This window comes from Stenotrophomonas maltophilia (genome assembly GCF_013464915.1).
Classification (GTDB): Bacteria; Pseudomonadota; Gammaproteobacteria; order Xanthomonadales; family Xanthomonadaceae; genus Stenotrophomonas; species Stenotrophomonas maltophilia_AT.
In genome coordinates, this window is the sequence record NZ_RAVT01000052.1 from 1 (window position 1) to 47,386 (window position 47,386).

Consider the following 47,386-nt stretch of genomic DNA (forward strand, 5'->3'; position numbering starts at 1 on the left):
GAATAGCTCAGTTGGTAGAGCGCAACCTTGCCAAGGTTGAGGTCGCGAGTTCGAGTCTCGTTTCCCGCTCCAGATTCTACAGGGCCCCGGCAGGGGCCTTGTTTTTCTCCCGCCACGGCAAGGCGGGGCACGTTGGGCCACAAGGCTTTACGCGCAGTCAGAAAGGTGAAATCGCTGGTGTGTTTTCCGGATTTCCGGTAACATGTCGGCTTACGCGGGAATAGCTCAGTTGGTAGAGCGCAACCTTGCCAAGGTTGAGGTCGCGAGTTCGAGTCTCGTTTCCCGCTCCATGTTCCGACAGGCCCCATCTTGGGGTTTTGTCTTGTCAGGGCTACGTTCCTGGCACGCAGTACGTTGGCCTCATGGCAGAGTGGCTATGCACCGGATTGCAAATCCGTTTACAGCGGTTCGATTCCGCTTGAGGCCTCCAATTGAAAAGCCCTGACTCCGGTCAGGGCTTTTTTGTTTGGCGTGACTGGCTTCGGCGAGGTTGCCGGTGGGAATGGCTTGCCGCGCCATGGCGCGCATGACGTGCAGCCGCCGCCGAACCGCCGTATCGTGGCGGTGGTCCAATGAGCCAGGGAGTGGTGCAGGATGAAACGGAATCTGTTGATGGTGATGCTGCTGGGTGCCATTCCGCTGGCGTCCGCCCAGGTCTACAAGTGCAAGGGCGCCTCGGGAGAGACGGCGTACAGCCAGAATCCGTGCGCGGTGGGTGCCGAGCCGATGAAGCTGCGTTCCACTCGATCGTCCACGGAAACGGCAGGGGAAGCATCGAACCGCGCGGCCGTGTATCAGAACGCCGAACTGGCCGACGCCGGCATCGCAGAACGCAACTGCGTGCAGGGTGAGCGCTCGCGCATCTATGGTCCACTGGAGTCGCGCAGCCAGCAGCTCGGTCGGCAGATCGCCGAGTTGAACCGGCAGATGGCCGCGTCGAGCAACAACCTGGCCGGCGCAACCCGTGACTCGGGCATCCGCACGCAGATTGCCAGCCTGCAGCAATCGTTGAGTGCCGAGCGGGTGGCGGCGGATACACAGATGGCGAGTGCGCGCGAGCAGTGCGCCTCGACCCGGCGTGAACGCGAGCGCTCGGTGCGCGACAAGTTCAGCAGCGCACCCGCGGGCACACCGTGAGTCGTTCCCGCTAGGCAGGAAGGCGCACGGGCGTCTCCGCGCGGAAATTGCGCCCGACCGGCGCGCTCACGCCCAGGTAGTGCCGGAACAGATAGATCAGCGGCTTCCAGTGCGCAACGTCGATGTGCTGGGTGCCCGCGATGGTGATGGCTTCATGTGCATGCACGCAGCGGATGCGCCCTTCGACGATCACGAAGCCCTGGCCATCGTCCTCGCCGGGTGGATGCATCGCCACTACGCTGGCCTCCACCTGCAACGGGCACTCGGCAATCGCCATCGGTGCAACGTGGGTGGATGCGACGGGACTGAACCCGCCCAGTGCGAATTTGTCACGTACATGCACGTAGCCCATCGCCTGCTTGGCGGCTGGCACCGGGTCACAGCCGGTTGCCCGTGCGATCGCCTCGACCTGTGCGGCCTGCGCGGATGAAGGGAAGTTCAGCACGCACTCGTTGCGCAGCTGCAGGTTGCGATAGCCCTGGCCCTGCGTGCCGAGGCCCAGCACCACCCGGTTGCCCAGCGCCCAGAACGAAGAAAGCGGGCTGATGTTGCTGCTGCCATCGTCATTCAACGTGGTCATCAGCAGTACGGGCGTGCCTGGGTACAGGACCGAAGGGGTGATGCGGCGGCGATGGATCGAAGCGGTTTTCACTGCAGGTCTCGCGGTTACGGGCGGCCACTGTGCCGTGCCATCGGCTGCAGACGCTTCGGCCTGCATCGAACTGTCGGCAGGTGACGGCATGCCACAATGCGGCATGGTCCACACCTCCGGTTCCCTTGTCAGTGTCGGTGCCCTGGTCGGGGACCAGGCGCGTGCCACCATGCTGCTGCAGCTGATGGATGGACGGGCCTATACCGCGATGGAGCTGGCACGCGTGGCTGGGGTAACGCCGCAGACGGCGAGCACGCACCTGCGCAGGCTGGTCGAGGGCGGCCTGCTGGTGGCGGTGGCGCAGGGGCGTCATCGCTACCACCGGCTGGCCTCGAGCGAAGTAGCAGAGATGCTGGAAGGCATCCTGCGCGTAGCTGACCGCACGCCCTCGTGTACCGCTGCAGCCTCACGCAGCATGCCGGCGTTGCGAGAGGCGCGTTCCTGCTATCGGCACCTGGCCGGCGTGCACGCGGTCGCCATCACCGATCGCCTGCTGCAGGCGGGGCATGTGCTGCCGTGCGAAGGGCATTGGCAGATCAGCGCTGGGGGCGCCGGATTCCTTGCCGGGCTGGGCCTGCCGTTGCGCGAACTCCTGCAGCAGCCGGTGACGGCCACGCCGGCGCGCTACTGCCGTGGCTGCCTGGATTGCACCGAGCGGCGGCCGCACCTTGCGGGGCTGGTCGGTGAAGCGATGCTGGATAGTTTCGTGAACAACGATTGGCTGCGGCGCGTCGAGGGCCGACGCGAACTGCGGCTGACGCCCCCTGGGCGCGAGGCGTTGTGGCGGCTGTTCAACCTGGCGACCTGAGGCGCCCGGTCAGTCTCAGTCACCCACGACATGGCAAGGCGCTATGGTCAGGTTCCAAGTCTTAGGGAGCTGCAATGGCGAGCAGGGACATGAACGACCGTGGTACGCAGCCGGTACGCGGACAATGAGCAAATCCTCTGCGGAAGTGCGCTGGCTGACGTTCCGGCTGATGAATGGCCAGTCGATCGGACCGGACCGATTGAAGGACGGATGGGTGGTCGCTTCGGAAACCCGGCACTGTGGTGTGCGTCGCGAGGCCATCGAAGGCGCAGGCGTGGTCTACGCGCTGTATGCGCCGGCCAACCTGGCCTCACCGCGGCGCGCGGAGATGCGCATGCGCGAATTCCTGATGAGCTCCGGCTACACCTTCACCATGGGCACTCTGGGCGGCTGATTCCGCCCGTTGCGGCTACGGGCGCACGGTCAAGGCCTGGCCGAGCGTGCCGATCGCACCGCGCGCATCATGCAGTACCGTGCTGGTCAGGCCAAGCCCCTGGCGGCCGAACGAAACTGACGTGTCGAAGCCCAGCCATTCGCCTTCGGGCGTGCCGAACAGGTGGGCGGTCAGATCGAGGTTGGGAAAGGCGATCTCCTTCGGATCGGCGCGTACGGCCATGCCATTGGACAGATCGAACAGGGTGGCTGCACGCGCCAGTGGACTGACGGTCTCGCCGTCCAGCAGCACATGCTTTGCGCGCGCCCAGTAGGTGGCACGGCCAGGACCCTGATCGTGTCGGCGGATCTCCACGCTCTTGATGAATCCGCCGGGCCAGACCGTGCCCGGGTCCCACGCCGGCATCGATTCCGGCGGTGCGATGGCAGCGATCGGTGTGCCGGCGATGGCCTGCGTATCGTTGGGGCGCATCAGCCACGCACGTACGCGCAGCGCCGCGCGGTCGTCGTGGCGCAGCGTGGCTTCGACCAGTTCGATGGTGCGGCCACCCCGCAGTACCTGCACGTCAGCCTCCATCGCTTCGATCGGAATGGTGCCGAGGATGTCGTAGGACAGTCGCGCGATCAGGAAGCCGTGGCCACGTGCAGCGGCGTCGCGTTCCAGGTGGTGGGCCAGCAGTCCGATCGCAGGCGCGATGTGCTGTTCGCGGATGTTCCAGGCGCCGCCGGTGTGTTCGGTCGGCAGGTAGCGGGTGTCGCTCAGTCGTTCGAAGAAGGCCATCGTATGCGTTGTTTCAGCAGGGAGGGGGCGGCAGGAACTCCACCGGTCTCTGCATCGTAAGCGTTCGGCAGCCTGGCAGGCTGAGCCGGCCCCCGAAGGAGCCGGCCGGACACCGGTCAGGGCGACGGGCAGTCCGTTTCACGGCACAGCTTGTACTCGGCCAGGCACTGCTCGGAGGTCTTGCCCAACGGTCCATGGGTTGCACGCAGGCATTGCTCATACCGCAAGGTGCAGAACTCGCAGGAGTCTGCGGCGAAGGCCAGGCCGGTCACGGCCATGCCAAGGAGCATCACGGTCTTCAAGGTCGTCTTGATCATCACGTCAGTCCTTTGTGTGCCCGTCAATGGGCCGGGCCACCATAGCAGCACTTCCAGGACGGTCCTGATGCGCTGCGGCACGCGGTGGTCTCAGGGCTGTACCGCCTTCAGGGCGTCGACCACCTGTGCTTCCGAAAAACCACAATGCCCTTCGCCCACCGATGGCAGTATCCGCGGCGCTGGCCGCGCACCGGCTTGTGCCGCCAACTGCGGATACACCGTCTGCATGTGCGGCACGATGGTCGGGTCGTTGTGGTTGAACTGGATCACCAGCGGGCGCTTCAGTGCGCCGGTCAGCGCCAGCGTCGCGCGCACCTTGGCCTGCGCGGCAGGTACAGCATCGATGCGTCGCACCCCGGCGTTGAATGCGGCGTCATCGCCGAAGCCGCTGTAGACCACGCCCATGTTGCCGACCGGCATGCCGCCGCTGCGTGTGGCCAGTTCATGCAGGACCAGGGCATGCAGGCTGATCGTGCCGGCCACGTCGTCGGGGGAAACCTGCAGCCGCTGCGCCAGCAACGCGGCATGCGCAGGGTCGCGCTGCAGCGCAGTGGCGATGCCCTGGTACAGCTCCCCCTGCGGCAGCATGGCTGCTTCGCGCGATGCCAGCCCGGTGCCCGGCAGCCCCTCAGCCCTGGGGAAGAAGTAATCGAACGCGACCAGTGTGGCCAGCAGGTCGGCCGCGATCTGTTCGCCACTGAGATTGGCGCCGCACAGCGACACACCACCGGCATAGTGCTGCGGAAAGCGCTCGAGGCTGCCGATGGTCACGGCACCACCCATCGAGAAGCCCAGCATCCAGGTGTGTCGCACGCGCTTGAGTTCCTCCAATGCGTGTTGGCGCAGGTGTTCCATGTCGGTGATCGCCTCGGCCACCGCCCAGCCCTGGCTGGAATACGCGCTCTGCGCGACGGCGTAGCCCGCGCCCAACAGTGCGGCGGTGCTGTCACTGGCGGCCATCGGCGTGGTGCGTGGCACGCCCACGGGCTCATAGCCGTGGGCCAGCATCACCAGGTCGCCGTTCCAGTCTGCCGGTACATCCAGCCGCCAGGGGGCGCCCTGCAGCTCGCCGCTGAGCGTGCGTGGCGCCGTGGTTGGTGCTGCCAGCAATGCCGTTGAAGGAAGCAGCAGGCCAAGGGCGAGGGCACATCGAAGCAAGGGGCGCATCGTGGTCATTCCATGCGGGAATGGCGCCGAGCATAGATGCCAGCGAAACGTTGCGCGCGCTGCACTGCCGCAGGGGATTGCCCGCTGGCCGTGCTGCGCTCTACGCTGCCTGCATGACCCCGCACGCCACCGCGCCGATTATCCGCATTTCCCTCGGGAAGGCGGGGTAACGCGCGGTCGCCACGGCCCTGCAACCCGCCTGGGAAGGCGGATTGCATGCAGCGCTCTCCCGGGAACTGGAATCCACCGAGGAGATCGCAGATGCAACACCCTTCATCCGCCGCCGACACCGCAACCCTGCACCTGCTGTGCGGCAAGATTGGCGCAGGAAAATCGACCCTGTCGCGACAGCTCGCGGCGAAGCCGCGCCACGTATTGATCAGCGAGGATGCTTGGTTGGCCACGCTGCATCCGGGCGAAATCCACGCCATCGCCGATTATCTGCAGCGCGCAGCCGCGCTGCGCAGCCTGCTGACCGATCATCTGCGTGCGCTGCTGCAGGCCGGCGTCTCGGTGGTGCTCGATTTCCCCTTCAACACGCCCGCCACCCGCGCGTGGGCGCGCGAGGTGTTCTCGCCGGTAGGCGCCGCGCATCAACTGCACTTCCTCGATATCGCCGACGAAGTCTGCAAGGCGCGGCTGCGTGCACGCAATGCATGCGGCGAGCATCCCTTCCAGGCCAGCGATGGGGAATTCGAGCAGATCACCCGTCACTTCGTGGCACCAGCCAAGGAAGAGGGTTTCGTGGTGATCCGGTATACGGAGTAGCGATGGACCGGAAGCGGATCAGCGCGCGGGCGCCGGTCCACCGCAGGCGATGCGGTGCATCGGGAAATCCATTGCCTGCTCCGGGTTGTCCTGCGCGATCTCGATACGCGCATGTGCACGCTGTCCGTCGAGGCGCCGGTAGCGGATGCGCTGCGGGAAGTCGTTGGCCGGATTCTCGAACACCGCTTCGTTGCCATCGACCCGCGTGGCGTTGAAGTCCGTAGCGTTCTGGCCAGAGGGCAGGGCGGTCAGCACCAGGCGTCCATCATCGTGCTGGCGCAGTTGCATGAACTCGAAGCCGACGGTCCGCCCGTCACGCAGGCTGCGGCTGCTGCCGAGCAGGGTGTTTCCGGCAAGGCTGGACCACTGCTCGCCGGCGCCGGGCGGCTGGCCATCAAGCTGCCAGCAACCGGCCAGCCAGGCCAGGTGTTCGATCTTCGACGGTGGGGCGGCCCGTGCGTGGGCCACAGCCAGCAGTGGCAGCAGCAGGGCCAGGGCGATGCGGATCGACATCGGTGCCTCCATGCGTGGAAATCCTCGGCCTGTATAGCGCCCGATGGATCGCCCGGCCAGTGCCCTCCTTTCCTGCCTTGATTCCGATACGATCTGTCGCATTGAGCCTGCCTCGCTTGATCTGAAGTCCCGCCATGGTCGATCGCCTCGCCATTCTGCTTGAACGCTTCGCGGTCACCGCCTCGGTGTTCCACGCCGGCGCGCTATGCGGCATCAACACGCTGGACGGCGAGGACGAGGCCGGACAGCTGCACCTGGTGCGACGTGGCCCGCTGCAGGTCAGCCATGGCCAGCAGACCCTACAGGTCGAAGTACCGAGCCTGCTGCTGTATCCGCGGCCGATGCCGCACCGCTTCAGTACCGACCCGCAGCTGGGGGCAGACATGGCCTGCGCCAACCTGCATTTCGAAGGCGGCCGGCTGAATCCGATCAGTGCAGCGCTGCCGGATTTCATCTGCCTGCCACTGGCCGGGCTGTATGGCGGCAACGCGGCGCTGGAGTTGTTGTTCGAAGAAGCGTTCGAGCAGCGTTGCGGGCGAGCGGCGATGGTCAACCGCCTGTTCGAGGTGGTGATGATCCAGGTGCTGCGCCAGCTGATGGAAGGTGGCGAAATGCGCGGCGGCCTGTTCGCCGGGCTCGGCCATCCGCGATTGCGGCTGGCGCTGGTGGCGATGCATGAAGCCCCGGCCCAGGCGTGGACGCTGGAAGATCTGGCCGAGGTGGCCGGCATGTCACGCAGCGTGTTCGCGGCCAGCTTCCGCGAGGCGATGGGCACCACCCCGGGCCAGTACCTGCAGGGCTGGCGGGTCGGGCTGGCGCAGCAGGCGCTGCGCCAGGGACGGCCGCTGAAGCGGATCGCCGACGAGGTGGGCTATGGCAGCGAAGCGGCGTTGTCGCGCGCGTTCAAGGCGCACACCGGGCAGTCACCACGCGAATGGCGCGGCCACGCCCGCGCCAGCGTGGCCTGAGCCTCAGCCCAGGACCAGCCGGGCCAGCTTCATGCCACCGAACAGGCCGGCCAGGCCCAGTGCCACTGAACCACCGGCATACAGCGCGGCCAGTCCATGCTGGCCGCGCTGCAGCAGCAGGCCGATCTCCAGCGCATAGGTGGAGAACGTGGTGTAGCCGCCGAGGATGCCGGTAGCGAGTAACAGGCGCAGCTGCGGCGAGGCGCCATTGCGCATCGCGAAGACCTCGACCACCACGCCCATCAGCAGCGCGCCGCTGATGTTGACCAGGAAGGTCGACCACGGCCAGGGGCTGCCGACGGCCACCCGCGCGCCGATCAGGTTGCAGGCGTGGCGAAGGCAGGCACCGATGCCGCCTCCGATGAAGACCAGGACATAGTTGTTCAGCGTTTGCATCGCGTGCCTCGAGTGCAGGTTCGATGGCGAACGCCGAGGGCAGGCACGGCCTGCCATCGACGAACGCCGGGTTCGTCTTGGCAGGAGCCATCAGCCTTCTCAGGCGGTTGTCGGGGGAGCCCCATCCCCATCGTGGTCCATGCTACCAGTGGTGGTGCATTCACGTCATCGAGGTGGTCAGCACGCGGGCGACCTTGCTGCGGCTGAAGCCGTCCATCAGCAGTTCGAACGCGAGCAGGTCCAGCGCCGCGTGGCGGCGGTGGTCGATTTCCAGCCCATTCTCGGCCACCAGGTGACTCACCAGCTCGTAGGCGTCCTGCCAGACGTCAAGGTGGGCCTGGCTGGGAATGTAGGCGTTACCCGGTTCACCCACGGCGCGCCCGTTCACTCCGTACAGCAGCTCGCGTGCGTCCAGCTTGGCCGCATCGGCGATGCGGAACAGCTGCTCGGCTTTCACATGGGACGCACTGACATGGTCGTTGAGCCAGTTGCTGATGGTTGCCGTGGTGGATTTTGCGGCGCGGGCCAGATCGGCCGGGCGGGGGTGCCCGGCTTTCTTCATGGCGGCGGCGAGTCGTTGGCCGAGAGTATTCATCTATGCAAGCCAGCTTAACGCGTGGAATGCGAAGAATCCTTGCCGCGAGAATAAGTCTGGTTAACAGAAGGGCAGACCATGACCGAATTCTGGAACAAGCGGCAGGTGCGCGCGCGGCTGGGATTCCAGACCGATGCGGAGCTGGCGCGCTTCTTCGGCATCAGTCGTTCCGCAGTATCGCAGTGGCCCAAAGACTTCCCGATTCCGGCTCTGCGGCAGTACATCCTGCATCAGCGCTACCCGAACCTGTTCCCCGCAACTGCCGCCGCCGAAGTCGAATCCATCTGAATTACGCCGCCTTTTGTCGCATTTAGCATGCTAAGTGCATTTTGCTAAGTATACTTAGCAAAATAGATAAAACTGATCGTTCTGGCAGTACCGATTGTCGAGGCCTTCCAGCGGCCATGACGGGTGCCCGGGTCGCGTTGTCGGCTTCACCCCATCCGGGAGGGGCGGGGTCCCGTATGTGGTTTCGTGAACGATTAATAATTTCAATCGCGAAAGTCGCTGCATGTAATTGACCTGTCGTGAAATCTATGACTAATTTGGATCAACCGGTCGTGAAGCCCGGGAGTCTTTCAGTAGCACGCAAGTGAGTCGGTAGACCGTCAACGATGCAGAACAAGTCCAACGGAGGTCGTATGGAATACGGCATGCATGGCTTGGCTGAACGGGTACGCCGCGAACTGGAAGCCAGCTATCACAAACACGGATGCGGTCCGGCGTTCTGGGATACCTACCAGCAGGTGCTGGACCGGCTCGTCCCGCAGGGGACCGAGCGTACCGAGTTCACCAACGAAATGGCGCTGATCATCGAGCAGCTGGGCATCGTCCGACGTGCGCAGCTGGTTCCGCCGCACGCCGACGGGCCGCGTTGATTCAGAGCAGGCGCCAGGCGCCGCAGGCAAGCAGCGCCAGCAGCAAAGAAAGCAGGGCCAGGGTCCGGGGTCGCCACCAGCGCTTCGGTTGCCCGGCCATCGCCTGCGGACTGCAGTAACGCACCAGCCCCGGACCGAACCCGGCCCGGTGCTGTTGCTGTGCGCAGGCTTCCAGACAGGCGCCGCAGGCCAGGCAGTCGGCCTGCGGCCCCTGGCGGATGTCCAACTGCATCGGGCAGGCGCTGACACAGGCGGCACAATCGGTGCAGTCTCCGAGACGATCGGCGTTGAAGGTCGGCATCGGTCCGGCCAGCAGCGGGTGCGCGGCGCGGAACACGTAGTCCTGGGCAGTGGTCGGGTCGAGCAGGCCGCGACCCCGTCCCAGCACGCCACCCAGCCCCGACGGGCGTGGCCCGCGCGGCTCGCCGCGACGTGCGTCGTACAGCATGCGTGGCGTGTGTGGATCGGTCAGCAGCGGCTGCATGCGTGCGAATGGGCACAACGAACGGCAGACCTGTTCGCGCAGGAAACCGGCATTGCCCCAGGTCGCGGCGGCGTAGAACAGCACCCAGAAGGTCTCCCAGCCGCTCCAGTCTGCATGCGGCGCTGCGATCACCAGCTCGGCGATCGGGCTGAACAGGCCCACGAAGGTGATGCCGGTCCACAGTGAGAGCAGCCCCCAGGCCAGCTGCGTGCCCGCGCGTGCAACGCGTGCCGGAAGCGTGCGGACCATGCTGTCGGCGATCCAGTCGAAGGCGCGGCGCCACAGTGTCTGCGGGCAGGCGTGGCCGCACCAGATACGCCCGGCGAGGTGGGTGAGTAGTGCCAGTCCCACCGCGAGCACCGCCAGCAGGCCGATCAGCACCCCGACGTCTCCCGGCCACAGCGTCCAGCCGAACAGATCGAAGCGGCGGGCGTTGATATCGAGCAGCAAGGCCTGGCGGCCATCCCAGCGCAGCCATGGCAATGCGTAGAACAGCACCAGCAGGATGGCGCTGAGCTTGCCGCGCCAGTGCCGCGGTCCCGGCGTGCAGGTCGTACTCATCCCAGTGGCAACTCGTCGTCGTCGTCGCCGGCCATCGGTCGCTGCAGGTACCAGGTGATCGCGCTGGACAGCGCCGTCACCGTCCAGAACATGAAGAAGCCAGCGGTGTAGCCCATTTCACGGCTGATCTGCGTGCCCGGGAAACTGATGGCCTGCAGCCGCAGTGGGTCGACGAAGGCGAAGAACACCACGCTGGCCACGCCGGCAGCGATGAAGCTGGGCCACAGGATGGCACCCCAATGCTGGATCAGCCGCTGGCGACGGCTTGGAGAAGGTCTGTTCATGCTGTCCCGGATCGAAAAGTGGGCGGCGCGTATACTCGCCTGGGTTGGCGCGGCATCCGCAGGGCATGCTTCCTGCAAGCGTGCCAGCCTAGGTGCAGCGGACTGCGCCGACATTGATCTGGATCAACGGTGGTGGCGGCCGGCTGCGGCACACTGCCGGCACGCTTTGGGTACCCCGATGAACGCAACGCCGCCGCCTGTCCTTCCTGTCGCCTCGCCCGAGCTGTGCACCGAGCAGGAAGTGACCCGCCTGGTCCACGACTTCTACGCCCGCGTGCGCGAGGAGGAGCGGTTGGGACCGGTGTTCGAGGCCCACGTCCACGACTGGCCCGAGCACCTGGCCCAGCTGGTCGACTTCTGGTCGGCGATGCTGCGTGGCACCCGGCGCTTCAAGGGTTCGCCGATGTCCAAGCACATGGCCATCGAGCTGGACAAGGATCTGTTCGACCGCTGGCTGGTGCTGTTCCGGATCACCACGGCCGAGTGCGGCAACCCGCCCATGCAGGAGTTGGCCAACGACGTGGCCGCGCGCATCGGCGACACCTTCTGGAAGCGCTACCAGATGCTGCGCTGGCCGCAGGTCGGCCTGCCGGTGCTGGGGATGCCCGCCAAGGATTGATCTGGGTCAAGGCGGCGCCAGTCGGCCGGCGCGATGCTGGCGCCATGGACACGTTCTCTCCCGCCGCCGGCGGCCTGGCCTGGACCTTCGACCCCGACCTGCTGCGCCGGCATGACCGGCCGGGGCCGCGCTACACCTCGTATCCGACCGCGCCGCACTTCCACGATGGCTTCGATGCGCCGGCGCTGCGCCAGGCGATCGCCGACAGCAACCAGTTGGCGCGCGCGCTGTCGCTGTACGTGCATGTGCCGTTCTGTTCCAGTCCGTGCTTCTACTGCGGCTGCAACCGGGTGATCACCCGCGATCGCGGTCGTGGTCACAGCTATGTGTCGCGCGTGCTGGCCGAGGCCGATCTGTTGGCACCACAGTTCGAGGACGGTCGTGAGGTCATCCAGCTGCACCTGGGCGGCGGTACGCCGAATTTCCTGGATGCCGAGGCGATGACCACGCTGGTGGAAGGCCTGCGTCGTCGGTTCGACTTCAGCGATTCGCCGCAGCGCGATTTTTCGATCGAGCTCGATCCGCGCTTCATCGATACACGCGATGTCGCCATGCTGGCGCGGCTGGGCTTCAACCGGGCCAGCCTGGGCGTGCAGGATTTCGACCCGTTGGTGCAGGAATCGATCAACCGCGTGCAGGGCGTGCAGCAGACGCTGGACATCCTGCATGCCTGCCGCGACAGCGGCATGCGTTCGGTGAACGTCGATCTGATCTACGGCCTGCCTGGACAGAGCCTGGAAGGGTTCGGCCGCACCCTCGAACGGGTGCTGGCGCTGCGCCCGGACCGCCTGGCGGTCTACGGCTACGCGCACCTGCCGCACCTGTTCCGCGCACAGAAGCAGATCGACGAAAGCCGGTTGCCCTCGCCAGAAGACAAGCTGGCGCTGCTGGGCCTGGCGGTGGAGAAGCTCTCCGCGGCCGGCTACCAGTACATCGGCATGGATCATTTCGCGTTGCCGGAAGAGGATCTGTCACGCGCGCAGCGTGCTGGCCAGCTGCATCGCAACTTCATGGGCTACACCACCCACGCCGATACCGATCTGCTCGGCCTGGGCGTAAGTGCGATCAGCCATATCGGCGCCACCTACAGCCAGAATCCACGTGACCTGCCGTCGTGGGAGGACGCGGTGGACCAGGGGCAGCTGCCGGTCTGGCGCGGTGTTGCGCTGAGTGCCGACGACCAGCTGCGCGCCGAGCTGATCCAGCAGCTGATGTGCCAGGGCGAGGTGGATGGTGCGGTGCTGGGGCAGCGCCACGGCATCGACTTCGAACAGTACTTCGCCGAAGACCTGCATTCGGTGCAGCGCCTGCAACAGGATGGCCTGGCCGAATACCGGGAGGGTGTGGTGCGCGCCAGTGAACCCGGGCGGCCACTGCTGCGGTTGCTGGCGATGTGCTTTGACCCGTATCTGCGTGCCGCGCACGAGCAACCGCGTTACTCGCGCGCGATCTGAGGTGTCCGCGCGCTGCGCGCGTGGTGCCCGGAGCCGGAATCGAACCGGCATGGGGTTGCCCCCGGCGGATTTTAAGTCCGATGCGTCTACCAGTTTCGCCATCCGGGCCTGCAACGCGGCGCCGATTGTAGCCCACCCGGGGCACGACAGCCGGATTGCGCAGGGAGCGGCGTGCTTAACTGTTACCCCTGTTCATGTCATAGTCCCAGCCATCGTTCCCAGGGGGGGAGCCACCCGATGTCGCTGCACGCGATTGCCTATGCCAGTGAGGCCCGCGCCGATCTGCGGACAACCGATCTTGATCGCCTGCTGGCCGATGCCACGGCCTTCAATCGTGTAGCCGGCGTCACCGGTGTGCTGATGTTCGATGGCAGCCGCTTCCTGCAGTATCTGGAAGGCCCCGAAGATGGCATCGATTCGGTGTTCCAGCGCATCGTCAATGCACGCAGCCATGCGCAGATGAAGGTGTTGTACCGCGCGCCGGTGCTGCAGCGAGCGTTCCCGCGCTGGTCGATGGGCACGCGGCGGATCGATGCGGACCTGCTGACCCAGATCGTTGATGCGGCGTGGCCGGGCTTCCTGCTAGGCAGCGGTGGTTTCGAGCGCCTGCTGCAGGCCTGGACCGGTGCCGACGGCGAGCTGGAACCCGCTGCGGTCGCATTGGGCTCCTGAGCCCGCCTTGGCGGCGGGGTGCCGGGGCCGTTAGGCTGTAGCCTTCCTGGCGCGGGTTTTCCGGAGTGGTACAGCGAATGAGTGGGTTGGCCGAAGCCATGGCAGCACGCATCCGGTTTCACCCGGTGCACGGGATGTGCCGATGAGCGTGCCCGTTGCGGCGGCGGTGACGCCGCGTTTCGCCGTGATCGGCCTGGGTTACGTCGGCCTGCCGTTGGCGGTGGCGTTTGGCCGGCACTGGCCGACACTGGGCTTTGACATCGATGCCGGCCGCATCGCCGAGCTGCGCGGTGGCCGCGATCACACGCTGGAGATGGAGGCCGACGAGCTTGCCGAAGCCACCCATCTGCAGTACGGCGGCGATCCTTCGCTGCTCGATGCCTGCAACGTCCATATCGTCACCGTGCCGACCCCGATCGATGCCTACGAGCAGCCCGACCTGGAGCCATTGCGTTCGGCCAGCCGCTTGATCGCCAGCCATCTGCGCCCGGGCGATCTGGTGATCTACGAATCCACGGTGTATCCCGGCACCACCGAAGAGGTCTGCGTGCCGCTGCTCGAGCAGGGCTCGGGCCTGCGCTTCAACGAGGATTTCTATTGCGGTTACAGCCCGGAACGGGTCAGCCCAGGTGACCGTCAGCGGCGCCTGGCCGACATCCGCAAGATCACCTCCGGCTCGACGCCCGAGGTCGCGGCGGTGATTGATGGCCTGTACCGGCGCATCATCGACGCCGGGACCTTCCCGGCGCCGTCGATGCGCGTGGCCGAAGCAGCCAAGGTGGTCGAGAACATCCAGCGCGACGTCAACATCGCGCTGGTCAACGAGCTGGCGCTGATCTTCGACCGGCTCGGCATCGATACCCAGGATGTGCTCGATGCGGCGGGCAGCAAGTGGAACTTCCTGCCATTCCGGCCCGGCCTGGTGGGTGGCCACTGCATCGGCGTGGATCCGTATTACCTGCTGCACAAATCCGAAAGCGTGGGTTACCACCCGGACCTGATCCACACCGCACGACAGGTCAACAACCGCGTCGGCGAACACGTGGCCGCGCGGGTGCTGGCCATGCTGGCCGAGCGTGGCCGCGCACCGGCACAGTCGCGTGTCCTGGTGCTGGGGGTGACCTTCAAGGAGGACTGCCCGGACCTGCGCAACAGTCGCGCACTGGAACTGGCCCAGCGCCTGCGCGAAGCCGGTGCCGAGGTGGAGGTCAGTGACCCGTGGGTGGGCCCGGCGGCGCTGGCCGAGGCCGGCGTGCAGTGGCTGGCCGAGCCGGTTCCTGGCAGCTATGACGCGGTGGTGCTGGCGGTGGCCCATGCCCGCTTCAAGGCCATGGATGAAGCGGCCATCCGTGGCCTGCTGGCACCGGGCGGGCTGGTCTACGACGTGAAATCGGCCTGGCCGCGCAACGTGGTTGACGGTCGTCTGTAAGCCTGGGCCGCGGGCAGCGCGGTAGACTCGGGAGCAGTTGCAACCGAGGAAAGCCATGCACCGGTATATCGTCTACCTGCTCGCCATCCTGATGTTCCCGATATGCCTGTGGCTGGCCACGATATGGCCAGCCTGGTACTGGGGCGTCGGCCTGACTGCCGCGATGGTGGCGCTGGGGACCTGGGACCTGCTGCAGAAGCGCAGCACGCTGCGCCGCAACTATCCCGTGATGGCGCACTTCCGCTACGGGCTCGAATCGATCGGACCGGAGATCCGCCAGTACTTCGTGCAGAGCGACCTGGAGGACGTGCCGTTCTCGCGCCAGCAGCGCGCGCTGATCTACCAGCGGGCCAAGAACGAGATGGACACGGTGCCGTTCGGCACCCTGCGCAGTACCTATGCGGTGGACTACGAATGGATCAACCATTCGCTGGCACCGACCTCCATCGCCAAGCACGACTTCCGCGTGCTGATCGGCGCGAACTGTGCCAAGCCCTATTCGGCCAGTGTGTTCAACATCTCGGCGATGAGCTTCGGCTCACTGTCGGCCAACGCGATCCGCGCGCTGAACGAGGGCGCGCGGCGCGGTGGCTTCTACCACGATACCGGCGAGGGCTCGATCTCGCCCTATCACCGCGAGATGGGCGGTGACCTGGTGTGGGAGATCGGCTCTGGCTACTTCGGTTGCCGTGACGAAAAGGGCGGTTTCAGCGAGGAACGCTTCGTTGCCAACGCCAACCACGACCAGGTCAAGATGATCGAGATCAAGCTGTCGCAGGGTGCCAAACCCGGCCATGGCGGCGTGCTGCCAGCGCCGAAGGTGACTGCCGAGATCTCGGTGACGCGCGGTGTGCCGATGGGCGTGGACTGTGTATCGCCGTCGCGGCATTCGGCGTTCTCGACGCCGGTAGAGCTGCTGCAGTTCGTCGCCCGCCTGCGCGAGCTGTCCGGCGGCAAGCCGGTCGGTTTCAAGCTGGCCATTGGCCACCCGTGGGAGTGGTTCGGCATCGCCAAGGCGATGCAGGAAACGGGCCTGCTGCCGGATTTCATTGTGGTCGATGGCGCCGAAGGGGGCACCGGTGCGGCACCGGCCGAGTTCGTCGACCATGTCGGCGTGCCGATGCACGAAGCGCTGCTGCTGGTACACAACACCCTGGTGGGCCTGGATCTGCGCGAGCGCATCCGCATCGGTGCGGCGGGCAAGATCACCAGCGCGTTCGACATCGCGCGCACCATCGCGCTGGGTGCCGACTGGTGCAATGCCGGCCGCGGCTTCATGTTCGCGCTGGGCTGCATCCAGTCGTTGAGCTGCCACACCGACAAGTGCCCCACCGGCATCGCCACCCAGGACCCGGCGCGCTGGAAGCACCTGGACGCGCCGGACAAGGCCACCCGCGTCTACAGCTTCCATGAGCACACGCTGCATGCGCTGAAGGAACTGTTGTGTGCTGCAGGCCTGAATGACCCGGCGGAACTGGGCCCGGAGCATATCCTGCGTCGGGTTTCGCCTGTTGAGATCCGCTCGCTGGCCTCCCTGTACCGCTACCTGGAACCGGGAGAGCTGCTGCACAAGGTGCCGGATCACGCGGTCTTCCATGCCTTCTGGGCCGATGCACGCAGCGATTCCTTCCAGCCGCCGCCGAAGATCCAGGCACTGCGCGCCAGCAAGTCGCGATAACGTGTTGCTGTAGAGCCGAGCCCATGCTCGGCTGCTTCTCTCATCGGGATGCTGGAACGAAGAACAGCCGCGCGTGGGCTCGGCTTTACAAGGAGATGTCATGCAGTTCAGGACCGGTACCATGGATGACGTGGCCACACTGTGGGCGCTGCGCACGCGGTGCGTACGCGAGACCTGCAGCAGCCATTACCCGCCCGAGGTCATTGCGCCCTGGTCCGCCTCGCCGCCACCGTCGCAGTATGCGCGGCTGTTGTCGCAGGGCGGATGCGTGGTGGCCGAGGACGGGCAGGGTGGCCTGCTTGGCTTCGGTGTGTTCGATGCCGATGCCAATGAAGTCGATGCGTTGTTCGTTGATCCCGATCGTGGCGGCCAGGGCATCGGCCAGGCGCTGATGCAGCGGTTGCTGGCAATGGCCGATCGTGACCGTGAGGTGGTGCTGTCGGCGTCGCTCAATGCCGTGCCGTTCTATCAGCGGCAAGGGTTCATCAGCGTGAGCGAAAAGGCCTACCCACATCCCAGCGGCGTGGCGCTGGCCTCGGTGAGCATGCGCAGGCCTTGGTGAGCCGCGTGTAGAGCCGAGCCCACGCTCGGTTGCCTTTGATTCAAGCTGAGCGTGGGCTCGGCTCTACACAGTGCAGTTCACCGCCCGGCCAACCACGCGATCGCACCTTCCGCCGCACGCAGGCCGCTGGCGTAGCACGCGGTCAGCAGGTACCCGCCGGTCGGTGCCTCCCAGTCCAGCATCTCGCCGGCGCAGAACACGCCGGGCAAGGCCCGCAGCATCAGGCCGTCATCCAGCGCCTGCAGGCGCACGCCACCGGCGGTGCTGATCACTTCGGCCATCGGCCTTGGGCGCAGCAGGCGCAGCGGCAGGCGCTTGAGCGTGGCAGCCACGGCCGGTGGATCGTTGCCGGCCTCCTTGCCAAGAATCTCGAACACCAGTGCGGCCTTCACCGCATCCAGACCGGCCTGGCGGCGAAGGTGCTCGCCGAAGCTGCGGCCCTTGCGGGGACGTGACAGGTCGGCCAGCAGGCGCGCCTCGTCGCGACCCGGCACCAGGTCCAGCCACAGCATGGCGTGGCCATCGCGGTTGATGGTCTCGCGCAGGTCGGCAGCCAACGCGTAGACCAGGCTGCCTTCAATGCCGTATTCGCTGGCCACGCACTCGCCCTGCAGCGACTGCGGTTGCCCGGCCACGTCGATCCAGTGTGCAACCACCGGCTTCAACGGTGCGCCGGCATTGCGCTGGGCGAAGAACGGGGTCCAGTCCACGTCGAAGCCGCAGTTGGCTGACTGCAGTGGCGCGATGTCCACGCCACGCGCCTGCAGTGGCGCAACCCAGGCGCCGTCGCTGCCCAGCTGCGGCCAACTGCCGCCACCCATGGCCAGCAGGGTGGCATCGGCATGCACTTCAACGGCGCCGTCTTCGGTTTCAAATCGCAGGGCGCTGTCGTCGCCCCAGCCGATCCAGCGGTGGTTGGCATGCAGGCGCACGCCCTGTTCCTTCAGTCGGCGCACCCAGCCGCGCAGCAGCGGCGCCGCCTTGCGGTCGACCGGGAACACCCGGCCGGAGCTGCCGACGTAGGTTTCCACGCCGAAGCCGGCGGCCCAGTCACGCAGTGCCTGCGCGTCGAAGCCGTCCAGCCAGCGGCCCACGGCCGTGGACTGCTCGCGGTAGCGGCTGTCGAACAGCGGCCGCGGATCGGAATGGGTGAGGTTGAGGCCGCCCTTGCCGGCGATCAGGAACTTGCGGCCGGGCGACCCCTTGGCCTCGTACAGGTCGACCTCCAGCCCAGCGGCGCGCAGGCGTTCGGCGGCGAACAGGCCGGCCGGGCCGCCGCCGATGACGGCGACCCGCTGGGGCAGTGCGGTATTACGGTTTGACATCGAGCAGCTCGACGTCGAACACCAGCGACGAGCCGGCCGGGATCGGGCCAACCCGGCGGTCGCCGTAGCCGTAGTCCGGCGGGATCATCAGGGTGCGCTTGCCGCCGACCTTCATGCCGGCCACGCCCTCATCCCAGCCGCGGATGACCTGGCCGGCGCCCAGCGCGAAGGTGAACGGTTCGCCACGGCTTACCGAGCTGTCGAAGGTCTTGCCGTGCTTGGTTTCGGTGCGGTTGTCGTAGATCCAGCCGGTGTAGTGCACGGTCACCTTGCTGCCGGAGACGGCTTCGGTGCCGGTGCCGGGTACGGTATCGATGCGCTCGAAGGCGGTCAGGGTGCCGCCCGGCGGTGGGCCCGAGGGTTCGGTGGAGCAGCCAACGGCAGCGAGGGACAGCAGCAGGGGGAGCAGCAGGCGGCGCATCGGGCGTCTCCGGAAGGGCGCAGGGCGAGGGCGGCAAGGGTAGCGCATCGGCGCCGGGTATCATGGGGGCATGGCAAAACTCCTGCTCAATCTGCGCAATGTCGGCGACGACGAATACGCCGATGTCTGCACGCTGCTCGACCAGCACGGCATCGCCTGGTACCGCACCGAACCCAGCCCGTGGGGCATTTCCAATGGCGGCCTGTGGCTGCGCGAGGACGCCGATCATCCGCGCGCGAAGGCGCTGATGGCCGAGTACCAGGCAGAGCGCGGTCCTCGCATCCGCGCCGAGCGCGAGCAGGCATTGCGTGATGGCACCGCCGAGACCTTCGGCAGCCTGTTCCGGCGGCGGCCGGTCTACGTGGTGCTGGTGCTGCTGGGGATGGTGGGTGCGGCGGCGCTGGTGCTGCTGCCGTTCGTGCTGTTGCGGGGGTAAGAGGGTTCGGCCGGGTTGCACCCGGCACCCGCGGTAGTGCCGGCCGCTGGCCGGCAACAGCAACAGCAACAGCAACAGCAACAGCAGGCATTCCGTGGGATGGCGTGGCGGTGTGGGCAGGCGGGGGACGGCAAAAACTGCTCCTGCGTGCCTCGTAGAGCGCCATCCATGGCGCTCTGCGCCCCCGCCTGCCCACACCGCCACGCCTCTGACAGGTTCATGAACTCTGTAGATCCACGCCATGCGTGGATGAACGTGAAAATCTGACCCTGGAGTGGTCTGGCGCTAAAATGTCGGGATGATCGCCAATACCGCTGCCTACCATTTCGCCGTCATCGACGCCCCCCAGGCCTTGTGCGACCAGCTGCTGGCACGTGCCGAGGCGGCGCAGCTACGCGGCACGATCCTGGTGGCGGGCGAGGGGCTGAACCTGTTCCTGGCCGGTGCGCCGGGGGCCATCGAGGGCTTCTATTCGGCGCTGCGCGAAGATGCGCGTTTTGCCGATCTGCGGGTCAAGACCAGCCTCAGCGAGCACCAGCCGTTCGCGCGGCTGAAGGCCAAGGTGAAGGACGAGATCATCAGCTTCCGCCGCGATGACGGCCAGCCGTTGGAGTACCCGCGCGCGCCGGCGGTTGATCCGGCCACGGTGCAGCGGTGGCTGCGCCAGGGCCATGACGACGCCGGCAAGCCGGTGGTGATGCTCGACACGCGCAACCTGCAGGAAGTGGAGTACGGCACCTTCAAGGACGCACTGGTACTGCCCATCCACAGGTTCACCGACCTGCCCGAGGCGTTGGCGCCGCATCGCGAGGCGTTGAAGGACAGCACCGTGGTCAGTTTCTGCACCGGCGGTATCCGCTGCGAGAAGGCCGCGCTGTGGATGGTCAACGACGGCATGGACAATGTGCTGCAGCTCGACGGCGGCATCCTCGGTTACTTCGAGGAGGTGGGCGGCGAAGGCTACGAGGGGCGTTGCTTCGTGTTCGATGAGCGCGTGGCGCTGGATGCCGAATTGAAGCCGATGGTCGATCAGCCGCTGCCGGAGCCGCGCCCCAGCGCGTTCTGACCGTGCTTTGGTAGAGCCGGCCGCTGGCCGGCTGCTTGCCGCCGCCTCTGTAGAGCCGGCCGCCGGCCGGCTGCTTGCCGCCGCCTCTGTAGAGCCGAGCCCACGCTCGGCTGCCTTTCGTGGCCCAACAGCAGCCGAGCATGGGCTCGGCTCTACACCTGCCTCACGGGAATCAGCATCCCGCCACCGTCACTGGCCGTTGCGTACGGCCGACCCCATGCATGGGGAATCCTGTGACGGAAAACCGCCTGATGATCCCGTTGTCGATCCTTGACCTGGCCCCGGTCTGCGAGGGCAGTGACACCACCGCAGCCTTCGCCAACATGCTGGAACTGGCGCAGCACGCCGATGCGCTGGGCTATCGCCGCTACTGGCTGGCCGAACACCACAACATGCCCGGCATCGCCAGCGCGGCCACCGCCGTGCTGATCGGCCACGTGGCGGGCGGCACCCAACGCATCCGCGTGGGTGCCGGCGGCATCATGCTGCCCAACCATGCGCCGCTGCAGGTGGCCGAGCAGTTCGGCACGCTGGCCTCGCTCTATCCGGACCGCATCGACCTTGGCCTGGGCCGCGCACCCGGCACCGATCAGCCGACCGCGCGTGCACTGCGCCGCTACTTCGACAGCGCCGACCAGTTCCCGCAGGACGTTCGCGAACTGCTGCACTACTTCGAGCCGGTGCAGGCTGGCCAGGCAGTGCAGGCCGTTCCCGGAGGCGGCCTGCGGGTGCCGACCTGGATCCTCGGTTCGAGCCTGTTCGGCGCGCGCATGGCCGCCTCGATGGGCCTGCCCTATGCGTTCGCCTCGCACTTCGCGCCCGACGTGATGGACGAAGCGCTGGCGGTGTACCGCCGCGAATTCCGCCCCTCGGCCACACTGAAGCAGCCGCACGCGATGCTGGCCCTGAACGTCGTTGCCAGCGACAGCGAGGCCGAATCGCGGCGCCTGTTCACCAGCCAGCAGCAGAGTTTCGTCAACCTTCGCCGCGGCCGTCCGGGCAAGATTCCGGCACCGATCGACGACATCGAGTCTTTCTGGGAACCGCATGAAAAGCTGGGCGTGGAGCGGGCATTGGCCTGCACCGTGCTGGGTGATCCGCAACAGGTGGCCGAGGGCATCGCCGCCTTCGTTGAACGACACAAACCCGACGAACTGATGCTCACCGCCAACCTGTATGACCACCGTGCGCGGCTGCGTTCGTTCGAACTGGCGATGCAAGCCTGGCATGCCCGACACGCGGGCTGAACACTTGCGTCACGGCCTGTTGCGGCCGTAGCGCGTCTGATGGGGGCTCCCCCTTCTGGAGTCCCCACCATGGCCGAGACCCGTGCCGAACACATCGCCCAGCTGGCCGAACTGATCAAGGACGTGGAGGTGGCGATGTTCACCACCAGCGGCGTCGACGGCCGCCTCTACAGCCGGCCGCTGGCCACCCAGCAGGTTGCCTTCGATGGTGACCTGTGGTTCATGATCACCGGCGACAGCCCGAAGGTGGCCGAGATCGCGCTCGACCCGCGGGTCAACGTGGCCTATGCCTCGCCCTCGAAGAACACCTATGTGTCGGTAGCGGGGCGGGCACGCGTGGTTGACGATCGCGCGAAGATCGAGGAGCTGTGGTCACCGGCGATGAAGCTGTTCTTCCCTGGTGGCAAGGATGACCCCAACCTTCGCCTCATCCATGTGCGCGCCGACAGTGCCGAGTACTGGGATGGTCCGGGCACGCTGCTGGGCAAGGCGTTGACGTTCGTGCTGTCGGCGGTGCATGACGAGCCGGGGGCGTTGGCCGACAACGGTTTCATCGACCTTCGATGATGGCCGATGTCCGGTATTGGCAGTGCCGGCCGCTGGCCGGCAAACCWGGAAACGTGGCAGCCGGCCMGCGGCCGGCTCTACCGGATTCCGGCTCAGAACCAGCGCTGGAACAGCTCCACCGTATAACCCACCAGCTGCCCCGAACTGAAACCGAAGAAGGCGATCGCCGCCAATGCCGCGATCCAGTTGAACAGCATCAGCGCGCCATCGCGTTCCAGCAGCGCCAGCGCGAACAGCAGCAGCTGGAAGCCGAACAGGAAATTGGTGAACGGAATCGGCAGCGACAGCAGCACGCCCAGCAGCACCAGCAGCAGGCCGGTGAAGGCGTGCGCAGGCAGTGGTGTCAGCAGCTGTGGCAGGCGCGGCTTCAGCATCTTGTCCAGGCGCCGCAGCGGGCGATCGATACGGTCGAGGAAGCGGTGCATGGTGCCGCGCTTCGGCCCGCGTCGGGCGATGAAGCCGGGCAGCCAGGGCCGGCGCAGGCAGCACAGCATCTGCAGGCCGATCAGGATCACCAGTGGACCGCTGACCGCGCCGCCCATGCCCGGAATCGGAATGAACGAGGGCAGGATGGCCACGAACAGGAATACGCCGAACGCGCTCTGCTGCAGGTTGCACAGGATCTGGCCAAGCGGCATGTGCTCGGCCGGATCACCGGAGGCGAACATCTCCAGCAGGGTGCGGATGCCCTCGTTGCGGTAGGTCGGGCGCTCGGCGCCCGGGCCCTGGCCGGCCTCAGGCGGTGAGCTCATCGGCTTGCTCGTCGGACAACGTGCGCAGCAGCAGTTTGTCCACGCGCGCACCGTCCAGGTCGACCACTTCGAAGCGCCAGCCAGCCCAGTCGAAGTACTCGCCCGCGTGCGGAATGCGGCCGAAGTAATGGATGCACATGCCGGCCAGCGTGTAGTAGTCGCCGTCCTCGGCGTCGGGCAGGTCGTTGCTGCCGATCAGTTCGCGCACGTCTTCGATCGGCAGTGAGCCGTCCACCAGCAGCGAGCCGTCCTCGCGGGTCACTACCAGTGCGTCCTCGTCGGCGTTCTCCACCGCCTGCAGGCGGCCGACCACCGCGCCCATCAGGTCGCTGATGGTCACCAGGCCCTGGATCTCGCCGTACTCGTCCACTACCAGTGCCATCGACTGCTGTTCCTCGCGGAAGATTTCCAGCAGCTTCATCGCGTGGGTCGATTCGGAAACGTACAGGGGTTCGCGCAGGGTCTGGAACAGCGCGTTGTCGCCGCGCGCCATGCGCGTGGCCAGCGACTTCAGCTCCAGCACGCCGACCACGTCCATGTCGTTGTCGCGGTACACCGGGTACCGCGAGAACTCGTGTTCGGCCATGATTTCCAGGTTGCGCTCCAACCCCGCCTGGGTGTCCAGCCAGGCGATGCGGTTGCGCGGGGTCATCAGGCTGTCGGCGGTGCGGTCGCCCAGGCGCATCACGCGGTTCATCATGTCGCGCTCGTGGGCGTCGATCACGCCGGCCTCGTGGCTTTCGGCCACCAGCATGCGGATCTCTTCTTCGGTCACCGAGGCGACTTCGTCCTTGCCCAGGCCGAACAGGCGCAGGACCAGCTGGGTGGTCTTGGACAGCAGCCAGACGAAGGGCAGGGCCAGCTTGGCCAGCCAGCTCATCGGCATCGCCACCAGGCCGGCAATGGCCTCCGAACGGGTCAGTGCCAGGCGCTTGGGCACCAGTTCGCCGAAGATCAGCGTGATGAAGGTGATCAGGCTGACCGCCAGCGCGGTGCCGATGTTGCCGGCGTAGGCGAAGCCCGGCATCAGGCCCTGGATCCAGCCGGCGAAGGCTTCGCCGAGCGCTTCACCACCGAGGTAGCCGGTCAGCACGCCGATCACGGTGATGCCGATCTGCACGGTGGACAGGAAGCTCTCCGGCTTCTCCGACAGCTCCAGCGCCTTGGCGGCGCGCTTGGAGGTGGCGGCCATCTGCTTCAGGCGGCTCTTGCGCGAGGTCATGACCGACATCTCGGACATGGCGAAGAAGCCGTTCAACAGAACCAGCGCAAAGACAATCAGGATCATTTCAAACACGGGCATCGTCCCCGGTTGGTGGCAGGGAGGGCGGGTGCTTGCGATGGCGGCAGGCGCTCAGGAACAGGGTCCGGCGCGGCGCAGGGGGATAAGGGTCGTCGTCCATAAGGTGCGCCCGAAGGCGCGCTGGCATCTTAGCAAAGGGGCGTGGCCGGGTGGCAACTGCCTGTTCAGGTTGGGGGTTCCACGCCCTTGAAAGGGGGCAGGGATACCCGAGATGGTCATCTAGCCGTCATAATTCCGTCTGGTGCCGTCCTTCCCGCGACGGCTGACAGGTTTCTCAATGTTCTCTCTGCAGACCATTTTCGGTTCCGGCAAACAGTTCTACACCCTGCTCGATGAGGCCGCCGTCGCGGCGTCCGACGCCGCCAAGGCGCTGCATTCCATGCTGCGCGAGGCCGACCGCCAGCCCGCGCTGGACGCCTTCAAGCTGGCCCGCCTGCGCGAGCGCGCGGCCTCGGACAAGATCAGCCAGGCGCTGGTGGACAGCTTCATGACCCCGATCGAGCGCGAAGACATCGAAGCGCTGGGTTCGGCGCTGTACAAGATTCCGAAGCAGATCGAGAAGTTCGCCGATCGCTATTCGCTGGCCACGACCCACCTGGAACACATCGACTTCGCGCCGCGCGCGGCGATGCTGGAACAGGCCGCCGGCGTGGTGGTGGAGATGGTGGCCGACCTGCGCCACATGAACCTGGACCGGATGACCGCGCTGAACGAGAAGCTGCGCTCGCTGGAGAACGAGGCCGACCGCCTGATGCTCGAGCTGTACCGCGACATCTATTCCGGCCGCCTGGACAACCTGCAGATGTTCCTGCTGAAGGAATTCTTCGAGATCCTGGAAAAGGCCATCGACCGTTGCCGCGAGGCCGGCGTGGTGGCGTACCAGATCGTGTTGAAGAACAGCTGACGGACGCCGCCGCATGTTGACCCTTGTCCTGGTGGTGATCCTGGCCGCGCTCGTCTTCGAGTTCATCAACGGCTTCCACGACACCGCCAACTCCATTGCCACCGTGGTCGCGACCAAGGTGCTCTCGCCCGGCTGGGCGGTGATGCTGGCCGCCTTCATGAACCTCATCGGTGCGCTGACCGGTACCGCGGTGGCGCTGACCATCGCTTCTGGCCTGCTCAACACCAACGTGGTCGACGTCACCCCGCAGGTGATCCTGTGCGCCCTGCTGGGCGGCATCATCTGGAACCTGATCACCTGGTGGAAGGGGCTGCCGTCGTCGTCCTCGCACGCCCTGATCGGTGGCCTCTGCGGCGCCGGCCTGGCCGCGGCCCACAACAACTGGGACGCGCTGATCTGGTCCGAGCGCCTGGGCAGCTGGGCGCAGAACAAGGGCCTGCTGTGGAAGGTGTTCGTGCCGATGATCACCTCGCCGATCGCGGGTTTCCTGCTCGGCATCGTGGTGATGGTGCTGCTGTGGGGGCTGATCGCCGGCCTGGCCAAGATCGGTGGCGCCATCGGTCGCCTGGCCCGTCCGCGCATCGTCAATGCGTTCTTCGGCAAGGCCCAGATCGCTTCGGCGGCCTACATGGGCTTCGCCCACGGCCACAACGACGCACAGAAGACCATGGGCATCATCGCCATGACACTGATCGGCGCAGAAGCCGCCGGCGCACTGAACGATCTGCCGTCCTGGCTGGCCTTCATGCACCCGGACGCGCACGCCGGTGACGGCATCGCCATGTGGATCGTACTGACCTGTGCGGTGGTGATGGCCGCCGGTACCGCTTCGGGCGGCTGGAAGATCATCAAGACCCTGGGCCACAAGATGGTCAAGCTGCACCCGATCCACGGTTTCGCCGCGGAGACCAGCTCGGCCACCATCCTGACCCTGGCCGCCCACTTCGGCATGCCGGTCTCGACCACGCACAGCATCTCCACCGCGATCATGGGTGTCGGCTTCGCCAAGAACCCGCGCTCGCTGAAGTTCGGCGTGATCGAACGCATCGTCTGGGCCTGGATCCTGACCATCCCGGCGGCAGGTGGCTGTGCCTACCTGATCCTGAAGCTGTTCGAGCTGTTCGGCTGGACCTGATGCCAACGGCCTTGGGGTCAGAGCCCTTTCCCTGCGGGAAAGGGATCCGACCCCGGTAAACGAAAAAGCCCGCCGGATTCCGGCGGGCTTTTTTCATGGGCAGATCACTATCCGTATCAAGCGTGTCGACCAAGGTCGACACCTACCAAGCAGAGCCAGGGTCAGATTCCGTGCCGACCAACGGTCGGCACCCGCCAACAGCAGCGGGAAATTGTCGAAGGCGGGGTGGGGCCGGTTGCGGGGGTGTGAGCGGCATGGATGCCGCGACCAAGCCCCCATGGACGGGTTCACGGCGTCCCCCGCAACCGGACCCGCCCCGCCTACCCACGGAATGCCAGCTTCTGCAGTTGCCGTTGCAGTTGCCGTTGATTCGGCGGGTGCCGGGCCGCAGGCCCGGCCAAATCCCTTAGTTACGCTGGAACAGCGCCTGCACATCCTTCCGGAACGCCGCCTGGCTGTCCGCCCGGCTGTAGAACATGTGCCCGCCCGGATAGCTGCGCACCTGCACCCGGTCCGGATTGCTGCCCATCGTCGGCATCTGGTCCACCGTCAGGATCGAACCCATGAACGGGCACGACAGGTCATTCCAGCCGTGCACGATCAGCACCTGCAGGTGCGGGTCGATCGCCACCGCCTGGCGCAGCTGGGTCACCGCACCCTGGCGCAGTTCGCCGTTGCGGTCCCACAGCCGGTTCACCTCGTAGTTCAGCGCCTGGTAGCGCGCATCCACCTTCCAGCCGACCACGCGCGTCACGAAGTCGACCATCGCGGTGGTGGTCGGCGCGATGATACTGTCCAGCAGCGGATCGTTGGCGCGCTGCTCCGGATCGTTCGGGAACGGATCGAACGCAGTCACATTGGAATCGTAACGGCTGCCCAGCGTGCCCTTGTCGCGGAACACTTCGCGCAGGTAGGCCTGGGTTTCAAGACGGCCACCGGCACGGCGCACGAACTGCGGGTCAAGCCCGGTCAGCTCGGTCACCCGGCGCAGCATCGCCTCGGTCGCCTGTGGATCACTGCGGCCCTTCATCAACGCGGTGGCGTAGTCGCCGCGGGTGTACTCGACCACCTCGCGCATCGCCGCGTCGGTCAGCCTGCCCTGGCGCTCCAGGTGCGCGGCCGCGATCGACGGCAGCGTCTGCATCCATGCCATCGGCGAGACGTCGGCATTGTCTTCCAGCGTCGGGCTCAGGTAGGGCGATACCAGCACCAGGCCGTTCATCGCCACGCCCAGCCGGGTCTGCAGGAAGTGGGTGATGCGCGGGCCGCGATAGCCGCCGTAGCTCTCGCCGGTCAGGTACTTGCGTGACGCCATGCGCTGGTTGCGCAGCAGCCAGTCGTAGATCGAGCGCGACAGGTACTCGATGTCGGCGCTGGGGTTGTACAGCTGCTTCTTCGCCTCGTCATCGCCGATGCGCGCGCGGCTGAAGCCGGTGCCGACCGGATCGATGAACACCAGGTCGGTGAAATCCAGCCAGGTACCCGGGTTGTCATGCAGGGTGGCCGGCGCCGAGGCGCTGTCGCCCTCCGAACCGAAGGTGACCACCTTGGGCCCGATCGCGCCCATGTTGAGGTAGACCGATGAGGCACCGGGGCCGCCATTGAGCGCGAAGGTCACCGGCCGGTCCTTGCCCGGCATCGTGTAGGCGGTGAACACCACATCGGCGATCACCTTGCCCTTCTCGTCGCGCACCGGCAGGGTGCCGACGGTGGCGGTGTAGTCGAGGGTGCGGCCGGCCAGGCGCATGCTCTGGCGCGCTGACGCATCGGCGGGCAGTGCAGGGGCTTCGGTCCTGTCGTCTTTCGAGTCAGGCTGGGTGTCAGCGGCGGGCGCGGCCAGCACGCTGGTGGGGGCGATGAGCAGGCCGACGCAGAGCGCGGCAGTGTGCAGCAGGGACTTCATGGCACCGGATCGGCAGCGGAAGGGGGTTCCGATGCTAGGCCGGTGGAGTGCCATGCCGTATGTGTCCAAAGGCATGGCCACGTGCTGCTGCGGCTTGCGGCCAGATTGGGTCAAACGGGCAGGGTGGTTGCCGCTTCGTCGTTGGCCAACAGGCCGTAGACGGCCGAGTCCGAAAGCTCGCCCTGGATGCGCCAGCGCTGGCGCAGCACCCCCTCGCGGTGGAAGCCCAGGCGGTCAAGCACATGTGCCGAGGGTACGTTGCGTGGATCGATCTCGGCTTCGATGCGGTGCAGGTGCAGGGTGCGGAACAGATAGCCCAGCATCTGCTGCAGGGCCTCATGCATGTAGCCCTGGCCCTGGCGGTCGGGCGCCAGCAGATAGCCGATCTCGGCCCGCATGGCCTCGCGATCAATGGCGAACGCAACGCAGATGCCCAGCAGTGGGCCGTTGGGTGATTCGCGCACGGCCAGCTTCAACTGGGTACCGATGGCGTGCGCAGCAAGATCGTCGTCGATCTGTTCGCGGGCTTCGGCCGGACGCGTCCAGGCCGGGTGGTTCCACCAGCGCATCACGTCGGGATTGGATTGCAGCGTGAACAGCGCGGCCGCGTCGTCACGGCGGATCGGGCTCAGCACCAACCGCGCGCTGTGCAGCGGCAGGGCGGGGAACAGCAACGAGTGGCTGGCCAATACGATGGTCCACACGGGTGGACGCGCATTATGGCGCCGCCGGGTTTGCCGATGGCGGCGGGATGGCCGGGGTCGGAGCCGCTTCCCCCGGGGAAACGGATCCGACCCCGCGCCGGCATCAGACTTCCAGCGATGCCAGATCGCCCTTGCTCTCCAGCCAGCCCTTGCGGTCGGAGGCACGCTTCTTGGCCAGCAGCATGTCCATCAGCGAACTCGTCTGTTCGCGATCGTCCACGGTCAGCTGCACCAGGCGGCGCGTATCCGGGTGGATGGTGGATTCACGCAGCTGCGGCGGGTTCATCTCGCCCAGGCCCTTGAAGCGGGTCACGTTGATGGCGCCCTTGATCTTCTCACGTTCGATCTTGTCCAGCATCGAGCGCTTTTCTTCCTCGTCCAGGGCGTAGAACACCTGCTTGCCCACGTCGATGCGGAACAGCGGCGGCATCGCCACGAACACGTGGCCGGCATCGACCAGCGCCGGGAAGTGCTTCAGGAACAGTGCGGTCAGCAGGGTTGCGATGTGCAGGCCGTCGGAGTCCGCATCGGCCAGGATGATGACCTTGCCGTAGCGCAGGCCGCTGATGTCATCCTTGCCCGGGTCGCAGCCGATGGCGATGGCCAGGTTGTGCACTTCTTCCGAGGCCAGCACGCTGTTGGACGAGACTTCCCAGGTGTTCAGGATCTTGCCGCGCAACGGCATGATGGCCTGGAAGTCCTTGTCGCGGGCCTGCTTGGCGCTGCCGCCTGCCGAATCACCTTCCACCAGGAACAGCTCGGTACGCGACAGGTCCTGGCTGATGCAGTCGGCCAGCTTGCCGGGCAGGGCCGGGCCCTGGGTGACCTTCTTGCGGACGACCAGCTTCTCGGTCTTCAGGCGCGCGCTGGCGCGCTCGATGGCGATCTGCGCGATCTTCTCGCCCAGCTCCACGTTCTGGTTCAGCAGCAGGCTGAAGGCATCGTGGGCGGCGCCTTCAACGAAACCGGCCGCCTGGCGCGAGGACAGGCGTTCCTTGGTCTGGCCGCTGAACTGCGGGTCGGTCATCTTCAGCGACAGCACGAACGACACGCGGTCCCACACGTCTTCCGGGGCCAGCTTGACGCCACGCGGCAGCAGGTTGCGGAAGTCGCAGAACTCGCGCAGCGCCTCGGTCAGGCCGGTGCGCAGGCCGTTGACGTGGGTGCCGTGCTGGGCAGTGGGAATCAGGTTGACGTAGCTTTCCTGTACCAGCTCGCCTTCCGGCAGCCAGGCCACGGCCCAATCCACCACCTCGGTGTCCTTCTTGAGGTTGCCGACGAACAGCTCGGCCGGCAGCGATTCGCGCTCGCCCAGTTCCAGCTTCAGGTAATCGCGCAGGCCGTCTTCGTAGTACCAGGTGTCGACTTCACCGGTGGCCTCGTCGGTCAGCTTGACGGTCAGGCCCGGGCACAGCACCGCCTTGGCGCGCAGCAGGTGCTTGAGCGCGCGCACGGCGAACTTGGGCGTATCGAAGTACTTCGGGTCCGGCCAGAAGCGCACGCGGGTACCGGTGTTCTTCTTGCCGACGCTGCCGACCACTTCCAGCGGGGTGGCACGGTCGCCGTTGCGGAAGGTGATGCGGTGCTCGGCACCTTCGCGCTTGATGTGGACTTCCACCAGGGTCGACAGCGCGTTGACCACGCTGACGCCCACGCCGTGCAGGCCGCCGGAGAAGGTGTAGTTGTTGTTGCTGAACTTGCCGCCCGCATGCAGGCGGGTGAGGATCAGCTCGACACCCGGGATCTTCTCTTCCGGATGGATGTCCACCGGCATGCCGCGGCCGTCATCGCTGACCTCCACGCTGCCGTCCTTGTACAGGGTGATCTCGATCGAGCGGGCGTGGCCGGCGAGGGCCTCGTCCACCGAGTTGTCGATCACTTCCTGCGCCAGGTGGTTCGGGCGCGCGGTGTCGGTATACATGCCAGGACGGCGCTTGACCGGGTCCAGGCCGGACAGGACTTCAATATCGGCGGCGTTATAGCGTGCGTTCATCTATCTTCAAAGCGCGGAGCGACGCGCAAGTGTGCGGTGTGGACGGGGATTTTGCACGCCTGCGGTTCAGCCTCGGCGGCGGGGAGGGGGTAAAATGGCAGTCGCTGGAATCTGAACGCCGGCGGCCCCGTTGGGTCGAAACATCCAAGCCATACCGCGAGGAGGACCTCATGAAGAAGTTGCTGACCATTGCGATCCTGGCCGCTGCCGCCGTTGCAGTGCCGCTGGTGGTGGCGCAGAACGCCGGCCAGCCGGCCCCGCAGCAGGGTGACCAGGCCGACAAGGCACAGGCCGAAGCCGATGCCAAGGCCAAGCGCCGCGCCCAGGCCAATGCCGAAATGAAGGCGCAGGGCCAGCCGGCCCCGCAGCAGGAAGAGGAAGAAGAGGCGAGGAAGAAGAAGTAATCCTTCCACCCTCCGAAGCCCTTGCCGCAAGGGATTCGCCCCCCGACGCCCCGCTCAGCGGGGCGTTTCTTTTGGGTGATGGCCGCAACTGCCTCTTGGGTTGGCGGCCATCAATCTGTAAACTATGGCTTTCCGGGAGTAAGTGCGTGTCCACCCTTTGCGAATGGGCTGGCACGGCCATGCGTGGTCGCCAGCAATGCGGGTCGCAGGTGACGGTCGATATGACCGGCACGGCCGCCCCGACCTCGCAGGGTGGTCCCCGTCCGGCGCCTGCCGCCGCACGGCCCAGCATCTCCCTCGCTGCCCCAGCGAACCGGAAAACCCCCTTCAAGCTCCATGCCCGCCCTCCGGGTGCGCGTGGTGCTGCCGTTTTCCATTTCCAGACAGGATGCTTGCAGCCATGACTCCCTTGATTTTCGTAACCGGCGGCGTGGTGTCCTCGCTCGGCAAAGGCATTGCCGCTGCGTCACTGGCCGCCATTCTCGAAGCCCGTGGCCTGAAGGTCACGATGATGAAGCTCGACCCGTACATCAATGTCGACCCGGGCACCATGAGCCCGTTCCAGCACGGTGAGGTCTACGTCACCGACGACGGCGCCGAGACCGACCTCGACCTGGGCCACTACGAGCGCTTCGTGCGCACCCGCCTGAGCCGCAAGAACTCGGTCACCACCGGCCGCATCTACGAGAACGTGATCCGCAAGGAGCGCCGCGGCGATTACCTGGGCGCGACCGTGCAGGTCATTCCGCACATCACCGACGAGATCCGCCGCTGCATCGATGAAGCCACCGAAGGCTACGACGTGGCGCTGGTCGAGATCGGCGGCACCGTCGGCGACATCGAGTCGCTGCCGTTCCTGGAAGCGATCCGCCAGGTGCGTACCGAGCGCGGCCCGGAGAAGGCGCTGTTCATGCACCTTACCCTGGTGCCGTACATCGGCGCCGCCGGCGAGCTGAAGACCAAGCCGACCCAGCACTCGGTGAAGGAACTTCGCTCGATCGGCATCCAACCGGACGTGCTGCTGTGCCGCTCCGAGCAGGCCGTGCCGGATTCGGAGCGCCGCAAGATCGCGCAGTTCACCAATGTCTCCGAGCGCGCGGTGATCAGCGTGCCGGACGTGGACGTGCTGTACCGCATTCCGTCGGGCCTGCACGCGCAGGGCCTGGACGAGATCGTGGTCAACCAGCTGAAGCTGGCCGACAAGGTGGGCCCGGTCGACCTGTCGATGTGGGAGGACGCGGTCGACGCGACCCTGCATCCGCTGGACGAAGTGACCATCGCCGTGGTCGGCAAGTACGTCGATCACCAGGACGCCTACAAGTCGGTCGGCGAAGCCCTCAAGCACGGCGGCCTGCGCCAGCGCACCAAGGTCAACCTGAAGTGGCTGGAAGCACAGGACCTGGAAGGCACCGACATGGCTGCACTGGCCGATGTCGACGGCATCCTGGTGCCGGGTGGCTTCGGTGACCGTGGTTTCGAAGGCAAGGTGCTGACCTCGAAGTTCGCCCGCGAGCAGCAGGTGCCGTACTTCGGCATCTGCTACGGCATGCAGGCGGCCGTCGTCGACTATGCGCGCAACGTGGTCGGCCTGGAGGGCGCCAACAGCACCGAGAACGACCGCCAGTCGCCGAACCCGGTGATCGGCCTGATCACCGAATGGCGCACCGCCACCGGTGATGTCGAGAAGCGCGACGACAAGAGCGACCTCGGCGGCACCATGCGCCTGGGCCTGCAGGAACAGCGCCTGAAGCCGGGCACGCTGGCCCGCGAGCTGTACGGCAAGGACGTGGTTGCAGAGCGCCACCGCCACCGTTACGAGTTCAACAACCGTTACCGCACCCAGCTGGAAGATGCCGGCCTGGTGATCGCCGGCAAGTCGATGGACGACACCCTGGTGGAAGTGGTCGAACTGCCGCGTGACGCGCATCCGTGGTTCCTGGCCTGCCAGGCGCACCCGGAATTCCTGTCCACGCCGCGTGACGGCCACCCGCTGTTCATCGGTTTCATCCGTGCCGCGCGTGAGCGCAAGGCCGGCGGCAAGCTGCTTTCCGAAGCGCGCGCCTGACTTGTGAATGGGGGCTTCGGCCCCCATCCTGCATGCTTCAACCCCCAGCGCACCGGCCCGGCCGGTGCTGCGGACAACAAGGAAACGCCATGAAACTGTGTGGATTCGAGGTCGGGCTGGACCAGCCCCTGTTCCTGATCGCCGGCCCCTGCGTGATCGAGTCGATGCAGCTGCAGCTCGATACCGCCGGCAAGCTGAAGGAGATCACCGACAAGCTCGGCGTCAACTTCATCTTCAAGTCCAGCTTCGACAAGGCCAACCGCACTTCGGGTACCGCCTTCCGCGGCCCGGGCATGGAGGAGGGCCTGAAGGTCCTGGCCGAGGTCAAGAAGCAGATCGGCGTGCCGGTGCTGACCGACGTCCACGAGTACACCCCGATGGATGAAGTGGCCTCGGTGGTGGACGTGCTGCAGACCCCCGCGTTCCTGGTCCGCCAGACCGACTTCATCCGCAAGGTGTGCTCGGCTGGCAAGCCGGTCAACATCAAGAAGGGCCAGTTCCTGGCGCCGTGGGACATGAAGCCGGTCGTGGAGAAGGCCAAGGCCACCGGCAACGAGCAGATCATGGTCTGCGAGCGTGGTGCCAGCTTCGGCTACAACAACCTGGTCAGCGACATGCGTTCGCTGGCGGTGATGCGCGATACCGGTTGCCCGGTGGTGTTCGACGCCACCCATTCGGTGCAGCTGCCGGGCGGGCAGGGCACCAGTTCCGGCGGCCAGCGCGAGCACGTGCCGGTGCTGGCCCGTGCCGCCGTGGCGGTGGGCATCTCCGGCCTGTTCGCCGAGACCCATCCGGACCCGTCCAAGGCGCTGTCCGATGGCCCCAATGCGTGGCCGCTGGACCAGATGGAAGCCCTGCTCGAGACCCTGATGGAACTCGACGCAGTGACCAAGAAGCACGGTTTCTCGCGCTTCGCGTGAGTCGTGACCCGTGGCTGGCGCTGGAGACCCGGCGCCGCCGCCGGCACTGGAAACAGTGGCCCTGGGGCCTGATTGCACTGGGCCTGGCCGTGCTGTTCACCGTGGGCATGTTCGGGCTGGTGTTGATCGGCGCAGCGTCCGTGCGGTCGCCGGGTGATGGTGGCAGCGCGCTCAATCTGCGCGCGTACTTCATCGCGCTGATGGTCGCAGAGTTGGTAGCGGCCGTAGGCTGCGTCGCTGCGGCCGTACTGGCCTGGCGCCTGAACCGTGGCAAGGTGGCCGCCGGCCTGGCGATCATCCTGCTGTCGCTGTGGTTCGGCGCCCTGTTCTACGGATTGCTTTGATGAATACGACCGCGTCGGCGCGCGGCTGGCCCTGGGGGCTGATCGCTCTGGGCCTGGCCGCGTTGACCTGGATGGCCCTTGTGGTGGGCGTGCTGGCTTTCACGGCCGGCTTCCGGCCGCCGGGGGACGGAAACAACGGCGTGCAGGCCGCGCAGTGGTGGCTGCTGGGCGCGTTGGTCACGATGGTGCTGTCCTTCCTGGGTTGCCCGGTGGCGATGGTGCTGGCCTGGCGTCGGCAGCGTGGCCCCATCCTGGCGGCGATTGCCGGTGCATTGCTGGTGATGCTGGTATCGATGGTCCTGATCGTGATCGGGTCCAGCTGGGGCTGAAGCCTGGGGCTGAAGCCGCCTGCGCCATTTGGCAAGTGGCGGGCAGCCGGGGATAATCACGCGGCATTCGTTTTGTCGCCCCCTCTCCATACAGGTAACCGGCCCGACCATGAGTACGATCCGCAGCATCCACGCCCGTGAAATCCTCGACAGCCGTGGCAACCCCACGCTGGAAGCCGAAGTCATCCTGGAGGACGGTTCGTTCGGTCGCGCCGCGGTTCCCTCCGGCGCCTCGACCGGCACCAAGGAAGCGGTCGAGCTGCGTGACGGCGACAAGACCCGTTACCTGGGCAAGGGCGTGCGCAAGGCCGTAGACAACGTCAACACCACCATCGCCAATGCGCTGAAGGGCTTCGAGGCCACCGACCAGGACGGCCTCGACCGTCGCCTGATCGACCTCGACGGCACCGAGAACAAGGGCCGCCTGGGCGCCAACGCGCTGCTGGGTGTTTCGATGGCCGCCGCGCACGCCGCCGCCGCATCGAGCAAGCAGGCGCTGTGGCAGTACCTGGCTGCAAAGACCGGCGTGACCCCGTCGCTGCCGGTGCCGATGATGAACATCATCAACGGTGGCGCGCATGCCGACAACAACGTCGACTTCCAGGAGTTCATGGTGCTGCCGGTGGGCTTCACCTCGTTCTCCGAAGCGCTGCGCGCCGGCACCGAGATCTTCCATTCGCTGAAGTCGGTGCTGAAGGGCCACGGCCTGAGCACCGCCGTGGGCGACGAAGGCGGCTTCGCACCGGACTTCCGCAGCAACGTCGAAGCGCTGGACACCATCCTCGAAGCGATCGGCAAGGCTGGCTACACCGCCGGTGAAGACGTGCTGCTGGGCCTGGACGTGGCCTCCAGCGAGTTCTTCGAGAACGGCAAGTACAACCTGGTGGGCGAGAACAAGCGCCTGACCTCCGAGCAGTTCGTCGACTTCCTCGCCGACTGGGCCGCGCAGTACCCGATCATCACGATTGAAGACGGCCTGGCCGAGAACGACTGGGCTGGCTGGAAGCTGCTGACCGACCGCATCGGCAAGAAGGTGCAGCTGGTCGGTGACGACCTGTTCGTGACCAACCCGAAGATCTTCCAAGAAGGCATCGACTCGGGCACCGCCAACGCGATCCTGATCAAGGTCAACCAGATCGGCACCCTCAGCGAGACCCTGGAAGCGATCGCCATGGCCGATCGTGCCGGCTATGCCGCCGTGGTCTCGCACCGTTCCGGCGAAACCGAAGACACCACCATCGCCGACATCGCCGTGGCCACCACCGCCACCCAGATCAAGACCGGCTCGCTGTGCCGCAGCGATCGCGTGGCCAAGTACAACCAGCTGCTGCGCATCGAGGAAGCCCTCGGCGCCGGCGCGCGTTACGCCGGTCGTGACGCGTTCGTTTCGCTGAAGCGCTGAGCCGATGCGCGACTGGCGCTGGATGCTGCTGGTGCTGGCCCTGCTGCTGGGCTGGCTGCAGTACCGCTTCTGGTTCGGTCCGGGCAATTCGGGCGAAGTGATGATGCTCGAAGCCCAGGTCGCCAACCAGGAGCGGGACAATGAGGGCCTGCAGCAGCGCAATGATGCGCTCGCTGCGGAAGTGAAGGACCTCAAGGAAGGCCAGTCCGCCATCGAGGAACGCGCGCGCAGCGAACTGGGCATGATCAAGCCTGGCGAAAAGTTCTACCGCGTGGTCGAGGATGCGCCGGTCCACCCGGCGCAACCTGCGGCAGGTGTCAGTGCGCAGGTCGGCGAACACCCGGCGGACGTGCCATGAGTGCGGCGATCTGGGTCGTGGTTCCGGCTGCTGGCCGTGGCACCCGCTTCGGTGCGCCGTTGCCCAAGCAGTACCTGCAGGCAGGTGGACAGATCCTGCTTGCCCATACCCTGGACGCGCTGCTGGCGCACCCGGCCGTGGCCGGGGCGATGGTGGTGATCGGCCAGGACGACGCCGACTGGCCCGGCTGGAACGAGTGGGCGGGCAAGCCGGTGCTGACCTGCATCGGTGGTGCGACCCGTGCCGCTTCGGTACTGGCTGGCCTGCAGGCACTGCCGGAGACGGTGCGCGCCGATGAGTTCGTACTGGTCCACGATGCCGCGCGGCCGAACCTGTCGCCGGCCGATCTCGGCCGCCTGCTCGAGGTCGGCCGTGCCGACCCGGTCGGCGCAATCCTGGCTGCCCCGGTGCGCGACACGCTCAAGCGTGCGGGTGACGACGGTGGCATCGATGGCACCGAGCCGCGCGAACGCCTGTGGCGCGCACTGACCCCGCAGCTGTTCCGTCGGCATCAGCTCAGCCGCGCGTTGTCCGAAGCCGCGGCCGCCGGTGTCGAAGTCACCGACGAGGCGATGGCCATGGAGCGCCAGGGCCAGCGCCCGCTGCTGGTGGAAGGCAGCGAGGACAACTTCAAGGTCACCACCCCGGCCGATCTGGACCGGTTCGAATTCGTACTTTCCCGCCGCGCCGACTGATCGTCCGCGCGGCCCTGCTGCAAGGGTTGCATCCATGAGCACCGCACCGTTCCCGCCCGTCCGCATCGGCCAGGGCTACGACGTCCATGCCTTCGGCGAAGGCGATCACATCATGCTTGGCGGCGTGAACGTTCCACACAGCTGCGGCGTGCTTGCGCACAGCGATGGCGACGTGATCCTGCACGCCTTGTGCGATGCGATGCTCGGTGCGCTGGCGCTGGGTGACATCGGCCAGCATTTCCCGCCAAGTGACGACCGCTGGAAGGGCGCCGACAGCAGTGATTTCGTGCGCCATTGCGACGGTCTGCTGCGCGAGCGTGGCTGGCGCGTCGGCAACACCGATATCACCGTGATCTGCGAGCGGCCCAAGGTCGGCCCGCATGCCCTGGCCATGCGTGAGCGCATCGGCGAGCTGCTGCAGTTGCCGCTGGATGCGGTCAGCGTGAAGGCAACCACGTCGGAGAAGCTGGGTTTCACCGGGCGCGGTGAAGGCATTGCCGCACAGGCGGTCGTGTTGCTGGTGGCGGCATGATTCCGCTGCCGCTCGCGTTCGGTGCGCCGTTGTTGACGGCGCGCATCCGCACCACGCCGGAAGATTTCCAGGTCGACGAGCTGCCGGCCTTCGAGGCTACTGGTGAAGGCGAGCACCTGCTGCTGCATATCCGCAAGCGCGGCGCCAACACGGTGCATGTGGCCAGGCTGCTGGCCAAGTGGGCCGGCCTGCCGGAAATGGCGGTGAGCTACGCGGGCATGAAGGATCGCCACGCGGTCACCACCCAGCGTTTCAGCGTGCACCTGCCCAAGCGCGTTGCGCCGGACCTGGCCGAGCTGGCCGGTGACGAGATCGAAGTGATCGAGTCCACCTGGCACAACCGCAAGCTGCAGCGTGGCGCACTGGCTGGCAACCGCTTCAAGCTGGTGCTGCGCGAGGTGCAGGGCGATGCCGCGGCGATCAACGAGCGCCTGCAGCAGATTGCCGAGCGTGGCCTGCCGAACTGGTTCGGCGAACAGCGCTTCGGTCGCGACGGCGGCAACGTGCCGGCGGCATTGGCGATGTTTGGTGGCCGCCGCATGCGCAAGGACCAGCGTTCGCTGCTGCTGTCGGCGGCGCGTTCGGCACTGTTCAACCGCGTGCTGGCCGCGCGCGTGGAACAGGGCAACTGGGATCAACCGCTGGATGGCGAAGTGTGGATGCTTGATGGCAGCCGCAGTGTGTTCGGTCCCGAGCCGTACACCGGCGTGCTGGCCGAGCGCCTGGCGCGCTTCGACATCCATCCCAGTGCACCGCTGTGGGGCGAAGGTGAGCTGCGCAGCGCCGACGCGGCACGTGAGCTGGAGCTGGCCGCGCTGGACGATGAGGAATCGAAGGCGCTGCGGGCTGGCCTGGAAGACGCGCGCCTGAAGCAGGAACGCCGCGCGCTGCGCCTGCGCCCGGCGCTGCTGCAGCACCAGTGGCTGGCCGATGACGTGCTGGAGCTGTCGTTCGCATTGCCGCCCGGCTGCTACGCCACCGCCGTGCTGCACGAGCTCGGCCCGGTCGAAGACGCCTCGCAGGCCTGAGCAGGCGGGCGGGGGGTAGAGTCGACTGTTAGTCGACTATCGCGCGCAGCGCGGGCTTTTCGCGCGCTGCCGCAAGAAGCAGTCGACTAACAGTCGACTCTACCGGACCGTCGCCGCCGGGTTAGTCACCGCCGCGCCAGCAGCACCAGCACCGCGCCGGTACCGCCCTGTCCGGTCGGCGCCGAATGGAACGCCAGTACGTCGTTGCGCAGCCGCAGCAGGCGATCGACCAGATTCTTCAGTACCGGCGCACCGCCATCGGACTGCAGGCCCTTGCCGTGGATGATACGCACGCAGCCGTATTCGTGTGCATGCGCCTCCAGCAGGAACTGGCGCAGCAGCGTCTCCGCCTGCGCGGCGGTGGCACCATGCAGGTCCAGTTCGTCCTGCACCGAATACTGGCCGCGCTTCAGGCGCTGGAACAGGCGCGGTGGCAGGTTGTCGCGGCGATAGCTGGCCACGTCGCCCGCTTCCAGCGGGGTGCTGTCGCGCAGCAGCCGGGCGAACTCGCCCGCCGCTTCGGCCTCGTCGCGTTCGGCCATGCGCGCGCGCGGCTTCGGCCGGGGCGCGGCGGGGGCCGGCTCGGCATCCTTGCGCAGCGGCGTCACTTCGCCGATGGCCGCACGGAACAATGCGGCCGGATCTTCGTCTTCAGGGTGCGACATGCGCACAGGGTAAACCGCCGGCGCAGGTCTGCCTATGACGGTTCGATGCCGGTCGTGACCGCCGGCAGGGTAGGACCGGCGGCTCGCATGCGGCACAATAGATGATGCCCTTGCAGGGTCGACGGCTTCCGCAGGGAGCACGACGGTCCCGCCCACACTGCACGGTGACGGAATCGAATTCTTGGAAAATCAAGCGGTTAAATCGAAGATGCGAATCCTGGTGAGTAACGACGACGGTGTCGACGCCGCAGGCATCCGGATGCTGGCCTCGGTGCTGCGCGAGGCTGGGCACGAAGTCACGGTGGTCGCACCCGACCGCGATCGCTCCGGCGCCAGCAACTCGCTGACCCTGGACCTGCCGATCCGCCTCAAGCGCATCGACCATTACACCGTCTCGGTGGCCGGTACGCCCACCGACTGCGTGCACCTGGCGCTGACCGGCCTGCTTGAATTCGAGCCCGACATTGTCGTGTCCGGCATCAACAACGTCGCCAACCTCGGCGATGACGTGATCTATTCGGGCACTGTCTCGGCGGCGATGGAAGGTCGTTTCCTCGGCCTGCCGGCGGTCGCTGTTTCACTGGTCAGCCGCAACCACGACCCGAAGCATTTCGAAACCGCTGCGCGTGCCGCGGTCGAGATCGTCACCCGCCTCAAGGCCGATCCGCTGCCCGCCGACACCATCCTCAACGTCAACGTGCCGGACCTGCCGTGGAACGAAGTCAAGGGCTTCGAGGTCACGCGCCTGGGCAACCGCCATCGCGCTGAAGGCTGCATCGCGCAGAAGGACCCTCGCGGCAACGAGGTCTACTGGATCGGCCCGGCCGGTCGTGAGCAGGACTCCGGCCCCGGCACCGATTTCCACGCGGTACGCACCGGCCACATCTCGATCACTCCCATCCAGGTCGACCTGACCCGCTACCAGGCCCTGGAGAAGGTGGCCAGCTGGGTCGGCGGCCTCAGCGCCGCGCTGGACCAGCCGGCATGAGCCCACGCCTTCGCCTGCAACCGGAAGCCGTTGGTATCGGCATGACCTCGCAGCGCGTGCGTGACCGCCTGGTCGATCGCCTGCGCGAGGCCGGCATCGTCGACGAGGCGACCTTGAATGCGATCCGGGTGGTGCCGCGTCATCTGTTCATCGACGAAGCGCTGGCGTCACGCGCCTATGAAGACACCGCCCTGCCGATCGGTCACGGCCAGACCATCTCACAGCCGTGGGTGGTGGCGCGCATGACCGAAGCCGTGCTGCAGGTCTCGCCGAAGAAAGTGCTGGAAGTCGGTACCGGCTCAGGCTACCAGGCTGCCGTGCTCGGCGCGCTGGGCCTGGAAATCTACACCGTCGAGCGCATCGGCGACCTGCTGCGACAGGCGCGCAAGCGCTTCCGTGCGCTGGGCATGAACATCCGCACCAAGCATGACGACGGCCGCGCCGGCTGGGCCGAGCACGGTCCGTTCGATGCCATCGTGGTTACCGCCGCAGCGCCCGCACTGGTCGACGAACTGGTCGGGCAGCTGGCCGAGGGCGGCCGCCTGGTGGCGCCGGTCGGCGGGCCGGGCGGGCAGTCGCTGGTGCAGCTGGACCGCAAGGCCGACGGCAGCATCGAACAACGCGTGCTGGCGCCGGTCACCTTCGTGCCGCTGCTGTCCGGCATGCTCGACTAATCCACGGAGCAGGGTTGCATGAAGATTTTCGGGCCGCTGTACGAGCGGGCGATGAAGTGGGCAGCGCACGAACGCGCGCCGACCTACCTGACGGTGCTGAGCTTCTTTGAAGCGATCATCTTCCCGGTGATGCCGGAGGTGATGCTGGCGCCGATGTGCGTGGCCCAGCCCAAGCGCGGCTGGTGGTTCGCCACGCTCAGCCTGGCCGGCTCGATGGTCGGCGCCGTGGTCGGCTACGCGCTGGGCCACTTCGCCTTCGAGGCGATCAAGCCGCTGTTCGAAGCGCTGGGCATGCTTCCGGCGATCGAGCAGGGCATCACCACCGTGCAGGCCAAGATGACCGAGTCGCCGTGGGCGGTGTTCACCTTCCTGGTGCTGGGCGGCTTCATGCCCATCCCGATGAAGGTCTTCACGTGGGCATCGGGTATCGTCGGTGTACCGATGCCGCAGTATCTTTTGAGCATGCTGATCGGTCGTGGCAAGCGCGTGTACGTGCTGGCCGCGGTCATCCGTATCGGTGGTGCGCGTGCCGAAGCGGCGCTGCGCCGCTGGATTGAACCGCTGGGCTGGATCGCCACCGCATTGGTGGTGGTGCTGATCGCCTGGCTTGTATGGAGGTCGAAGTTCGCATGAGTCCTGATCGTCTGAGCAAGGGAGTGCGCATCGGCGCGCTGGCGTTGCTGGTTTCCACCCTGGCCGCCTGCGGCACCGCCACCGTGGTCCGCCCGGGCGGCGGCAGCACCGGTGGCGTGAGCACGCCGAAGACCTCGGTGCCCAAGCCCGGGCAGACCGTGGTCGTGCGCAAGGGCGATACCATCTATGCGCTGGCCCGCATCCACGACATCACCCCGGCCGACCTGATCGCCTGGAACAGCCTGGACAACCCGTCGACCATTCATCCGGGCCAGGTGATCCGCCTGTATCCGGCCGGTGCCAGCGGTGGCCGCGCGCCGACCACGGTGGTGACGCCGCCGCGTTCCGGTGGCAGCACGGGCAGCACCGCGCCGACCACCGCCCCGGTGGGCCCGGTGAAGAGCAACATCGCCTGGCGCTGGCCGGCCGATGGCGCCATCGTCGGGCGCTACGTTGCCGGTGACGCAACCAAGCAGGGCGTGGACATCGCCGGCACCAGCGGCCAGGCGGTGAAGGCCACCGCCAACGGCGTGGTGGTGTACTCCGGTGCGGGCCTGGTCGGCTACGGTGAGCTGATCATCATCAAGCACAGTGATCAGTGGCTGTCGGCCTATGGCCACAACCGCAAGCGCCTGGTGAATGAAGGCCAGAGCGTGAAGGCCGGTGAGCAGATCGCCGAGATGGGCCGTACCGGTGCGAACCGCGACATGGTCCATTTCGAGATTCGTTACAACGGCAAGCCGGTCGACCCGCAGCAGTATCTGCCGGCGCGCTGACGCAGGCAGATACGGGTAGCGCCGGGCCATGCCCGGCGCTCCGGACCTGTAGAGCCGAGCCGATGCTCGGCTGCCTTTCGCCGCGACGCGGACATCTGCGATCTGGCGTGTCGCAGAATGATCTTCACGGCGAATGGAATGCACGGCATTCTTGGGCGGACCCTGCCGACCCGGTGCCCCATGTCCCGCCTTGCCTCCGCTCTCGTGCTGCTCATCGTCGCGCCGCTGGCCATTGCGGCCAGCGATCCACACGAGGTCGCCTCCCGCTTCTACGCCGCCCTGCAGGCTCGTGGGCCAGACCAGGGCGCGATCGCGCCGCTGCTGGGCGATCCTCTGCGCGCCGCCATCGATGCGCAGCGTGCATATGAACAGGCGTGCTCCGCGCTGGCGGCGCCCGACGAAAAGCCGCACATGCTGGACCGGAGCACATATCTGATGGCGCCGGATCGGCCGGAAACGGTAAAGGTGGGGCTGCCCGCGACCAGCGGCGATGCCAGCTGGGTGCCCGTCGAAATGGCGATAGGCGACTATCGCTGGACCGACCGGGTCCTGCTGCAAAGGCAGGGCGAGTACTGGAAGGTCATGGATATCCGCTGGGGCCAGGGCGGCAACCTGATCGGGCGGCTGAAGGACTTCTCGGCCTTCCGTTGTACCGCCACGCACGGGTAGCGCCGGGCCATGCCCGGCGGCGCCACGTCAGCCTTCGAGAATGAAGGCCGCCGCGACCTTGCGGCCTTCGCCGGCCAGGATGTTGAAGGTACGTGCGGCGGCTGGATTGTTCATGACTTCCAGGCCGATCCCGCGCGACAGGCAGGCGGCCATCACCACCGCTGGCGGGAACACCTGGCGGTCACCGGTGCCAAGCACGATCAGTGCCGGGTTCAGCGCCAGGATCGGTTCCAGGTCGGCCGGCTGCAGCGCGCTGGCGCTGACTACCGGCCATTGCGTGACCAGCTGGTCCGGGGTGAGGAAGAAACTGCTGCCCAGCACCTGGTCATTCACCTTGGCCGAGCGGCCATCGGCGGCGCGCAGGCTGTAGGCGTAATCCGGCGGTTCGTGGTTCAGCTGCATGGCAGTGGGGCGATCAGCCGCGCGGCAGCACGATCTGGCGCTGTTCCTTGCTCGGGCGGTACAGCACGGCGACGTGGCCGATGCGCTGCACCAGCGCGCTCCCGGTGGCTTCGACGATCTCGCCGATCATCACGTCACGGGCGTCGCGGTCTTCGGCAGCGACCTTCACCTTGACCAGCTCGTGGCGCTCCAGCACTTCGTTCAGCTCAGCGATGAAGGCCGGGGTCACGCCCTTGCCGCCGGTCTGCAGCAGGGCCTTCAGGTCGTGGGCTTGGCCGCGCAGGAAACGGGTCTGGGAGGCGGTCAGGGCGATGGACATGCAGGAAAAGACGGTTGAATGGGGCGATCAGGGTATCATGAGGACCCCATCAGCCCCTATTTTCAATGGCTACCCGCAGCAAAAGCAGCCAGCGCTGGCTCAAGGAACACTTCTCCGACCCCTTCGTGAAGAAGGCACAGGCCGAAGGCATGCGCTCGCGTGCCGCCTACAAGCTCGAAGAGCTGCTTGAACGTGACCGGTTGCTGAAGCCGCACATGGTGGTGGTCGACCTCGGTGCGGCCCCGGGCGGTTGGTCTCAGCAGGTGCGGAGACAGATCGGCGACACCGGCCGCGTGCTGGCCCTGGACATCCTGGACATGCCGCCGCTGGCCGGCGTGGAGTTCCTTCATGGTGACTTCAGGGAAGAAGCCGTCCTATCGCAGTTTGAAGCCATGCTCGGGGATCAGCCGGTAGACCTTGTGCTGTCGGACATGGCCCCCAATAAGAGTGGTGTGGGCGCGGTTGACCAGCCGCGGATGATGCACCTGGCGGAGCTGGCCCTGGATTTTGCCGACAACCACCTGAAGACCGGTGGGGCGTTCCTGATCAAGCTGTTCCAGGGTGAAGGCTTTGACGACTACGTGCGCGACATGCGCCGCCGGTACGACAAGGTCTCCATCCGCAAGCCGGAAGCGTCGCGCAAGCGCTCCCCCGAGGTGTATGCCTTGGGTCAGGGAAAACGCGCCCACATGAAGTAAGCTCGCAACGTACGCAAGTTCGACCCCAACGCAACGCCAGCACTGAGAGGAACACCGGAGCCAATGAGGATGAACGACTTGACCAAGAACCTCCTGCTATGGGTGGTCGTCGCCGTCGTGCTGATGGTGGTCTTCCAGAGCTTCTCGCCCAAGACCTCGGGGGCTGGGGCGCAGGGCGCTTCGTACTCGCAGTTCCTGGACCAGGTGGACACCGGCAACGTACAGAAGGTCGCCTTCGGCGGCGATACGCGCGGTGGTACCAGCCAGATCACCTACACCACCCGCGGTGGGCAGTCGTCCACCATCACCGCGCCGTTCGATCGTGACCTGATCAACGTGCTGCGTACCAAGAACGTGGAAATCGTGCAGGAGGAGCCGTCCAGCGGCATTTCCCTCGGTGCGATCCTGATGAATTTCCTGCCGGTCATCCTGATCATCGGCTTCTGGTTGTTCATCATGCGCCAGATGCAGGGCGGTGGCGGCGGTGCCAAGGGCGCGATGTCCTTCGGCAAGTCGCGCGCCAAGCTGCAGGGCGAAGACCAGATCAAGGTCACCTTCGCCGACGTCGCCGGTTGTGACGAGGCCAAGGAAGAAGTGGGCGAGCTGGTCGACTTCCTGCGCGATCCGTCCAAGTTCACCAAGCTGGGCGGCAAGATTCCGCGCGGCGTGTTGATGGTCGGCCCGCCGGGTACCGGCAAGACGCTGCTGGCCAAGGCCATCGCCGGCGAAGCCAAGGTGCCGTTCTTCTCGATCTCCGGTTCGGACTTCGTGGAAATGTTCGTAGGCGTCGGTGCCAGCCGCGTGCGCGACATGTTCGAGCAGGCCAAGAAGCACGCCCCGTGCATCATCTTCATCGACGAAATCGATGCCGTCGGTCGCCATCGTGGTGCCGGCCTGGGTGGCGGTCATGACGAGCGCGAGCAGACCCTGAACCAGCTGCTGGTCGAGATGGACGGTTTCGAAGGTGGCGAAGGCGTGATCGTGATCGCCGCGACCAACCGTCCGGACGTGCTGGACCCGGCGCTGCTGCGTCCGGGCCGTTTCGACCGCCAGGTCGTGGTCGGCCTGCCGGACGTGAAGGGCCGCGAGCACATCCTGAAGGTGCACATGCGCAAGCTGCCGCTGGCCGACGACGTCGAGCCGATGGTGATCGCGCGTGGTACCCCGGGCTTCTCTGGTGCCGACCTGGCCAACCTCTGCAACGAGGCTGCCCTGTTCGCTGCACGTGGCAACGAGAAGGAAGTCCGCATGGACCACTTCGACCGTGCCCGCGACAAGATCCTGATGGGTGCCGAGCGCCGCTCGATGGCCATGAGCGAGGAGGAGAAGACCCTCACCGCCTACCACGAAGCCGGCCACGCCATCGTTGGTCGTCTGGTGCCCGAGCATGATCCGGTCTACAAGGTCACCATCATCCCGCGCGGCCGTGCGCTGGGTGTGACCATGTACCTGCCGGAAGGCGACAAGTACTCGATGAACCGCGTGGCGATCAAGTCGCAGCTGTGCTCGCTGTACGGTGGTCGTGTGGCCGAGGAGCTGATCTTCGGTGCCGACAAGGTCACCACCGGTGCCTCCAACGACATCGAACGCGCTACCAAGATGGCCCGCAACATGGTCACCAAGTGGGGCCTGTCCGACCAGCTCGGCCCGATCGCCTATGGCGAAGAGGACGACGAGGTGTTCCTGGGCCGTTCGGTCACGCAGCACAAGAGCGTCTCCAACGACACCGCGCGCCGCATTGACGAGGAAGTGCGCAACATCCTCGACGAGGCCTATGCGCGTACCACCGAGCTGATGACGGCCAACCTGGACAAGCTGCACGCGATGTCCCAGCTGCTGCTGCAGTACGAGACCATCGATGCGCCGCAGATCGACGCCATCATGGAAGGCCGTGATCCGCCGCCGCCGGCCGGCTGGAACAAGTCGAACAAGGACGGTGGCGACGACAAGGGCGGCGACGCCCGTCCGCTGCCGCCGATCGCAGGCCCGGCCGAATCGCACTGACGGCCCGCTGCATGTAGCACCAGACGAGGCCGGGGCAACCCGGCTTCGTCGTTTCCGGGCCCCCGGCCCATCTGCTGAACCGAACTGACGCTGGAGTCTGCATGTCCGCCCCGAAGCCCGAACCGATTTCCCACACCGTCGAGATGGTCATCGCCACCGTGGTTGGCGTGGGCGTAGGGCTGGGTGCCGACAACCTGCTGCTGGGCTGCGTGGTGGGTATCGGAGTCGGCATCGTGCTGAGCATCGCCAGGACCCTGTACGTGGACCGCAAGCGCCGCCGCCGTTGAGGGTGTCGGCAGGGCTGCGCCCTGCACCCGCGGTAGTGCCGGCCGCTGGCCGGCAACCTCAGCAGCAACAGCAACAGCGACAGCGGCATTCCGTGATTTGGCGGGGCGGTGTCGGAGGGCGGGGACGCCGTGAACCCATCCATGGGGGCTTGGCAGCCGCATCCATGCGGCTGACACCCCGCCCTCCGACACCGCCCCACCTCTGACAGATTCCGGGAGCTGTTGGTAGGTGTCGACCTTGGTCGACACATCTGTCAGATATCGATGTACAAGAATGGGGTCAGATMCGTTTTMCGGAGGAAAAMGGATMTGAMCCCAAWAG

56 protein-coding genes, 3 tRNA genes and 1 riboswitch are annotated in these 47,386 nt (G+C 66.5%); of the genes, 39 read left to right on the top strand and 20 right to left on the bottom strand.

The window, feature by feature from the left end; genetic code table 11:
• Positions 1-214 precede the first annotated feature (214 nt).
• The 3 genes from D7T59_RS17290 (at position 215) to D7T59_RS17300 (ending at position 1,137) form a co-directional block, all read left to right on the top strand.
• A tRNA-Gly gene (locus tag D7T59_RS17290) sits at positions 215-290 on the top strand.
• Positions 291-356: 66 nt separating this feature from the next.
• A tRNA-Cys gene (locus tag D7T59_RS17295) sits at positions 357-430 on the top strand.
• A 164-nt stretch (positions 431-594) separates the two neighbouring features.
• Positions 595-1,137 carry a DUF4124 domain-containing protein gene (locus D7T59_RS17300; protein ID WP_180851567.1) on the top strand — a complete coding sequence of 181 codons (543 nt, stop codon included), beginning with the start codon at positions 595-597 and terminating at the stop codon, positions 1,135-1,137.
• Between the two features lie 10 nt (positions 1,138-1,147).
• Here the strand turns inward: D7T59_RS17300 and D7T59_RS17305 are convergent, their stop codons facing one another.
• Positions 1,148-1,789, bottom strand: a complete 642-nt coding sequence (locus D7T59_RS17305) for a flavin reductase (RefSeq protein WP_180851568.1) — start codon at positions 1,787-1,789, stop codon at positions 1,148-1,150.
• Between the two features lie 103 nt (positions 1,790-1,892).
• On the opposite strand from D7T59_RS17305, the gene D7T59_RS17310 reads away from it, so the two are divergent.
• Positions 1,893-2,597 (top strand): ArsR/SmtB family transcription factor, encoded by a 705-nt coding sequence (locus D7T59_RS17310; RefSeq protein WP_164136062.1) that lies wholly within the window; start codon positions 1,893-1,895, stop codon positions 2,595-2,597.
• Positions 2,598-2,721: 124 nt separating this feature from the next.
• The gene (locus tag D7T59_RS17315; protein ID WP_164136061.1) at positions 2,722-2,991 is read left to right on the top strand and encodes a hypothetical protein; all 270 of its coding nucleotides are present in this window, start codon (positions 2,722-2,724) and stop codon (positions 2,989-2,991) included.
• Positions 2,992-3,006: 15 nt separating this feature from the next.
• Here D7T59_RS17315 and D7T59_RS17320 read toward each other — a convergent pair whose 3' ends face one another.
• The 3 genes from D7T59_RS17320 to D7T59_RS17330 form a co-directional block, all read right to left on the bottom strand.
• Positions 3,007-3,771 (bottom strand): thioesterase family protein, encoded by a 765-nt coding sequence (locus D7T59_RS17320; protein WP_180851569.1) that lies wholly within the window; start codon positions 3,769-3,771, stop codon positions 3,007-3,009.
• Positions 3,772-3,887: 116 nt separating this feature from the next.
• Positions 3,888-4,088: a hypothetical protein gene (locus D7T59_RS17325; protein WP_164136059.1), complete on the bottom strand. Its 201-nt coding sequence runs from the start codon at positions 4,086-4,088 to the stop codon at positions 3,888-3,890.
• Positions 4,089-4,178: 90 nt separating this feature from the next.
• Entirely contained in the window at positions 4,179-5,255 is a 1,077-nt protein-coding gene (locus D7T59_RS17330) for an alpha/beta hydrolase family protein (protein ID WP_180851570.1), read from the bottom strand.
• A 261-nt stretch (positions 5,256-5,516) separates the two neighbouring features.
• Here D7T59_RS17330 and D7T59_RS17335 point away from each other — a divergent pair, with 261 nt between their 5' ends.
• Positions 5,517-6,023, top strand: a complete 507-nt coding sequence (locus D7T59_RS17335) for a P-loop nucleotide/nucleoside kinase family protein (protein WP_180851571.1) — start codon at positions 5,517-5,519, stop codon at positions 6,021-6,023.
• Positions 6,024-6,041: 18 nt separating this feature from the next.
• On the opposite strand, the gene D7T59_RS17340 is transcribed toward D7T59_RS17335, so the two are convergent.
• A complete protein-coding gene (locus D7T59_RS17340) occupies positions 6,042-6,536 on the bottom strand; it encodes a DUF6265 family protein (RefSeq protein ID WP_180851572.1) in 495 nt (164 codons plus the stop codon).
• A 134-nt stretch (positions 6,537-6,670) separates the two neighbouring features.
• On the opposite strand from D7T59_RS17340, the gene D7T59_RS17345 reads away from it, so the two are divergent.
• A complete protein-coding gene (locus D7T59_RS17345; protein WP_164136055.1) occupies positions 6,671-7,504 on the top strand; it encodes an AraC family transcriptional regulator in 834 nt (277 codons plus the stop codon).
• Between the two features lie 3 nt (positions 7,505-7,507).
• Here the strand turns inward: D7T59_RS17345 and crcB are convergent, their stop codons facing one another.
• Both crcB and D7T59_RS17355 read right to left on the bottom strand, forming a co-directional pair.
• Positions 7,508-7,900: a fluoride efflux transporter CrcB gene (gene crcB, locus D7T59_RS17350; protein ID WP_164136054.1), complete on the bottom strand. Its 393-nt coding sequence runs from the start codon at positions 7,898-7,900 to the stop codon at positions 7,508-7,510.
• Positions 7,901-7,974: 74 nt separating this feature from the next.
• A riboswitch (Fluoride riboswitch) is annotated at positions 7,975-8,038 on the bottom strand.
• A 22-nt stretch (positions 8,039-8,060) separates the two neighbouring features.
• A complete protein-coding gene (locus D7T59_RS17355; protein ID WP_106548973.1) occupies positions 8,061-8,462 on the bottom strand; it encodes a transcriptional regulator in 402 nt (133 codons plus the stop codon).
• A gap of 111 nt (positions 8,463-8,573) precedes the next feature.
• On the opposite strand from D7T59_RS17355, the gene D7T59_RS17360 reads away from it, so the two are divergent.
• Both D7T59_RS17360 and D7T59_RS17365 read left to right on the top strand, forming a co-directional pair.
• A complete protein-coding gene (locus D7T59_RS17360; protein WP_111112230.1) occupies positions 8,574-8,783 on the top strand; it encodes a helix-turn-helix domain-containing protein in 210 nt (69 codons plus the stop codon).
• A gap of 353 nt (positions 8,784-9,136) precedes the next feature.
• Complete coding sequence (locus tag D7T59_RS17365) at positions 9,137-9,373, top strand: hypothetical protein (protein ID WP_005408923.1); 237 nt, start codon at positions 9,137-9,139, stop codon at positions 9,371-9,373.
• A gap of 1 nt (position 9,374) precedes the next feature.
• Here the strand turns inward: D7T59_RS17365 and D7T59_RS17370 are convergent, their stop codons facing one another.
• Together D7T59_RS17370 and D7T59_RS17375 are read right to left on the bottom strand one after the other, a co-directional pair.
• On the bottom strand, positions 9,375-10,418 hold the full coding sequence (locus tag D7T59_RS17370) for a 4Fe-4S dicluster domain-containing protein (RefSeq protein WP_180851573.1): 1,044 nt from the start codon (positions 10,416-10,418) through the stop codon (positions 9,375-9,377).
• On the bottom strand, positions 10,415-10,702 hold the full coding sequence (locus tag D7T59_RS17375) for a hypothetical protein (RefSeq protein ID WP_164136052.1): 288 nt from the start codon (positions 10,700-10,702) through the stop codon (positions 10,415-10,417). Before D7T59_RS17375 ends, D7T59_RS17370 begins: the two co-directional genes overlap by 4 nt.
• 178 nt (positions 10,703-10,880) lie before the next feature.
• On the opposite strand from D7T59_RS17375, the gene D7T59_RS17380 reads away from it, so the two are divergent.
• Positions 10,881-11,321 carry a group III truncated hemoglobin gene (locus tag D7T59_RS17380; RefSeq protein WP_099552648.1) on the top strand — a complete coding sequence of 147 codons (441 nt, stop codon included), beginning with the start codon at positions 10,881-10,883 and terminating at the stop codon, positions 11,319-11,321.
• Between the two features lie 44 nt (positions 11,322-11,365).
• Complete coding sequence (hemN, locus tag D7T59_RS17385) at positions 11,366-12,775, top strand: oxygen-independent coproporphyrinogen III oxidase (RefSeq protein WP_180851574.1); 1,410 nt, start codon at positions 11,366-11,368, stop codon at positions 12,773-12,775.
• A 21-nt stretch (positions 12,776-12,796) separates the two neighbouring features.
• Here the strand turns inward: hemN and D7T59_RS17390 are convergent.
• Positions 12,797-12,883 (bottom strand) — tRNA-Leu (locus tag D7T59_RS17390).
• A gap of 129 nt (positions 12,884-13,012) precedes the next feature.
• Between D7T59_RS17390 and D7T59_RS17395 the strand changes: the two genes are divergently transcribed.
• The 4 genes from D7T59_RS17395 (at position 13,013) to D7T59_RS17410 (ending at position 17,116) form a co-directional block, all read left to right on the top strand.
• Positions 13,013-13,447, top strand: a complete 435-nt coding sequence (locus tag D7T59_RS17395; protein ID WP_180851575.1) for a BLUF domain-containing protein — start codon at positions 13,013-13,015, stop codon at positions 13,445-13,447.
• Positions 13,448-13,589: 142 nt separating this feature from the next.
• Positions 13,590-14,876, top strand: coding sequence for a nucleotide sugar dehydrogenase (locus D7T59_RS17400; protein WP_180851577.1), 1,287 nt, complete (start codon positions 13,590-13,592; stop codon positions 14,874-14,876).
• A gap of 55 nt (positions 14,877-14,931) precedes the next feature.
• The gene (locus tag D7T59_RS17405) at positions 14,932-16,554 is read left to right on the top strand and encodes an FMN-binding glutamate synthase family protein (RefSeq protein ID WP_180851579.1); all 1,623 of its coding nucleotides are present in this window, start codon (positions 14,932-14,934) and stop codon (positions 16,552-16,554) included.
• A gap of 100 nt (positions 16,555-16,654) precedes the next feature.
• Positions 16,655-17,116, top strand: a complete 462-nt coding sequence (locus D7T59_RS17410) for a GNAT family N-acetyltransferase (protein WP_180851581.1) — start codon at positions 16,655-16,657, stop codon at positions 17,114-17,116.
• Positions 17,117-17,193: 77 nt separating this feature from the next.
• On the opposite strand, the gene D7T59_RS17415 is transcribed toward D7T59_RS17410, so the two are convergent.
• Positions 17,194-18,441, bottom strand: a complete 1,248-nt coding sequence (locus D7T59_RS17415) for a TIGR03862 family flavoprotein (protein ID WP_164136006.1) — start codon at positions 18,439-18,441, stop codon at positions 17,194-17,196.
• Positions 18,428-18,862, bottom strand: coding sequence for an FKBP-type peptidyl-prolyl cis-trans isomerase (locus D7T59_RS17420; protein WP_164136005.1), 435 nt, complete (start codon positions 18,860-18,862; stop codon positions 18,428-18,430). Before D7T59_RS17420 ends, D7T59_RS17415 begins: the two co-directional genes overlap by 14 nt.
• A 70-nt stretch (positions 18,863-18,932) precedes the next feature.
• Between D7T59_RS17420 and D7T59_RS17425 the strand changes: the two genes are divergently transcribed.
• The 4 genes from D7T59_RS17425 to D7T59_RS17440 all read left to right on the top strand — a co-directional run bounded on the left by D7T59_RS17425 (position 18,933) and on the right by D7T59_RS17440 (position 22,178).
• A complete protein-coding gene (locus tag D7T59_RS17425) occupies positions 18,933-19,298 on the top strand; it encodes a DUF6164 family protein (RefSeq protein WP_049430657.1) in 366 nt (121 codons plus the stop codon).
• A gap of 298 nt (positions 19,299-19,596) precedes the next feature.
• On the top strand, positions 19,597-20,364 hold the full coding sequence (locus D7T59_RS17430; protein WP_180851585.1) for a sulfurtransferase: 768 nt from the start codon (positions 19,597-19,599) through the stop codon (positions 20,362-20,364).
• Between the two features lie 251 nt (positions 20,365-20,615).
• On the top strand, positions 20,616-21,611 hold the full coding sequence (locus tag D7T59_RS17435; RefSeq protein WP_180851587.1) for an LLM class flavin-dependent oxidoreductase: 996 nt from the start codon (positions 20,616-20,618) through the stop codon (positions 21,609-21,611).
• Positions 21,612-21,680: 69 nt separating this feature from the next.
• Entirely contained in the window at positions 21,681-22,178 is a 498-nt protein-coding gene (locus D7T59_RS17440; protein WP_180851589.1) for a pyridoxamine 5'-phosphate oxidase family protein, read from the top strand.
• Between the two features lie 92 nt (positions 22,179-22,270).
• Here D7T59_RS17440 and D7T59_RS17445 read toward each other — a convergent pair whose 3' ends face one another.
• Both D7T59_RS17445 and D7T59_RS17450 read right to left on the bottom strand, forming a co-directional pair.
• Positions 22,271-22,930, bottom strand: coding sequence for an exopolysaccharide biosynthesis protein (locus D7T59_RS17445; protein WP_164138881.1), 660 nt, complete (start codon positions 22,928-22,930; stop codon positions 22,271-22,273).
• A complete protein-coding gene (locus D7T59_RS17450; RefSeq protein WP_005408992.1) occupies positions 22,914-24,218 on the bottom strand; it encodes a hemolysin family protein in 1,305 nt (434 codons plus the stop codon). Before D7T59_RS17450 ends, D7T59_RS17445 begins: the two co-directional genes overlap by 17 nt.
• A gap of 292 nt (positions 24,219-24,510) precedes the next feature.
• Here D7T59_RS17450 and D7T59_RS17455 point away from each other — a divergent pair, with 292 nt between their 5' ends.
• Positions 24,511-25,137 carry a DUF47 domain-containing protein gene (locus D7T59_RS17455; RefSeq protein WP_004152833.1) on the top strand — a complete coding sequence of 209 codons (627 nt, stop codon included), beginning with the start codon at positions 24,511-24,513 and terminating at the stop codon, positions 25,135-25,137.
• A gap of 13 nt (positions 25,138-25,150) precedes the next feature.
• Positions 25,151-26,272: an inorganic phosphate transporter gene (locus tag D7T59_RS17460; protein ID WP_180851591.1), complete on the top strand. Its 1,122-nt coding sequence runs from the start codon at positions 25,151-25,153 to the stop codon at positions 26,270-26,272.
• Between the two features lie 406 nt (positions 26,273-26,678).
• Here the strand turns inward: D7T59_RS17460 and D7T59_RS17465 are convergent, their stop codons facing one another.
• From D7T59_RS17465 to parE, 3 genes are all read right to left on the bottom strand, one after another.
• The gene (locus D7T59_RS17465) at positions 26,679-28,175 is read right to left on the bottom strand and encodes a S10 family peptidase (RefSeq protein WP_164138878.1); all 1,497 of its coding nucleotides are present in this window, start codon (positions 28,173-28,175) and stop codon (positions 26,679-26,681) included.
• Positions 28,176-28,285: 110 nt separating this feature from the next.
• A complete protein-coding gene (locus D7T59_RS17470) occupies positions 28,286-28,864 on the bottom strand; it encodes a GNAT family N-acetyltransferase (protein ID WP_164138888.1) in 579 nt (192 codons plus the stop codon).
• 118 nt (positions 28,865-28,982) lie between these two features.
• Entirely contained in the window at positions 28,983-30,872 is a 1,890-nt protein-coding gene (parE, locus tag D7T59_RS17475) for a DNA topoisomerase IV subunit B (RefSeq protein WP_164138876.1), read from the bottom strand.
• A 170-nt stretch (positions 30,873-31,042) separates the two neighbouring features.
• On the opposite strand from parE, the gene D7T59_RS17480 reads away from it, so the two are divergent.
• From D7T59_RS17480 to truD, 10 genes are all read left to right on the top strand, one after another.
• Positions 31,043-31,276, top strand: a complete 234-nt coding sequence (locus D7T59_RS17480; RefSeq protein ID WP_049429546.1) for a hypothetical protein — start codon at positions 31,043-31,045, stop codon at positions 31,274-31,276.
• 400 nt (positions 31,277-31,676) lie between these two features.
• Positions 31,677-33,341: a CTP synthase gene (locus tag D7T59_RS17485; RefSeq protein WP_106548957.1), complete on the top strand. Its 1,665-nt coding sequence runs from the start codon at positions 31,677-31,679 to the stop codon at positions 33,339-33,341.
• Positions 33,342-33,430: 89 nt separating this feature from the next.
• On the top strand, positions 33,431-34,261 hold the full coding sequence (kdsA, locus tag D7T59_RS17490) for a 3-deoxy-8-phosphooctulonate synthase (protein ID WP_019338187.1): 831 nt from the start codon (positions 33,431-33,433) through the stop codon (positions 34,259-34,261).
• The gene (locus D7T59_RS17495; protein ID WP_180851593.1) at positions 34,258-34,605 is read left to right on the top strand and encodes a hypothetical protein; all 348 of its coding nucleotides are present in this window, start codon (positions 34,258-34,260) and stop codon (positions 34,603-34,605) included. Before kdsA ends, D7T59_RS17495 begins: the two co-directional genes overlap by 4 nt.
• Positions 34,605-34,934: a hypothetical protein gene (locus D7T59_RS17500; protein WP_180851595.1), complete on the top strand. Its 330-nt coding sequence runs from the start codon at positions 34,605-34,607 to the stop codon at positions 34,932-34,934. Before D7T59_RS17495 ends, D7T59_RS17500 begins: the two co-directional genes overlap by 1 nt.
• Positions 34,935-35,043: 109 nt before the next feature.
• Entirely contained in the window at positions 35,044-36,336 is a 1,293-nt protein-coding gene (gene eno / locus D7T59_RS17505) for a phosphopyruvate hydratase (protein ID WP_106548954.1), read from the top strand.
• Between the two features lie 4 nt (positions 36,337-36,340).
• Complete coding sequence (gene ftsB, locus D7T59_RS17510; protein ID WP_164138871.1) at positions 36,341-36,694, top strand: cell division protein FtsB; 354 nt, start codon at positions 36,341-36,343, stop codon at positions 36,692-36,694.
• Entirely contained in the window at positions 36,691-37,389 is a 699-nt protein-coding gene (gene ispD / locus D7T59_RS17515; protein WP_164138869.1) for a 2-C-methyl-D-erythritol 4-phosphate cytidylyltransferase, read from the top strand. The genes ftsB and ispD overlap by 4 nt, the downstream gene beginning before the upstream one ends.
• A gap of 34 nt (positions 37,390-37,423) precedes the next feature.
• Complete coding sequence (gene ispF / locus D7T59_RS17520) at positions 37,424-37,921, top strand: 2-C-methyl-D-erythritol 2,4-cyclodiphosphate synthase (protein WP_164138868.1); 498 nt, start codon at positions 37,424-37,426, stop codon at positions 37,919-37,921.
• Positions 37,918-38,949, top strand: a complete 1,032-nt coding sequence (gene truD, locus D7T59_RS17525; RefSeq protein ID WP_180851597.1) for a tRNA pseudouridine(13) synthase TruD — start codon at positions 37,918-37,920, stop codon at positions 38,947-38,949. Before ispF ends, truD begins: the two co-directional genes overlap by 4 nt.
• 125 nt (positions 38,950-39,074) lie before the next feature.
• Here the strand turns inward: truD and D7T59_RS17530 are convergent, their stop codons facing one another.
• Positions 39,075-39,614 carry a Smr/MutS family protein gene (locus D7T59_RS17530; RefSeq protein ID WP_005409007.1) on the bottom strand — a complete coding sequence of 180 codons (540 nt, stop codon included), beginning with the start codon at positions 39,612-39,614 and terminating at the stop codon, positions 39,075-39,077.
• A gap of 208 nt (positions 39,615-39,822) precedes the next feature.
• Between D7T59_RS17530 and surE the strand changes: the two genes are divergently transcribed.
• From surE to D7T59_RS17555, 5 genes are all read left to right on the top strand, one after another.
• The gene (gene surE, locus D7T59_RS17535) at positions 39,823-40,602 is read left to right on the top strand and encodes a 5'/3'-nucleotidase SurE (protein WP_180851599.1); all 780 of its coding nucleotides are present in this window, start codon (positions 39,823-39,825) and stop codon (positions 40,600-40,602) included.
• Positions 40,599-41,276 (top strand): protein-L-isoaspartate(D-aspartate) O-methyltransferase, encoded by a 678-nt coding sequence (locus D7T59_RS17540; RefSeq protein ID WP_164139442.1) that lies wholly within the window; start codon positions 40,599-40,601, stop codon positions 41,274-41,276. Before surE ends, D7T59_RS17540 begins: the two co-directional genes overlap by 4 nt.
• Positions 41,277-41,294: 18 nt before the next feature.
• Complete coding sequence (locus D7T59_RS17545) at positions 41,295-41,909, top strand: YqaA family protein (protein WP_180851601.1); 615 nt, start codon at positions 41,295-41,297, stop codon at positions 41,907-41,909.
• Positions 41,906-42,685: a peptidoglycan DD-metalloendopeptidase family protein gene (locus D7T59_RS17550; RefSeq protein WP_180851603.1), complete on the top strand. Its 780-nt coding sequence runs from the start codon at positions 41,906-41,908 to the stop codon at positions 42,683-42,685. The genes D7T59_RS17545 and D7T59_RS17550 overlap by 4 nt, the downstream gene beginning before the upstream one ends.
• A gap of 180 nt (positions 42,686-42,865) precedes the next feature.
• Entirely contained in the window at positions 42,866-43,354 is a 489-nt protein-coding gene (locus D7T59_RS17555) for a YqhG/Tai3 family protein (RefSeq protein ID WP_180851605.1), read from the top strand.
• Between the two features lie 27 nt (positions 43,355-43,381).
• Here the strand turns inward: D7T59_RS17555 and D7T59_RS17560 are convergent, their stop codons facing one another.
• Complete coding sequence (locus tag D7T59_RS17560; RefSeq protein ID WP_164139434.1) at positions 43,382-43,756, bottom strand: Mth938-like domain-containing protein; 375 nt, start codon at positions 43,754-43,756, stop codon at positions 43,382-43,384.
• 13 nt (positions 43,757-43,769) lie between these two features.
• A complete protein-coding gene (gene yhbY, locus D7T59_RS17565; RefSeq protein WP_164139432.1) occupies positions 43,770-44,075 on the bottom strand; it encodes a ribosome assembly RNA-binding protein YhbY in 306 nt (101 codons plus the stop codon).
• Between the two features lie 65 nt (positions 44,076-44,140).
• Between yhbY and rlmE the strand changes: the two genes are divergently transcribed.
• From rlmE to D7T59_RS17580, 3 genes are all read left to right on the top strand, one after another.
• Positions 44,141-44,773: a 23S rRNA (uridine(2552)-2'-O)-methyltransferase RlmE gene (gene rlmE, locus D7T59_RS17570; protein WP_005409014.1), complete on the top strand. Its 633-nt coding sequence runs from the start codon at positions 44,141-44,143 to the stop codon at positions 44,771-44,773.
• 69 nt (positions 44,774-44,842) lie between these two features.
• Positions 44,843-46,777, top strand: a complete 1,935-nt coding sequence (gene ftsH / locus D7T59_RS17575; protein ID WP_164139430.1) for an ATP-dependent zinc metalloprotease FtsH — start codon at positions 44,843-44,845, stop codon at positions 46,775-46,777.
• Between the two features lie 101 nt (positions 46,778-46,878).
• The gene (locus tag D7T59_RS17580; RefSeq protein WP_164139428.1) at positions 46,879-47,064 is read left to right on the top strand and encodes a hypothetical protein; all 186 of its coding nucleotides are present in this window, start codon (positions 46,879-46,881) and stop codon (positions 47,062-47,064) included.
• Positions 47,065-47,386 lie beyond the last annotated feature (322 nt).

Bases quoted from the DNA above. Each gene is read 5' to 3' on its own strand.
- rlmE (WP_005409014.1), top strand. From the start codon at position 44,141: ATGGCTACCCGCAGCAAAAGCAGCCAGCGCTGGCTCAAGGAACACTTC.
- D7T59_RS17310 (WP_164136062.1), top strand. From the start codon at position 1,893: ATGGTCCACACCTCCGGTTCCCTTGTCAGTGTCGGTGCCCTGGTCGGG.
- D7T59_RS17460 (WP_180851591.1), top strand. From the start codon at position 25,151: ATGTTGACCCTTGTCCTGGTGGTGATCCTGGCCGCGCTCGTCTTCGAG.
- D7T59_RS17435 (WP_180851587.1), top strand. From the start codon at position 20,616: ATGATCCCGTTGTCGATCCTTGACCTGGCCCCGGTCTGCGAGGGCAGT.
- D7T59_RS17400 (WP_180851577.1), top strand. From the start codon at position 13,590: ATGAGCGTGCCCGTTGCGGCGGCGGTGACGCCGCGTTTCGCCGTGATC.
- D7T59_RS17450 (WP_005408992.1), bottom strand. From the start codon at position 24,218: ATGATCCTGATTGTCTTTGCGCTGGTTCTGTTGAACGGCTTCTTCGCC.
- ftsH (WP_164139430.1), top strand. From the start codon at position 44,843: ATGAACGACTTGACCAAGAACCTCCTGCTATGGGTGGTCGTCGCCGTC.
- D7T59_RS17555 (WP_180851605.1), top strand. From the start codon at position 42,866: ATGTCCCGCCTTGCCTCCGCTCTCGTGCTGCTCATCGTCGCGCCGCTG.
- D7T59_RS17425 (WP_049430657.1), top strand. From the start codon at position 18,933: ATGGCAAAACTCCTGCTCAATCTGCGCAATGTCGGCGACGACGAATAC.
- D7T59_RS17445 (WP_164138881.1), bottom strand. From the start codon at position 22,930: ATGAGCTCACCGCCTGAGGCCGGCCAGGGCCCGGGCGCCGAGCGCCCG.
- D7T59_RS17375 (WP_164136052.1), bottom strand. From the start codon at position 10,702: ATGAACAGACCTTCTCCAAGCCGTCGCCAGCGGCTGATCCAGCATTGG.
- D7T59_RS17340 (WP_180851572.1), bottom strand. From the start codon at position 6,536: ATGTCGATCCGCATCGCCCTGGCCCTGCTGCTGCCACTGCTGGCTGTG.
- D7T59_RS17380 (WP_099552648.1), top strand. From the start codon at position 10,881: ATGAACGCAACGCCGCCGCCTGTCCTTCCTGTCGCCTCGCCCGAGCTG.
- D7T59_RS17395 (WP_180851575.1), top strand. From the start codon at position 13,013: ATGTCGCTGCACGCGATTGCCTATGCCAGTGAGGCCCGCGCCGATCTG.
- D7T59_RS17300 (WP_180851567.1), top strand. From the start codon at position 595: ATGAAACGGAATCTGTTGATGGTGATGCTGCTGGGTGCCATTCCGCTG.
- D7T59_RS17330 (WP_180851570.1), bottom strand. From the start codon at position 5,255: ATGCGCCCCTTGCTTCGATGTGCCCTCGCCCTTGGCCTGCTGCTTCCT.
- crcB (WP_164136054.1), bottom strand. From the start codon at position 7,900: ATGCAAACGCTGAACAACTATGTCCTGGTCTTCATCGGAGGCGGCATC.
- parE (WP_164138876.1), bottom strand. From the start codon at position 30,872: ATGAACGCACGCTATAACGCCGCCGATATTGAAGTCCTGTCCGGCCTG.
- D7T59_RS17550 (WP_180851603.1), top strand. From the start codon at position 41,906: ATGAGTCCTGATCGTCTGAGCAAGGGAGTGCGCATCGGCGCGCTGGCG.
- D7T59_RS17480 (WP_049429546.1), top strand. From the start codon at position 31,043: ATGAAGAAGTTGCTGACCATTGCGATCCTGGCCGCTGCCGCCGTTGCA.
- D7T59_RS17560 (WP_164139434.1), bottom strand. From the start codon at position 43,756: ATGCAGCTGAACCACGAACCGCCGGATTACGCCTACAGCCTGCGCGCC.
- kdsA (WP_019338187.1), top strand. From the start codon at position 33,431: ATGAAACTGTGTGGATTCGAGGTCGGGCTGGACCAGCCCCTGTTCCTG.
- D7T59_RS17320 (WP_180851569.1), bottom strand. From the start codon at position 3,771: ATGGCCTTCTTCGAACGACTGAGCGACACCCGCTACCTGCCGACCGAA.
- D7T59_RS17365 (WP_005408923.1), top strand. From the start codon at position 9,137: ATGGAATACGGCATGCATGGCTTGGCTGAACGGGTACGCCGCGAACTG.
- D7T59_RS17500 (WP_180851595.1), top strand. From the start codon at position 34,605: ATGAATACGACCGCGTCGGCGCGCGGCTGGCCCTGGGGGCTGATCGCT.
- D7T59_RS17540 (WP_164139442.1), top strand. From the start codon at position 40,599: ATGAGCCCACGCCTTCGCCTGCAACCGGAAGCCGTTGGTATCGGCATG.
- D7T59_RS17580 (WP_164139428.1), top strand. From the start codon at position 46,879: ATGTCCGCCCCGAAGCCCGAACCGATTTCCCACACCGTCGAGATGGTC.
- D7T59_RS17530 (WP_005409007.1), bottom strand. From the start codon at position 39,614: ATGTCGCACCCTGAAGACGAAGATCCGGCCGCATTGTTCCGTGCGGCC.
- D7T59_RS17335 (WP_180851571.1), top strand. From the start codon at position 5,517: ATGCAACACCCTTCATCCGCCGCCGACACCGCAACCCTGCACCTGCTG.
- D7T59_RS17370 (WP_180851573.1), bottom strand. From the start codon at position 10,418: ATGAGTACGACCTGCACGCCGGGACCGCGGCACTGGCGCGGCAAGCTC.
- D7T59_RS17325 (WP_164136059.1), bottom strand. From the start codon at position 4,088: ATGATCAAGACGACCTTGAAGACCGTGATGCTCCTTGGCATGGCCGTG.
- D7T59_RS17355 (WP_106548973.1), bottom strand. From the start codon at position 8,462: ATGAAGAAAGCCGGGCACCCCCGCCCGGCCGATCTGGCCCGCGCCGCA.
- ispF (WP_164138868.1), top strand. From the start codon at position 37,424: ATGAGCACCGCACCGTTCCCGCCCGTCCGCATCGGCCAGGGCTACGAC.
- D7T59_RS17440 (WP_180851589.1), top strand. From the start codon at position 21,681: ATGGCCGAGACCCGTGCCGAACACATCGCCCAGCTGGCCGAACTGATC.
- D7T59_RS17485 (WP_106548957.1), top strand. From the start codon at position 31,677: ATGACTCCCTTGATTTTCGTAACCGGCGGCGTGGTGTCCTCGCTCGGC.
- ftsB (WP_164138871.1), top strand. From the start codon at position 36,341: ATGCGCGACTGGCGCTGGATGCTGCTGGTGCTGGCCCTGCTGCTGGGC.
- D7T59_RS17345 (WP_164136055.1), top strand. From the start codon at position 6,671: ATGGTCGATCGCCTCGCCATTCTGCTTGAACGCTTCGCGGTCACCGCC.
- D7T59_RS17430 (WP_180851585.1), top strand. From the start codon at position 19,597: ATGATCGCCAATACCGCTGCCTACCATTTCGCCGTCATCGACGCCCCC.
- D7T59_RS17405 (WP_180851579.1), top strand. From the start codon at position 14,932: ATGCACCGGTATATCGTCTACCTGCTCGCCATCCTGATGTTCCCGATA.
- hemN (WP_180851574.1), top strand. From the start codon at position 11,366: ATGGACACGTTCTCTCCCGCCGCCGGCGGCCTGGCCTGGACCTTCGAC.
- D7T59_RS17315 (WP_164136061.1), top strand. From the start codon at position 2,722: ATGAGCAAATCCTCTGCGGAAGTGCGCTGGCTGACGTTCCGGCTGATG.
- surE (WP_180851599.1), top strand. From the start codon at position 39,823: ATGCGAATCCTGGTGAGTAACGACGACGGTGTCGACGCCGCAGGCATC.
- truD (WP_180851597.1), top strand. From the start codon at position 37,918: ATGATTCCGCTGCCGCTCGCGTTCGGTGCGCCGTTGTTGACGGCGCGC.
- eno (WP_106548954.1), top strand. From the start codon at position 35,044: ATGAGTACGATCCGCAGCATCCACGCCCGTGAAATCCTCGACAGCCGT.
- yhbY (WP_164139432.1), bottom strand. From the start codon at position 44,075: ATGTCCATCGCCCTGACCGCCTCCCAGACCCGTTTCCTGCGCGGCCAA.
- D7T59_RS17410 (WP_180851581.1), top strand. From the start codon at position 16,655: ATGCAGTTCAGGACCGGTACCATGGATGACGTGGCCACACTGTGGGCG.
- D7T59_RS17465 (WP_164138878.1), bottom strand. From the start codon at position 28,175: ATGAAGTCCCTGCTGCACACTGCCGCGCTCTGCGTCGGCCTGCTCATC.
- D7T59_RS17360 (WP_111112230.1), top strand. From the start codon at position 8,574: ATGACCGAATTCTGGAACAAGCGGCAGGTGCGCGCGCGGCTGGGATTC.
- D7T59_RS17455 (WP_004152833.1), top strand. From the start codon at position 24,511: ATGTTCTCTCTGCAGACCATTTTCGGTTCCGGCAAACAGTTCTACACC.
- D7T59_RS17420 (WP_164136005.1), bottom strand. From the start codon at position 18,862: ATGCGCCGCCTGCTGCTCCCCCTGCTGCTGTCCCTCGCTGCCGTTGGC.
- D7T59_RS17545 (WP_180851601.1), top strand. From the start codon at position 41,295: ATGAAGATTTTCGGGCCGCTGTACGAGCGGGCGATGAAGTGGGCAGCG.
- D7T59_RS17415 (WP_164136006.1), bottom strand. From the start codon at position 18,441: ATGTCAAACCGTAATACCGCACTGCCCCAGCGGGTCGCCGTCATCGGC.
- ispD (WP_164138869.1), top strand. From the start codon at position 36,691: ATGAGTGCGGCGATCTGGGTCGTGGTTCCGGCTGCTGGCCGTGGCACC.